The organism is Helicobacter didelphidarum (assembly GCF_003364195.1).
Classification (GTDB): domain Bacteria; phylum Campylobacterota; class Campylobacteria; order Campylobacterales; family Helicobacteraceae; genus Helicobacter_A; species Helicobacter_A didelphidarum.
On record NZ_NXLQ01000001.1, the window covers coordinates 173,014 to 230,684 of the forward strand.

47 protein-coding genes (1 of these 47 running past the window's edge) are annotated in these 57,671 nt (G+C 30.9%); 20 read left to right on the forward strand and 27 right to left on the reverse strand.

The window, feature by feature from the left end; translation table 11 throughout:
- Positions 1-700 carry the end of a multicopper oxidase family protein gene (locus tag CQA53_RS00710; protein WP_115542093.1) on the forward strand. 851 nt of this gene lie to the left of the window's left edge, so 700 of the gene's 1,551 nt are visible here — the last part of the coding sequence; the start codon falls outside the window, past its left edge; the stop codon is at positions 698-700.
- A 612-nt stretch (positions 701-1,312) separates the two neighbouring features.
- On the opposite strand, the gene CQA53_RS00715 is transcribed toward CQA53_RS00710, so the two are convergent.
- The 5 genes from CQA53_RS00715 to CQA53_RS00735 all read right to left on the reverse strand — a co-directional run bounded on the left by CQA53_RS00715 (position 1,313) and on the right by CQA53_RS00735 (position 5,213).
- Entirely contained in the window at positions 1,313-2,140 is an 828-nt protein-coding gene (locus CQA53_RS00715; RefSeq protein ID WP_115542094.1) for an alpha/beta hydrolase, read from the reverse strand.
- Between the two features lie 53 nt (positions 2,141-2,193).
- On the reverse strand, positions 2,194-3,015 hold the full coding sequence (locus CQA53_RS00720) for a histidinol-phosphatase (protein ID WP_115542095.1): 822 nt from the start codon (positions 3,013-3,015) through the stop codon (positions 2,194-2,196).
- A 232-nt stretch (positions 3,016-3,247) separates the two neighbouring features.
- Entirely contained in the window at positions 3,248-3,559 is a 312-nt protein-coding gene (locus CQA53_RS00725; RefSeq protein ID WP_245945546.1) for a divalent metal cation transporter, read from the reverse strand.
- A 2-nt stretch (positions 3,560-3,561) separates the two neighbouring features.
- A complete protein-coding gene (locus CQA53_RS00730; protein ID WP_245945547.1) occupies positions 3,562-4,434 on the reverse strand; it encodes a metal ABC transporter permease in 873 nt (290 codons plus the stop codon).
- A gap of 293 nt (positions 4,435-4,727) precedes the next feature.
- Positions 4,728-5,213, reverse strand: a complete 486-nt coding sequence (locus tag CQA53_RS00735; protein ID WP_115542096.1) for an META domain-containing protein — start codon at positions 5,211-5,213, stop codon at positions 4,728-4,730.
- Between the two features lie 581 nt (positions 5,214-5,794).
- Between CQA53_RS00735 and CQA53_RS00740 the strand changes: the two genes are divergently transcribed.
- Positions 5,795-7,921: a dynamin family protein gene (locus CQA53_RS00740; protein ID WP_245945548.1), complete on the forward strand. Its 2,127-nt coding sequence runs from the start codon at positions 5,795-5,797 to the stop codon at positions 7,919-7,921.
- Between the two features lie 132 nt (positions 7,922-8,053).
- Here the strand turns inward: CQA53_RS00740 and flhF are convergent, their stop codons facing one another.
- On the reverse strand, positions 8,054-9,502 hold the full coding sequence (gene flhF, locus CQA53_RS00745) for a flagellar biosynthesis protein FlhF (RefSeq protein ID WP_115542097.1): 1,449 nt from the start codon (positions 9,500-9,502) through the stop codon (positions 8,054-8,056).
- A complete protein-coding gene (gene folK / locus CQA53_RS00750) occupies positions 9,499-9,969 on the reverse strand; it encodes a 2-amino-4-hydroxy-6-hydroxymethyldihydropteridine diphosphokinase (RefSeq protein ID WP_115542098.1) in 471 nt (156 codons plus the stop codon). The genes flhF and folK overlap by 4 nt, the downstream gene beginning before the upstream one ends.
- A 580-nt stretch (positions 9,970-10,549) precedes the next feature.
- Between folK and aspS the strand changes: the two genes are divergently transcribed.
- The gene (gene aspS / locus CQA53_RS00755) at positions 10,550-12,322 is read left to right on the forward strand and encodes an aspartate--tRNA ligase (protein ID WP_115542099.1); all 1,773 of its coding nucleotides are present in this window, start codon (positions 10,550-10,552) and stop codon (positions 12,320-12,322) included.
- A gap of 10 nt (positions 12,323-12,332) precedes the next feature.
- Positions 12,333-12,902, forward strand: coding sequence for an adenylate kinase (locus CQA53_RS00760; RefSeq protein ID WP_115542100.1), 570 nt, complete (start codon positions 12,333-12,335; stop codon positions 12,900-12,902).
- A 280-nt stretch (positions 12,903-13,182) separates the two neighbouring features.
- Here the strand turns inward: CQA53_RS00760 and CQA53_RS00765 are convergent, their stop codons facing one another.
- The 9 genes from CQA53_RS00765 to CQA53_RS00805 all read right to left on the reverse strand — a co-directional run bounded on the left by CQA53_RS00765 (position 13,183) and on the right by CQA53_RS00805 (position 23,815).
- Positions 13,183-14,571 carry an FAD-linked oxidase C-terminal domain-containing protein gene (locus tag CQA53_RS00765; RefSeq protein WP_245945550.1) on the reverse strand — a complete coding sequence of 463 codons (1,389 nt, stop codon included), beginning with the start codon at positions 14,569-14,571 and terminating at the stop codon, positions 13,183-13,185.
- Positions 14,572-14,807: 236 nt separating this feature from the next.
- A complete protein-coding gene (gene apt, locus CQA53_RS00770; RefSeq protein ID WP_181882310.1) occupies positions 14,808-15,368 on the reverse strand; it encodes an adenine phosphoribosyltransferase in 561 nt (186 codons plus the stop codon).
- 322 nt (positions 15,369-15,690) lie between these two features.
- Entirely contained in the window at positions 15,691-16,029 is a 339-nt protein-coding gene (locus CQA53_RS00775) for a hypothetical protein (RefSeq protein ID WP_115542103.1), read from the reverse strand.
- Positions 16,026-16,466 (reverse strand): ribose 5-phosphate isomerase B, encoded by a 441-nt coding sequence (gene rpiB, locus CQA53_RS00780; protein ID WP_115542104.1) that lies wholly within the window; start codon positions 16,464-16,466, stop codon positions 16,026-16,028. Before rpiB ends, CQA53_RS00775 begins: the two co-directional genes overlap by 4 nt.
- 8 nt (positions 16,467-16,474) lie before the next feature.
- Entirely contained in the window at positions 16,475-17,134 is a 660-nt protein-coding gene (locus CQA53_RS00785; RefSeq protein ID WP_115542105.1) for a site-2 protease family protein, read from the reverse strand.
- A gap of 284 nt (positions 17,135-17,418) precedes the next feature.
- A complete protein-coding gene (gene argS, locus CQA53_RS00790; RefSeq protein WP_245945567.1) occupies positions 17,419-19,095 on the reverse strand; it encodes an arginine--tRNA ligase in 1,677 nt (558 codons plus the stop codon).
- Positions 19,096-19,235: 140 nt separating this feature from the next.
- On the reverse strand, positions 19,236-19,535 hold the full coding sequence (tatA, locus tag CQA53_RS00795; protein WP_115542107.1) for a twin-arginine translocase TatA/TatE family subunit: 300 nt from the start codon (positions 19,533-19,535) through the stop codon (positions 19,236-19,238).
- Between the two features lie 7 nt (positions 19,536-19,542).
- Complete coding sequence (gene gmk, locus CQA53_RS00800; protein ID WP_245945551.1) at positions 19,543-20,163, reverse strand: guanylate kinase; 621 nt, start codon at positions 20,161-20,163, stop codon at positions 19,543-19,545.
- Positions 20,150-23,815 carry a midas domain-containing protein gene (locus CQA53_RS00805; protein ID WP_115542108.1) on the reverse strand — a complete coding sequence of 1,222 codons (3,666 nt, stop codon included), beginning with the start codon at positions 23,813-23,815 and terminating at the stop codon, positions 20,150-20,152. Before CQA53_RS00805 ends, gmk begins: the two co-directional genes overlap by 14 nt.
- A 108-nt stretch (positions 23,816-23,923) precedes the next feature.
- On the opposite strand from CQA53_RS00805, the gene CQA53_RS00810 reads away from it, so the two are divergent.
- Entirely contained in the window at positions 23,924-24,505 is a 582-nt protein-coding gene (locus CQA53_RS00810; RefSeq protein WP_115542109.1) for a phospholipase D-like domain-containing protein, read from the forward strand.
- A 66-nt stretch (positions 24,506-24,571) separates the two neighbouring features.
- On the opposite strand, the gene CQA53_RS00815 is transcribed toward CQA53_RS00810, so the two are convergent.
- Positions 24,572-25,720, reverse strand: a complete 1,149-nt coding sequence (locus tag CQA53_RS00815; RefSeq protein WP_115542110.1) for a pyridoxal-phosphate-dependent aminotransferase family protein — start codon at positions 25,718-25,720, stop codon at positions 24,572-24,574.
- 130 nt (positions 25,721-25,850) lie between these two features.
- On the opposite strand from CQA53_RS00815, the gene CQA53_RS00820 reads away from it, so the two are divergent.
- The gene (locus CQA53_RS00820; protein WP_115542111.1) at positions 25,851-26,342 is read left to right on the forward strand and encodes a flavodoxin; all 492 of its coding nucleotides are present in this window, start codon (positions 25,851-25,853) and stop codon (positions 26,340-26,342) included.
- 727 nt (positions 26,343-27,069) lie between these two features.
- Here CQA53_RS00820 and CQA53_RS00825 read toward each other — a convergent pair.
- Complete coding sequence (locus CQA53_RS00825; RefSeq protein ID WP_245945552.1) at positions 27,070-28,080, reverse strand: catalase; 1,011 nt, start codon at positions 28,078-28,080, stop codon at positions 27,070-27,072.
- 261 nt (positions 28,081-28,341) lie between these two features.
- On the opposite strand from CQA53_RS00825, the gene CQA53_RS00830 reads away from it, so the two are divergent.
- Positions 28,342-29,145 carry a ferritin-like domain-containing protein gene (locus CQA53_RS00830; protein ID WP_115542112.1) on the forward strand — a complete coding sequence of 268 codons (804 nt, stop codon included), beginning with the start codon at positions 28,342-28,344 and terminating at the stop codon, positions 29,143-29,145.
- Positions 29,146-29,500: 355 nt separating this feature from the next.
- Here the strand turns inward: CQA53_RS00830 and CQA53_RS00835 are convergent, their stop codons facing one another.
- Entirely contained in the window at positions 29,501-31,351 is a 1,851-nt protein-coding gene (locus CQA53_RS00835) for an ammonia-forming cytochrome c nitrite reductase subunit c552 (protein WP_115542113.1), read from the reverse strand.
- Between the two features lie 222 nt (positions 31,352-31,573).
- Positions 31,574-32,074 carry a cytochrome c nitrite reductase small subunit gene (nrfH, locus tag CQA53_RS00840; RefSeq protein ID WP_115542114.1) on the reverse strand — a complete coding sequence of 167 codons (501 nt, stop codon included), beginning with the start codon at positions 32,072-32,074 and terminating at the stop codon, positions 31,574-31,576.
- Positions 32,075-32,336: 262 nt separating this feature from the next.
- Between nrfH and murA the strand changes: the two genes are divergently transcribed.
- Positions 32,337-33,620: a UDP-N-acetylglucosamine 1-carboxyvinyltransferase gene (gene murA, locus CQA53_RS00845; protein ID WP_115542115.1), complete on the forward strand. Its 1,284-nt coding sequence runs from the start codon at positions 32,337-32,339 to the stop codon at positions 33,618-33,620.
- Positions 33,621-33,810: 190 nt separating this feature from the next.
- On the opposite strand, the gene CQA53_RS00850 is transcribed toward murA, so the two are convergent.
- Positions 33,811-34,779, reverse strand: a complete 969-nt coding sequence (locus tag CQA53_RS00850) for an LPP20 family lipoprotein (protein ID WP_115542116.1) — start codon at positions 34,777-34,779, stop codon at positions 33,811-33,813.
- Positions 34,780-35,007: 228 nt separating this feature from the next.
- On the opposite strand from CQA53_RS00850, the gene CQA53_RS00855 reads away from it, so the two are divergent.
- Entirely contained in the window at positions 35,008-35,385 is a 378-nt protein-coding gene (locus CQA53_RS00855; RefSeq protein ID WP_115542117.1) for a RidA family protein, read from the forward strand.
- Between the two features lie 28 nt (positions 35,386-35,413).
- Positions 35,414-36,001 carry an HAD family hydrolase gene (locus CQA53_RS00860; RefSeq protein ID WP_115542243.1) on the forward strand — a complete coding sequence of 196 codons (588 nt, stop codon included), beginning with the start codon at positions 35,414-35,416 and terminating at the stop codon, positions 35,999-36,001.
- Positions 36,002-36,148: 147 nt separating this feature from the next.
- Here the strand turns inward: CQA53_RS00860 and gltX are convergent, their stop codons facing one another.
- Entirely contained in the window at positions 36,149-37,669 is a 1,521-nt protein-coding gene (gene gltX / locus CQA53_RS00865; RefSeq protein WP_115542118.1) for a glutamate--tRNA ligase, read from the reverse strand.
- Between the two features lie 535 nt (positions 37,670-38,204).
- On the opposite strand from gltX, the gene CQA53_RS00870 reads away from it, so the two are divergent.
- The 4 genes from CQA53_RS00870 to CQA53_RS00885 all read left to right on the forward strand — a co-directional run bounded on the left by CQA53_RS00870 (position 38,205) and on the right by CQA53_RS00885 (position 43,395).
- Positions 38,205-39,041 carry an FkbM family methyltransferase gene (locus tag CQA53_RS00870; RefSeq protein WP_115542119.1) on the forward strand — a complete coding sequence of 279 codons (837 nt, stop codon included), beginning with the start codon at positions 38,205-38,207 and terminating at the stop codon, positions 39,039-39,041.
- Between the two features lie 359 nt (positions 39,042-39,400).
- Positions 39,401-40,753, forward strand: coding sequence for a tetrahydrodipicolinate N-succinyltransferase N-terminal domain-containing protein (locus CQA53_RS00875; protein ID WP_115542120.1), 1,353 nt, complete (start codon positions 39,401-39,403; stop codon positions 40,751-40,753).
- 145 nt (positions 40,754-40,898) lie between these two features.
- Positions 40,899-42,764: an ATP-binding cassette domain-containing protein gene (locus tag CQA53_RS00880; protein ID WP_245945553.1), complete on the forward strand. Its 1,866-nt coding sequence runs from the start codon at positions 40,899-40,901 to the stop codon at positions 42,762-42,764.
- 10 nt (positions 42,765-42,774) lie between these two features.
- A complete protein-coding gene (locus CQA53_RS00885; RefSeq protein WP_115542122.1) occupies positions 42,775-43,395 on the forward strand; it encodes an NYN domain-containing protein in 621 nt (206 codons plus the stop codon).
- A gap of 125 nt (positions 43,396-43,520) precedes the next feature.
- Here CQA53_RS00885 and CQA53_RS00890 read toward each other — a convergent pair whose 3' ends face one another.
- Positions 43,521-44,918 (reverse strand): TolC family protein, encoded by a 1,398-nt coding sequence (locus tag CQA53_RS00890; RefSeq protein ID WP_245945554.1) that lies wholly within the window; start codon positions 44,916-44,918, stop codon positions 43,521-43,523.
- A gap of 412 nt (positions 44,919-45,330) precedes the next feature.
- Between CQA53_RS00890 and CQA53_RS00895 the strand changes: the two genes are divergently transcribed.
- Complete coding sequence (locus CQA53_RS00895; protein WP_181882301.1) at positions 45,331-46,857, forward strand: 4-hydroxythreonine-4-phosphate dehydrogenase PdxA; 1,527 nt, start codon at positions 45,331-45,333, stop codon at positions 46,855-46,857.
- Between the two features lie 180 nt (positions 46,858-47,037).
- The gene (locus tag CQA53_RS00900; protein WP_115542123.1) at positions 47,038-47,526 is read left to right on the forward strand and encodes a DUF2147 domain-containing protein; all 489 of its coding nucleotides are present in this window, start codon (positions 47,038-47,040) and stop codon (positions 47,524-47,526) included.
- Between the two features lie 682 nt (positions 47,527-48,208).
- Here the strand turns inward: CQA53_RS00900 and CQA53_RS00905 are convergent.
- Positions 48,209-49,657 carry a leucyl aminopeptidase gene (locus CQA53_RS00905; RefSeq protein ID WP_115542124.1) on the reverse strand — a complete coding sequence of 483 codons (1,449 nt, stop codon included), beginning with the start codon at positions 49,655-49,657 and terminating at the stop codon, positions 48,209-48,211.
- A 25-nt stretch (positions 49,658-49,682) separates the two neighbouring features.
- Positions 49,683-50,342 carry a DedA family protein gene (locus tag CQA53_RS00910; RefSeq protein ID WP_245945569.1) on the reverse strand — a complete coding sequence of 220 codons (660 nt, stop codon included), beginning with the start codon at positions 50,340-50,342 and terminating at the stop codon, positions 49,683-49,685.
- Positions 50,343-50,617: 275 nt separating this feature from the next.
- Between CQA53_RS00910 and rnhA the strand changes: the two genes are divergently transcribed.
- The 3 genes from rnhA (at position 50,618) to gmd (ending at position 53,201) form a co-directional block, all read left to right on the forward strand.
- Positions 50,618-51,058: a ribonuclease HI gene (rnhA, locus tag CQA53_RS00915; RefSeq protein WP_115542126.1), complete on the forward strand. Its 441-nt coding sequence runs from the start codon at positions 50,618-50,620 to the stop codon at positions 51,056-51,058.
- 240 nt (positions 51,059-51,298) lie between these two features.
- Positions 51,299-51,940, forward strand: coding sequence for a hypothetical protein (locus tag CQA53_RS00920; protein WP_115542127.1), 642 nt, complete (start codon positions 51,299-51,301; stop codon positions 51,938-51,940).
- 151 nt (positions 51,941-52,091) lie between these two features.
- Positions 52,092-53,201 (forward strand): GDP-mannose 4,6-dehydratase, encoded by a 1,110-nt coding sequence (gmd, locus tag CQA53_RS00925; RefSeq protein ID WP_115542128.1) that lies wholly within the window; start codon positions 52,092-52,094, stop codon positions 53,199-53,201.
- Between the two features lie 367 nt (positions 53,202-53,568).
- Here gmd and glyQ read toward each other — a convergent pair whose 3' ends face one another.
- Both glyQ and CQA53_RS00935 read right to left on the reverse strand, forming a co-directional pair.
- Complete coding sequence (gene glyQ / locus CQA53_RS00930) at positions 53,569-54,468, reverse strand: glycine--tRNA ligase subunit alpha (RefSeq protein WP_115542129.1); 900 nt, start codon at positions 54,466-54,468, stop codon at positions 53,569-53,571.
- A gap of 263 nt (positions 54,469-54,731) precedes the next feature.
- Positions 54,732-55,955 (reverse strand): hypothetical protein, encoded by a 1,224-nt coding sequence (locus tag CQA53_RS00935; RefSeq protein ID WP_115542130.1) that lies wholly within the window; start codon positions 55,953-55,955, stop codon positions 54,732-54,734.
- Between the two features lie 300 nt (positions 55,956-56,255).
- Between CQA53_RS00935 and CQA53_RS00940 the strand changes: the two genes are divergently transcribed.
- On the forward strand, positions 56,256-57,527 hold the full coding sequence (locus tag CQA53_RS00940; RefSeq protein WP_115542131.1) for an NAD(P)/FAD-dependent oxidoreductase: 1,272 nt from the start codon (positions 56,256-56,258) through the stop codon (positions 57,525-57,527).
- Positions 57,528-57,671 lie beyond the last annotated feature (144 nt).

A 57,671-nucleotide genomic window follows, 5' to 3' on the forward strand; every position in this document is an offset into this window, starting at 1 on the left:
ATGTAAGTTTATTATAGTGGGTACAGATGGAGGTGCTATCGAATCTCCTCAAAATGTAGGCGATACACTATTCCTTGCTCCAGCACAAAGAGTCGAAGTTATTATTGAAGCTCCAAACGGTAAATATACACTTCAGAATCTTTATTACGATAGAGATAAAATGATGGTCAAGGATAACAAATCGCCATTGAGCATAGCAAACATAACATCAGAAGATCAAGATACAAATGTATTTAAATCACTTCCACAAATACTTAGAAAGCTCCCAGCACTTAGCACACCAAAAGCGAGTAAAAAAGTAATTTTTAGTGAAATGGAAATGGATCATAGTAGTCATGATATGAAACATATGGAGTCTATGTTGCCTTTTATGTTTCATATCAATGGTAAGACTTTTGATATGAATAGAGCAGAATTTGAAAGTAAAGTGGGTGAAGTCGAAGAATGGGAAATTATCAATAATTCACATATGGATCACCCATTCCATATACATGGCACACAATTTGAACTTATAAGCTCAACACATAATAACAAGATTATAAAACCTAAGTTTAGAAGTCTGCAAGATACAATTAATCTGCGTCCAAAGGAGATTCTAAGACTTAGAATGAGACAAGATTTCAAAGGACTTAGAATGTTTCATTGTCATATTTTAGAACACGAGGATTTAGGTATGATGAGCATGGTTAAGGTAGTGTAATAGAATTAAGAATGAGGAATATAAGGACTTTTGGGTATTAGCAGAGGATAAGGGGATAGGGGATAGAGTGATATTTGAATGTGGGGAGTGGCAATAAGGCTGAAAGAGATACTATTTGTATACATTTAAATATTGCAAGCTTAAAAGCTACTTTAAATAATTTTATAAGCTTAGATTCTGAAAAGATTAGATAGGAATATAGATGAAAACAAGATTAGAGATTGGAGTGTAGATAGGAGACAAAGGTAATCATGATAAAATATGATAACACAGATTAATCACACATAATATTGTTGATATTCATTATAATGGTGAGCAGTCCTACATTATAGAGAAAATCTCAAACTTACAATAAGTTTCAAAGAATATTGCAAGAGTTATACGATTTTGAAAAACAAATTTCCAGAGTAGATTCTAGCTTATATTTATGCGAACCTTTAGAATTCAAAATGATTTGATGATGTAATAAGAAAGTTATGTAAGTATTATAAAGCATTGAATATTGCTATTTGTTTATAGGGATGATATTATATTGATTGTAATCTAACATATAGAATCTTGAATCGAAATTTATAAGTTAAAAACATAATATTATCTATGATAAAGTGTGATTTATTGACTATTAAGATATTTTATAGTATTAAAAAGTGCTGGTGCAATAACACTACCATGTGTCTTATTGCTAAATTCAACATATCTTAATGTAGTGTTTTGTGGCATAAGTTGTTGTAAATATGTAGTAAGTTGCTTTATGTTTATTTGTTGTTCGCCCTTTAATTCTTCTTTCTCGCCAATCATGAGAATAACAGCGGTTGGAGAAGATGCAATCGCAGGATTTTTGGGTAAAAAACTAGATTCTCCCCACCAAAGAGATGGAGAAGCAATAAAATAATACTCAAAACTTTGTGGATAGTGTAATAGGGTATGTAAAACAAAGAGAGCGCCAAATGAGTGTCCAAAAATTGCTTTCTTTTTGGGATTGGTTGGGTAATTTTTTGCAATGTATGGAACCACAATACCAGTAATGAAAGAATAGAATGCATCTGCTCCACCACCTCCTGTAAATGTTTTATTGAATTTAGAATCTAAAGGTGGAGTGTAATCAAGAGTCCGAAGTTTTCTATCAAATGCTAGATTACTTTCATGACCAATACCTACAATAATTGGAAGATATTTATATTTATCAGTATGAGTGAGCAAATTGAGCAATATTGGAAAAAATACATTGCCATCGAGTAAATAGAGAGTTGCATAATTGTGGTGATTTTCTTTTTTTGGTTTTGCAATATGAATCTTATATGATTTCCCTTTTTTATTTTGCAAAGTAATATGTGAAATTTCAAAAATTTCATAGGCACTTTGTGTAATTGTGGGAATTTCTTGAGATGGTTTAGCAAAGAGTATGCCTATATAAAGGCATAAAATAACAAAAAATTTCATATTTTCTCCTAAATATTTTTAATTTTAATAAATAAAAAATATATTAAAAATAGTTAAATGTTTAATAATATTTTTTCTTTATTTCTAAAGATAGCAATTTTATCAAATCCAATATCTTTTATTAAGTTTATACATACATCATAACCATAGCCAATTTGTTCTATACTATGTGCATCACTGCCAAGTGTAATATCTAAGCCAATTTCTTTTATTTTTTCTAAGATGTTTCTACTAGGGTATTGTTCTTGTATTGCCTTGCGTAATCCTGCTGCATTGATTTCTATTACCATATTATTATCATAAAGAATCTGCAGTGTTTCTTCCATTTTAGTTTCAAGGTCTCTGGGCATTCTCTTTCCAAATATTTTAGGTAAATCAATATGTCCAACAATTTGAAAATATTGTGTTTTTGCCATGTTTTGCAGGGAATCCAAGTAATGTTCCCAAGTATTTTTTATACCTCTTTTTGCCCATTCACCAATAAATTCTGGATTATCAAAACCCCATTCATCAAGAAAATGGACAGAGCCAATAAGATAATCAACTTTTGCTTCTAAAACCTGCTTAAGGATTAAATCCTCTCGCCCCAAGATATAGTCTACCTCAAGAGCACTTAATATTTCAATTTTATTATGAATCTTATCAATGTATTGTGTAGGGAGTGGAGAATATAGTCTCTGTAAATCCTTTATTTTTTTAAGATAAATTGGTAGGGTAGCACAATCCATACGATATTTTGAGTCAAAATTCATTGGTGCATGACATGAAAATCCAAAAATATCAATTCCACACTTAAGAGCTTTTTGTATATATTCGTCCATAGATCCACTTGCATGATTGCAATAGATTGTATGATTATGTAAATCAACTCGCATGTTTTCTCCTGAAATTATTTATATATTTTATATAAAAAGTGTTTTTATCGTTTAGTAATTTAATAAGAAATATCAATGATTGTGTTTTGTAGGATAAGAATAATTTGTTGAAAACATAAAAATACTTGTTTTTATATAATAATTTATATGTATCTCGTATAAATTATTCCTTTCTTTCATTTCATAAACTATAATTATCATGTTAGACTATGAAAGATTATACAATAAAATGTTAATATTCATTGTGATGTATTTTATTCTCATGATTTTCTAAGAGTGAATTAAGTTTTTTATCTGTTCCAGCAATTCCACCAGCGAGTGTAACAAGTATACTAAAATTCAACGCAACAGCAAAAACACAAAAAATACCAATAAAAATACTTACCTTAAGTGCATTTTTTGTTGTTGCTTTTTGAATTTGTAACTCCTTTTCTGCAATCTGTAATCTATGTAGTAATTCATTATTGGGAATTTGAGATACATTCACATAAGAATTCAAATTATCTTTCAGAGAATTTTTATCAAGAGAAATATCCGAATCCATAATTATCCTTTATAAAAAATATTAATAATATATCGTAAGCAAAAAATAATTAGAGTACATATTACACCAACCAAAGTAATCATAGCACCTGGAGACATGTTATATTGATAAGCAAAAAATAAGCCAACAACCATAAATGTGCATGAGAGAAAAGATGAAAAAAACATTTGTGTTTTTAGTGTTTTTGCAAATGTATTGCTGATATATGCAGGTATTGAAAGCATAGCAAGTACAAGGATTAATCCTGATATTTGCATGCTTAAAATTACACCAATAGCAATAAAAGCAAAAATAATATTCATGAAAAGATTGACTTTTAGTCCCTTTAATTCACAAAATTCATAATCATAGCTTATACTCAGAATTTCATTATAATATAATGCAATAAAGGAACATAAAATGACATTAAAAAGAAATATAATCCATAATAAGTGAGAATCTACACTAATAAGTGAACCAAAAAGATATGATTCTATATCCGCATTTGCATTTGGAGTAAGATTAATAAAAATAACCCCCACAGACATTCCAAGTGCCCATAATATCGCACTAAAAGTATCAATATGATTTTCAAATTTCTTTTTTACAATTGCAAGGCTAAAAGCAACAAAAAGAGCACTTATAATTGATCCAAGTAAAAGTGAGAAACCATAAAATAAAGCTATTCCAATTCCCGCATACGCACAATGTGCAACACCTCCACCAACAAAAACAATTTTATTTGATACAAGTAATGAACCAATAATACCGCTAATGATACTAATGAGTGTGATGGCCATTAAAGCATTTTGTAAAAATGGATTCTCAAGAATAGCATGGAAAAAAGATTCAAACATAAGAAAGACTTTATTCTGATTTGAACCATCATCATACATCATTTATTCCAAGATTGTATTAATAAATACATATATCACATAAGATTTTATCGTTTTTATTTATGTTGTATTGCATACATTTATAAATACAATTTTTATATTACCATTGAACATTGGATTATAAAATTAGCTTACCAAGCTAAATCCATATTGCGTTAATTTTTGTATGTTGCTATGTGTCTTGGTAATTACAAGGACAAGTTGGATAATAGATCATAATTAGGGAAATTTTATGAAATATTGTGAAAATTTTTTACAATTATTTTTTTGAATCTAAATTTTAAAGAGAATAGCTATCGAACAAGATAGATTTTAATATTATCACGAATAAGACTTACCCCTTCAAAGTTTTTTTCAATCATAAAAGATCCTCGAAAGATTTCTAAAAATGCACTTTCAAATTGCATAACTTCTGATAGATGACACATTTTTCTTGTGCTTGCACCATCTTCTATATGAATTTGTTGTGGGTTAATGCTTGAAGTATATGCAGACATAAAACGGTTGCAACCAGAAATCCCTGCAATTTGATTATTGGAAATCTGAATTTCTGCTCCTTCTGCTTGCTCGGGTACTCGCACAAATGCACCATCTATCTCAATGAGATTAATACGCCAATTACCTAGAATATTTATTGGTTTTCTACTTAGATTTGACTCTGATTGCAATTTGATTTGCTCCTGTGCTATAGCTGTTGGTAAAATAAATGATATACTTGCAATACATGTGGCACACAATAATTTACTAAAATAAAGTCTTAAACTACAATCTTTTTTCATATCAACTCCTCACTGACAATAATATGAATCTCTTTAGATAAAATATAAGCTTTAATTATAACAGATTTTTCCAAAGAATTAGAAAATATTATTGATGCATTTATAATTTTTGAAAAGATAAGAGAGTTTGTATATAGAGATAAATTCTCCATTTGTAGAATATTTCTTTGTTATAAAGAGTAGAGATATTTTGAAATATACTATAAAATAATGAAAATATCCCATTTAATGCATTAATGCAAAGAGTTCATCAATTCATGCTGAAATATTCTATATTATAAACTATTTTTTATAAAGGCAAGACTTGACAATACATAAGAAATGAAGATTACGTTATTGTATTTATTCTATGAATATTTACAAGAAATATATTACAACATAGGGTAAAAGTGAGAAAAAAGAAATGTAAAAAGCCTCACATTATTTTGTTTTGTAGTTCTGTGTTGCTGAAATTGTAAATACGCTTTATCATAATAAATATTAAGTTAGAAAATGAATATATAAAAATAGTAAAAACTTGTATTTTTTTTGTTAAAATTCAAAATTTAAAGTAAGAATTACATCAGAATAAAAGGCAAATAATGCTAACAGAATCTTCACATACAATATTACAAAGAGAATGTTCACAACAAGATTTAAATATGTTGCATGATAGTACATGGCACAAACTCCTTGATAATTCCATTTTTGAGATATTTTTACAAGAATGTTTAAAAGTAAAAATGCAAGATTATGATACTGATAATCCAATCTCTACATTGATAGCACACGTGCGGTATGCACTCACGCAAAGCACCCCATTAACACCAGAACAAAAAACAGATCTGAAAGAATTACAAGAAGATGTTTATAAACCGATGAAAGTAGCTGTTATTGGGCAATTTAGTAGTGGAAAAAGCACTTTTCTAAATGCACTTTTGGGGCAAGAGATTCTACCAAGCGGAATCACTCCTGTTACAGCAAAAGTGTGTGAAATTGTTTATGGAGAAGAAATTTCGCTTGAGGTTCTTTATAAAAATGGAAAGATTGTCGCAAAACCTATTGGTTTTCTTAATGATGCTGACGAAATGGAAAATGCAAAAATTACATCATATAAGCTCTTTGCTCCATTACAATTATTAAAAGAAGTCGTTTTTCTTGATACACCAGGCTTTAATTCACAAAATCAAAGTGATACAGATACTACAAATGCCATATTGGAACATGTTGATGGAATCATTTGGCTTACACTTATTGATAATGTAGGGAAAAATAGCGAAAAAGAGATTTTACAAACTTATATCAAACGTTATGCAAGCAAAAGTCTTTGTGTTTTAAACCAAAAAGATAGACTAAAAAGTCAGAATGAAATAAACACAAGTCTCGATTATGCAAAAAAAGCATTTAATGGTTTCTTTGAGGATACGATTGCAATTTCTGCGAGAAATGCCCTTAATGCAATCAATACAATGTATGCTAACAATCCAGCTCCCCATGTTTTATCATGTATCAAATTAAAACATGGGGTAAAACAAAAAGCTCAAGAAACAGAGAATATGGAAAAATTCCAAGATATAAATAATACAGAATCAATACAAGACAATTTGGAACATCAACAAGAAGATGTAGTAGAAAATGCACATAATCTTTACAGAGATTCTAATATTCAAGCTGTGCTTGATTTTATTTCTACTTCCATTCAACCGCAAGCAGAAAATGCTAAAAAATATAGAATTTTGCGTACATTGCGTACATTAATTGTGCGAGAAAAAAGGAAAATTCACAAGCTGAATGTTGCCTATAAAGAACTAGATAAAATATTGCATATTTATAGCGAAAAATTACGTTTTAATCTTTTACAAAGCAACCTTGAAAAGCAATTTAATAAGCTTTTTGGAATGCTTGACAATGATTTAGATAATCTAACACAAATAATTTATAATAGCTTTGAATTAAGACCTATTGAAATTGTGCGTGAAGGAAAAAATAAATTTGGTTTTAAAACCAACAATATACAAATACGAGAAGTGAATATGTTGCCAAAAGAGAGACTTTTAAGCCAACTACATAATAGCGACAATGATAGCATTAGGAATCTTAAAAAGATAGGTTTTCTTTTTCATGAATTTGGAGAGAATTTTACTCATTTTGTAGTAAATCAAGGGGAAGAATTAAGTAATGATTTAGAATCATGGTGTGAAGAGACATTACAATCATTAAGATTTTCAGATTCTATCGAAAATGCAATAGGCAGCGAAACAAGGGAAAAATATTTGCAGTCAGAAGTATTAGAAAATGAAATTATATATGAGTTTCTTGCAACACAGGATCGTTGTATGCAATCGTTGCGTTGTGAATTAGCATATTTACAACAATCGCTTAGTGATAATTTTGAAAATATGGTTTTATTGTGTTTAGAACGATTGAATTTTGAAGTGCAAAATGCCCTTTCTAAGCATCGTAAAGATCCCGATACGCTTCCTTTATATAATCCAACTCTTGAAAATGTTCGGGATCTGATTAACCTTGGGTTACATTTTAATGTTTATCAAGAAAAATTAAGTCTTAATTTCCCACTTTATAAAAAAACTTTATGGAATCTTATGCAAGAATTAACGAAAACTTATAATATTGTGCATACAAAAATTGGATTATGCATAGATAATAATCAAAAAAAGTATGATATTTTGCAAGAATGCAATGAAAAAATTAAAACATTCAAAATTTGATATACTAAAATAATGAGTGTGTATTTATGAGATAAATTTTAGTGATAAATCAATCAAACTTTTCCGGGAAGCAGTGCTTGATGAAGAATAAACATTATCCAATATACATTCAGCTAATTTTTAAAATACCTCTTATTTATTTGGATTTATAAAGCCATCCAAGAGCCAATCCACCAATGCCTCGTTTGTAGCTACAACTAAGTCCGTAGGCACTTCTTGCCCCACTGAAAAATAACTAATAGGCTTCTTTGTTTCATAAGCAAGCGAAAATATATTTCCCAAACCGCGACTCTCATCAAGTTTGCTAAAAATTAGTGTATCAAGATTTAAGATTCCAAAAGCATCATAAATATCGCGTAAATCCTCAAATTTTGTTGTTGCACTCATAACAAGCGATGTGTTAATCTTATAATCACCTTGCAAATACTTCTTTATTTGTGCAATTTTCTCGCTATCATTTTGTGATCTTCCAGCGGTATCAACAAGAATATAATCACAATATCGCAAAGAATCTAGTGCTTTTAAAAAATCCTCTGGTGCCATAACCATCTGAATGCTAATCCTCATTCTTTCTGCATACCATTCAAGCTGTTCTAATGCACCAATCCTATAACTATCAAGCGTGATAATCCCAACCTTAGCCTTTTTTTCTAGCGAGAATCTAGCTGCGAGTTTTGCCAATGCGGTTGTTTTCCCCACTCCTGTTGGACCAACTAACATAATAATCTTTTTTGTCATATCCTTGCTTTCTGGACGACAATAAATCATTTTACGCAGAACCTCACGAAAATATCTTTTGATTGTTAAAGAATTTTCGCGCATTTTTAATGGCATAAGCTCGAGACTCAGACTCATAATAGCATCAAGATGGTCTCGATTAATTCCACTTGTTTTTGCTATTCGATAGATTTCCGCAAACTCATGAGGTATATTAATACCTTCATTTTTTGGACTTCGGTCTTCCCATACCATATTTTGTATAAGTTTAAGTTTATCATTAAGCTTATCGAGCTCTTGTTTGATACCACGCAATTCCTCAACATTTTCACCGTGTGCATTTTGTTTTTCTTGTAATTTTGAACCAACACGTTTATTTAATGTTTCAAGTGTGCTTGAAGCTTGTTGCACAATAGGTTGGGTTGCAATTTGCATTGGAGTTTGGCTATGTATACGTTGTATTCTTCGTGCGACATTGGGGCTAAAATCAATTTTTACATCTTCAGAATCTAATTCATTAGAAAGCTCGGATATCTCCTTAACTGCACGGCTCAGCTGACGAGCTGTATTTTCGTCGAAAGTATCACTTTTTTTGTGTGCTCGTTTGCGTTCTAACTCTCTTTGTGCAATTTCATCAAGTCGTTGTTGTATGCTATTAGAACGCGTTGTAATCGGTTCTGGTTGCAACGCAACTGATTCCGCAGATTCATCAACTGCAACAATGACTTCATAAAGTCCGGGTTCTGTTAGTGTTTTTTTGCGAATCTCTTTTGTATCTACGATAAGGGCATCGTCCCCGTGTGCATTTTGAGCTTTTCGTAATGCTTCTGGTGGTGTTTCTCCCGAATAAGTATAAAGTTTCATTTGTTTAAACCTAATTGAAATCTAAGTGGTAGTAACACACTTTTTCGATTGTGGAAATCTTGATGAGGTAAGTGTAAATGTTTGAAACAAATACGCATATTTGCAAAGTATATTAAATCTATATCAAGACTACGAGGTGCATTTTTAAATGAACGAACCCGTGATCTACCAAATTTTCTCTCGAGATAGAAAATCAACGCAAACATGCTCCTTACACACATATTCGTAGTTAAAATAATTGATGTATTATAAAAATCCGGTTGTTTTGTATAACCGAATGCAACATTCTTATAAATATAAGAAGTTGAATAGATATGAATCTTTCTATGATTTGTTAGGGTTATAAAAAGATTGTGCAATATTTGTAAGCAGTTCCCAAGATTTGAACCTATGCCTAAAATCGCAATATTCTTAGCATACTTTGGATAGCGTTGAATATATGGAAAATACTTCATCGATAGATTCACAAAAACTCCTACAATCAAATAAAAAATCAGAAAATAACTATAATAATATATTTTTAAACCAAAAGAAATAATGAAAATATAAGCGTTTATTATATCTAAAAAATAAGTATTTTCAACACAAATATACAAAATTAATATAATTTAGTCAAAATTTCTCTTCTAACTAAATTACTTTGCTTTTGCAACCAAAAATAAGTTATTATTAAATAATATTTCTAAATTTAAGTATTTTCAAATATTTATAATTTTATATTTTTATATTATAAAACTCTAAAATATATTATTAGCATAATTTTAAGAGGTAAAAATATTTTCTAAGAACAAAAATGTAAAATATTACAATATATTAAAGGAAAAATGCTATACTTAAAATACTATTTTATGTTTAGGGGTTGATATAGTTAAGGTGATCTCTAAATAAATAATATCTTGCTTATGGCGATGTTTTCCTTATCTGTTATTTGAGAAACATTTTTTGTTGTATTATATGATATTTGTAGGTATCAGGGTTGAAAAATCAAAATTCATATTATAATTTTTACTATGACAATAAAAGCAAAATATTTGTTTAAGGAATAAAATGCGAACACATTATAATGCAGATTTAAATATTAACGATGTTGGTAAAGAAGTACGACTTTGTGGTTGGTGTAATACATACCGAGATCATGGTGGTGTCATTTTTATCGATTTGCGTGATACAAGTGGTATTATTCAACTTGTCGTAGATCCTAGTAGTCAAGCTCATAAAATTGCTTCAAGCGTTCGTGATGAGTTTGTTCTTTTTGCAAAAGGTAGTGTCCGTGCTAGAGGGGAAGGATTAAGTAATCCTAAACTTAAAACGGGAGAGATTGAAGTTGTATTAAATTCTCTCACGATTGAAAATAAGTCGCTCACACCACCAATTATTATTAGTGATTCTAGTGTCAATGAAGAATTACGATTAAGGTATCGCTATCTTGATTTGCGTAATCCACAAAATCTTGATATTTTTAAACTTCGTTCAAAAGTTGCTAGCATAACTCGCATATTTTTAGAATCTCAAGGTTTCTTAGAGGTTGAGACACCTATTTTAAGCAAGGCTACACCAGAGGGTGCAAGAGACTATCTTGTCCCATCACGTGTGCATGAAGGCGAGTTTTATGCTCTACCACAAAGTCCGCAGCTTTTTAAACAGCTTTTAATGATGAGTGGTTTTGAAAGGTATTATCAAATTGCAAAATGTTTCCGTGATGAAGATTTGCGTGCGGATAGGCAACCAGAATTTACTCAAATTGATGTCGAGATGAGTTTTTGCGATGCAAATGGCGTAATGGCGATTGCTGAGGGACTTGTGCGTGAGATTTTTAAGGTTTGTGGACATGAGATTTGTGCTAAGATTCCACAAATGAGTTATCATGAGGCAATGGAGAAATATGGTAGTGATAAGCCCGATTTGCGTTTTGATATGTCATTAATTGAAGTAGCAGATTTATTTTTAGAATCAAGCAATGATATATTTAAAAATATTGCAAAAGACACAAAAAATAATCGTTTTAAAGCATTATGTGTGAAAAATGGAGATAATTTTTTTAGTCGTAAAACTTTAAGCGATTTAGAAAAGTTTGTCCGAAGCTTTGGAGCAAAGGGTTTGGCATATATTCAAGTAAAAGAAGAATGTATAAATTTTAGTCAAGAAGAGATAGAATCTTCTCTTAAAGGTCCATTAGTTAAATTTATTGCTCCGAATAATATAAAAGAATTAATTCTTCGTGTTGGTGCAAAAAAAGGAGATATAATCTTTTTTGGTGGAGACAAAAAACAACTTGTATGGGATTATATGGGAAGATTGAGACTCGAGATTGCTTCGCAAATGGGCATCATAGATTCTAAACAATTAAGCTTTTTGTGGGTTATAGATTTTCCTATGTTTGAACGCACAGATGAAGGAATTAAAGCATTACATCATCCATTTACTATGCCTAAAAATTTGGAAGAAAATGATATAGAAGATATTAACTCTATTGCATATGATCTTGTTTTAAATGGTGTTGAGCTAGGTGGTGGGAGCATTAGAATCCACAAAAGTGATATTCAAGCAAGAATTTTTGAATTACTTGGAATCTCAAATGAAGAAGCTACACAAAAATTTGGTTTCTTGCTTGAAGCTTTACAATATGGTGCACCACCACATGGAGGTTTTGCTATTGGTTTTGACAGATTGATTATGTTGCTTAGTGGAGCACATAGTATCCGTGAAGTTATCGCTTTTCCAAAAACGCAAAAGGCTAGTTGTCTGCTTATGAATGCTCCAAGTTCTGTAAGCAAAGAGCAATTGCATGAATTACATATAAAAATTAATCCCACAAAATAAGGAGATAAAGATGAAGAAATTATTTTTGATTATCGGTGCACCTGGTAGTGGTAAGACAACAGATGCACAAAAGATTGCGGCGGCAAATAATGCGATAGCCCATTATTCTACGGGTGATTTATTGCGTGCAGAAGTGGCAAGCGGAAGTAGTCAAGGAAAGACTATTGAAAGTTTTACAAGCAAGGGAAACCTTGTGCCTTTAGATATTGTGGTGCAAACAATTGTAGGTGCAATTAATAACTCACCAAAAGATATTATTCTTATTGATGGTTATCCTAGAAGTGTTGAACAAATGATGGAGCTTGACAAAGTGTTAGCTCAAGATTTTAATGTAAAACTTGTAAGTGTTATCGAAGTTAAAGTAAGTGAAGAAGTTGCACGAGATAGAGTTTTGGGACGTGCACGTGGTGCTGATGATAATGCAGAGGTATTTAAAAATCGCATGAGAGTATATCTCGATCCTCTGAATGATATTCAAAAATTCTATAATAATGCAAATATTTTGAAAGTCATTGATGGTGAACGCACAATTGATGAAATTGTATCCGAAATGAAAATATATATAGAATCTCAATGTTAAACTTTTTAAGTTTTTCTTAATTATTTACATCTTAACATCCAAATTATTTTTTAAGCGATTCCTTGCTTTCAAAATACTAAAAATAGTATAGGATTATTAATATATTTTTAAATTCATGGCTATAAAAGCTTGAATATGTAAGTCAATCGTAAAAATATGATAACCAAATTGTTAGATATTTAAGTGAATACTACTAAAAGCAAGGGCTGAAATTGTTTGGAATGATTTGTTTGTTGCACTGCTCTTTATAAAAGATAGGATTATCACAATAATGTAGGGTTTATAATCCCATTTTATTTGGATTAAGGATATTGTTTGGGTCAAAAGCCTTTTTAATTGAGCGGAATAATTCCATTTCAGCATTACTAAAAGCAAGATTCATAAACGGTGCTTTTGCTAACCCTATGCCATGTTCGCCACTTAAAGTTCCCTCTAAATCCACTGCAATTTTAAAGATTTCTGTGATTGCTTCATGTCCTTTCTCTAAGTCATTTAAATCTTCTACCATAACATTTGTATGTACATTTCCATCACCTGTATGTCCAAAACATGGAATTTTAAAGCCATATTTTTCACTTACTCCCTGAATTGCTGTGAGTAATTCAGGGAGTTTTGCACGTGGAACTGTAATATCTTCATTAAGCTTTTTTTTACCATAAATACTAATACTTTGACTAACATTTTTTCTGGCAAACCATAAATCCTCACCATCCTTATCATCTTTTGCAATCTTGAAATGTGTGCAACCATTTTCTTTAAACTTTTCTTCAATTTGTATAAGTTGGTATTGGATTTCAGAATCAAGATTCCCATCAACTTCTGTAATGAGAATCGCTCCAGCTTCAATAGGCAATCCTTTATGAAATTTTTCTTCAACCGCACGAATACTAAGATTATCTAAAAATTCCATAGCAACAGGTGTTACCCCGCTTCCCATTGTTTTATAAACAGCATTCATGGCATTTTCTATGGTGTCAAAGATTCCCATGGCAGAGCGTTTGAGCTTTGGTTTTGCAAGAAGTTTCAATGTAATTTCACTAATAACCGCTAATGTTCCCTCACTTGCGATTAAAATTCCTGCCACATTGTAACCAGCAACATCTTTGATAGTTTTTTTACCTGCACGAATAATATCTCCATTGGGTAAGACTGCACGAATAGCCATCACATAATCTTTTGTGATTCCATATTTTGCGGCACGCATCCCACCAGCATTCTCGCTTACATTTCCTCCTATGGTACTTTGATTTTCACTTGCTGGGTCAGGAGGATAGAATAAACCATGGGATTCTACAAAATTTTGTAATTCTTTGTTAATAACACCAGGTTGCACACGCACAATCAAGTTTTTTTCATCAAGCTCAAGGATTTTGTTCATATATTTTTCTAAAGCTAAAACAATGCCACCTTTTGCTACAATACTTCCACCAGTAAAGCCACTTCCTGCACCTCGTGGCACTATTGGGATTAGATTCTTATTGCAGTATTGCAGAATCTTGCTAATGTCATTTTCATGACGCGGGAATAGCACAATGTCAGGCTCTCGTTCCTCGCGTGTTGCATCATAACTATATGCGAGTTTGTGGATAGAATCCGCTTTTGCATTTTCTTTACCAAGTAAATTTTCAAAATAGAGTAAATGTCGCTGTATATCTTGTGGATTTTGCACGAATATATCCTTTATTAAGTGTTTTTTATGAGTATAATTAAAACTTTTTTGTTTCATGATTGGGAGGAATATAATTTCTCTTGTTTCATTCTAATTTTTTTATTATAACTAAATTAATGTATTTTTTATAATTCTTTTTACACTATAATGATAAAACAATCATAAAAGGAAACCTTATAAATTGGCAAAATAGCTTTAATAAACTTGTTGGGATTAGAATTTTCCAATCTTAAAAATCATTCTATATCAATAAGTGGAAATATATGTGTTTGCGAATCAATTTCTTTGCGTTCTTTGCGTTCTGCAAACTCCAAAAAATTAATCAAGCATGGCAATTCAATACACTTTGCTTCGAGCTTTTTAATAAGTTGTAATGCTGCATTTGCTGTGCCACCTGTTGCAATAAGATCATCAATTAAAACAACATTGACACCTTTTATTCCAGCAAATGCATCCTCTTTGATTTCTATTGAATCTTTACCATATTCTAATGTATAACTTTGCGAAAGAACCTTACCGGGCAATTTACCTTTCTTACGAATAGGAACAAAACCTGCTTTAAGGGCAAATGCTAAAGCAGAACCAAGTATAAATCCACGTGCTTCAATACCTACAACATACTCAATTTTATATGTCTGATAACGATGGGCTAACATTTCAATATAATCATAAAAAAGTCGTCCATTTTGCAAAAAAGTTGTAATATCTTTAAATAAGATACCTTTTTTTGGAAAATCAGGAATATTCGTAATGGATTGCTCAATTTCTTCACGCAAAGTTGGTTTATGTTTTGCCATCTTTACTTCGACATTATTATGTTCGTCTATAATTAAATCTTCCAAACTAAAAGCATTAATTGGCTTTTCAATTTCTTTATGCTTTTCTTGTTTATTCATGCTTAATCCTTTAGAGAAACTTAAACGAAAATACATGCTAACTCCTTTTTCCAACCGCAATAATTCATAAGTAGCATTCTCTGTTGCTCATACCAAAATTATAATACGGTCTTAGAGTAAATTTCAAAAGCTAACATATTCCTTATTATAAGAGTATTTTACCCATTATACTTATAATAAAACAAGTAATATTATATCTTTTATTCTGAAATAGCTATATTTTTTACAATAATGCTTCAATTTTTTGCTCCAAATCTTTAATTCTACTTTTATAGTTATCGGTTTCTATGCGATATTGAGAATTTCTTTGTTTGAGAGTTTTAACCTCACTCTTTAAGGTATTGAGTTCTTTTGTCAAAATATCAATATTTCCCAACGCTCTTTGTAATGATAATTGATGTTTTTGTATAAGCACTTCTGTTTCTACAAGAGTATAACGCATATGGGCTGATTCTTTCTTTTCTTTTTGTGCAATACTCTTATAGTAAAATGCACTTACTACCATGAATAAAACAAATAGAATAAAAATAGTTAAAGCAAACCATTCGACTAAGGCGTTCATATTTCTCCTTTGATTGTGATTAATTTTTCTATTCTTTTGCTATGTCTTCCACCTTCAAAACTTTCTTGTAAAAATACTTCAACAATGGCTTCAGCAAGTCCCGGTCCCAAAACCCTTTCCCCCAAACATAGCACATTGGCATTATTGTGCCTGCGTGCAAATTTTGCCATAAAAGTATCTGTGCATAACGCAGCACGGATATTACTGTGCTGATTTGCAGCAATACTCATTCCAATTCCGGTCCCACAGATTAAAATCCCCCTACTTTTTATATCTTTTTTAACTTTTTCGCAGAGAATATCTGCAATATCGGGATAGTCAACACTTTCTGGTAGGGATACACCTAAATCTTCAAAAATAATATTGTTACGATGACAATACTCAACTATCATATATTTAAGATTAATACCCGCATGATCATTAGCAATAAATAGCATATTTATCCTTAAAGTTGTAAAAATAGTATTGTGATAGCTTCAATGAGAAATACTATCCCGTTCTGTGTGAGTGGAAATAATAAAAGTAAAATGATTAAAATCATACCATATTTTTCAAGATTATTATACCATCTTGCAAAGATTGAGGTATGAAAAAATAATCCTGTATATGCCAGTATTTTTGCTCCATCAAGTGGTGGGAAAGGCAAAAGATTAAAAACAACCAATAAAATATTGCTATAAATCATAATAAATAGAAATTGAAATATAAACCCATCTTGTATAATAAAATTATAACGCAAACCAAGCTTTAATAATACAACAACACAAAATGTAAGAAAAAGATTCAAAAATATACCAGACCATGCTACTAAAATACATCCTCTAAAACCACTCTGTTGTTCTATATTAGTAAAATTAATTGTCATTGGTTTTGCATAACCAAACATAAAAGGTGCCCCAAGCACAAGTAGTGTAATTGGGAGTACAATTAAACCAAATATATCAATGTGTTTTAAAGGGTTAAAAGTAATTCTATTCATAATTTTTGGTGTATTATCACCATAACGCAAAGCCATTAATCCTTTAAAAAATTCCCTACTAATAGCAGCAAAAAATATTGCAACAAGGTATGGTATGATTGATAAAATAATATCAAATAATTCCATAATAGTCTATTCAAACTCCATATTTAGTAATTCTTCTTTACAATACAAAGATTCTACTAACTTCAAATTTCCAATGTTCCCAATCTAAATTATCCATTAGACTATTCAAAATTATAAATATTTCTTCAAAGCAGTAATATCTTGCATTTAAAAAATGAACAACAAACACTAAGAAGTAAATAGAAAATATTAGAATACTCTAATAAGTTTTATTATGAATAAAATAATGGAATCTATCAAAAACCCAATTATAACATGCAAGAATGAATCATATTTCGTTATCATTACATTTTTGTTTTGATTTCAATCCCTAAAAGTGCAAAACCTATTGTAAAACTTAATGAAACAAGTTCCAATGCCTTGAGAATCTGTGCTTCATAAATAGTGTTTAGGATTCTATGTGTATTATAAAATGCGTGAAATTGTTTTGCTAAATTCTTAAGGTATTCACAAAGTTTTTGAATTGCCCTCTCTTGATATGCTTGTTCTAAGATGTGGTGCAAACTTAAGGCACATAGTATAAGATTCATTAATTCATCTTGTAATTGATTTAAATTATTGTTTTGTTCTAAAGTCTCATTCCATTGATTCAAATCCTCAAAACTTGCATGATGGATATGTTCTTTACTTAATGTTGTTTTTTCTAAAAGAGTATGTATCCTTGCATTTGCGTAATTAATATAAAATACCGGATTTGATGAATCTTGTTTATTTAGATCTTCAATATCAAATTCCAAATGTGTATCAAGACTCTTGCTTAAAAAAATAAATTTTAAACTATCGGCACCAATATCATCGATTACATCTTGCATAAGGATAAAATTCCCTGCACGTTTGCTCATTTTATATGGTTGTCCACCTTTTAAAAGACTTACCATTTGAGCCAACAACACTTCAAGTCTGTTGGAATCAAAACCTAAAAATTCTACACTTGCTTTGATACGGGCAACATATCCATGATGGTCTGCACCCCAAATATTAATATAAGAATCGAAATCACGTTGAAATTTATCACGATGATAAATAATATCACCCGCCATATATGTTGGTTCACCATTTTCTCGCACTAAAACACGATCTTTTTCGTCTCCTTTTAAACTCGATTTAAGCCAAATAGCATTATCTTTATGTTCCAAAGCATTATGTTTCTCTAGCTCACACAATGTCTCATTCCATCGTGAATAAATTTCTTTTTCACTTACAAAATTCTCGAATATAATATGAGCAGATTCTAAATTATATTGAATGACTTGAAGCATTCTCTCTTTTCCAAATATACCCAAATCTTCTTGAATGTCATCAAAATTATTCTTAAAAAAATCTTCTTGAAAATATGAAATTGCTTCTTGTGCAACACTTTCAATATATTCTCCCTTATATACATCTCCATCTTGCTGAGTGAGATGGAGAATCTTTGTTGCTGCATTATAAATCGAACGTGCTAACATATTAATTTGACTTCCTGCATCATTTACATAATACTCACTTATAATTTCATCACCCAAATACTTTCCTATACGTTGGAATACGCTACCAAAAATAGCTCCACGAGCATGTCCTATATGTAGCGGTCCTGTGGGATTAGCACTCACATATTCGAGTAATATTTTATGTTTGTTAGAATCACAACTTCTTTTCCCAAAATTAGTTGGATTTGCCAATGCTTGATTTACTTGGTGTGCAAAAAATGTAAGAGAAAGTTTCAAATTCAAGTAACCATTTAATGATACAATCTCCGAAAAAAATGTGGTATTTTTATTATGATGAGAAAGTCTTGCCTTTTGTCTTAAAAAAATAGCAAAATTATCAGCAATTTCTCTAGGATTCTTACGCATTTTTTTGGCAAGAACAAAACTAATTGGACTCGCAAAATGTCCATGTTGCTTATTTTTTGGATATTCTAGGGGAATGTCATTTGGACAATAAGGAATCCATAAATCTTTATTTTGCTGCGACCCCATATCTTTGAAATTACAATCAACACTGCTAGAGTTTTTAGAATCTACATATAGAGAATGATAGTCTTTTGTGCGTAATAAACCATTTTCTAACAAAAATACATTAATATATTCTGCTAAAATTTCTCTCACTTTATAAAACATTAGATTTTTTCACTCTTTGGCGTATAAGAATTATTGTTTTTTGAATCAGATTCTATAATTTGTGCTTCAATAACTTCAGGTGGTCTTGGTGATGGTTTTTGCTCTTGTTTTTGTTGTGTCTGGATCACATTTTCATTTTCATCAGATTTTTTTTCTTCATTACCATCTAACTCTTTTTTAAAAGTGCGTATACCACTTCCCAAACCTTTTGCTAACTCAGGAATTTTCTTTGCACCGAATAATAAAACAATTACTAATAAAACAACAAGCCAATGCCAAATACTCATACTACCCATAATGAGCCTCCTAGATATAATATTGTATTAATAAGTTTTCAATCTTGCTTTTGCTATTAAGTAAAAACATACTTTTTGCAATATGTAAAATTGCCTCTTTTGAATCCTTTATTGTATCATTTATTAGCAAATAATCAAACGAATCCGCATGCTTTAATTCATCAAGAGCATTTAAAAGTCTTTTATGAATTGTTTCTTCATTATCAGCATTACGCATTTCCAACCTTGCTTTAAGTGTTTGTAACTCTTTTGTTGTAATAAACACAGATTTAGAATGAGGGTAGTGTGTTTTAATGCTGTCATGTCCCTTTACATCAACATCACATAAAATAAATTTATTTTCTCTAATTGCCTCTTCAAATTGTGCGATTCCTGTTCCATAGAAATTCCCATGCACTTCTTCATATTCAAGAAACTTTCCTGATTCAATCCCGAGCATAAAATCGTTATGTGAAACAAAAAAATAATCTTTTCCATCTTGTTCTCCCGAACGCTTTGGACGCGTTGTTGTGGAAATAGAAAAATAAAGATTGGGAATATGCTCTTGCAAAAATCTTGAAAGAGTGCTTTTACCCGCACCAGATGGTCCAGAAATAATGAGAATATTGTAATCTTTACTATGTATTTGCATGCATATCCTTATTTTTACCAAAATGGATATTGAAACTAATATCTGTGCCATCCAAAATTTCATGTAATTTTTCACGGGGAGTATTTTTAAAGAAATCAATCAAACTATCGGCACTCATATCTTTTACATTGACCTTATTTATAGATATTGTTTCAGAATCTTGCGTATCAACATCAAGATTTAAATCAAGTGTAGATTCAATATCTTCATATTCATTATCTTTTTCTAAAATATCATTCATAGTAGCAATAGTTTCATTCTCCTTAATAGAAGAATCATCAGACAAAGAATCCTCATTGAGTACTATATTTTCTTCTAAATCATTGGAATCCACAACATTGGTGTTCGCTACATCATGCAAAGATTCTACTGAGCTTAAATCAACATCTGAGCTTCCATTACTATTATGAATGTTTTCCTCAGTCTCTTCAGCTTCTAAATCCGGATTTAATTCCAAATCAAATACAAAATTGTCTTCTTTCTGCTCTAAACTTTCCTCTAACTCTGAATCTTGAAGTAAATTTAAGTCTGTTTGCATTTTTTCATTGTTATCAGATTCTAAATTCTCATCATCATTCATTTCTCTATCGGAATGATTATTTAAAGATTCAATGACTGTCCCAGCATCTTCATTAGCTTGTGTCATCATTGCTTTTTCAATATGTTGCATACTTTCTGCATTTTCTACCTCATACATTTGTGCTAAATCCCGCATGCTCAATGTATCATCTGCAACATCTTGAGATTCGTTTTTCTCATCAAAGCTATTCTCTAGCTCTTCTAGTGTACCAACGGATTCTGCAGGAGATTTATTGGGTGGACTTTCAACAACATCTCTATCTACTTGTGAAGCATTCTCATTGTCTGTCATATCCGAATCTTGGATATCAAATAGTTGATTTAACTTATCAACATTTACGATGGAATCGCCACCCTCTCCCAAAGCCTTTGCAACCTCACTTTCTGTAAGGTTCTCAATATTATCCTCATTTGATGGTAACATAACATATTGCTTATTGGGATCATGTTCAAAAGAATCAGTAGTGAGACTAGATACATTTTCGTTATCATTCATTGTCTCTTGATAATTCTCGCCATCTTGTAAATCATTATTAACTTCTTGTAAAAGATTATTAACTTCACTAAAATCTTCTTCTAAAAAGATCTGAGGTTTATCACTTTTTTCTTGAGGAAGCTGTGCCATATCTACTGACACTTCGTCGTATTCTTGGCTATCATTAGCAATATCTTTAGATTCTAAAATAGAATCTAAGTTCGCCTCTTCTTGTGTTGGTTGTTCTAGGATATGATCGTTCAAAGTTTCTTCTTGGTTCCCTAAAACTTGAGCGTCATCTTCTTGCATTCCTAATGTTTCATGAGAATCTTTGTGTTCTAAATCAACTAGATTCAAATCTAAAGATTCATCAGAATTTTGAGTAGAAGTTATAGAATCTTTACTATCTGAATCCTGGTCCAGATTCATGGACTCTAATAAATTATCAGTATCACTAGAAAGTGTAAATTCGTCCTTGCTATCCATATTAAAAGTTACATCTAGGTCTTCTATTAATGAAGAATTTTCAGAGTCTTGCCGTTTGTTTTCCCTATTGCTTTCTTCTATTTCATTTTGTTGTAGATCATTGATTGTATTTTCTTCGCCTGAATCATCTGGGAAACTCATTTCCAATGCGGCAGTCAAATCACCAAATGCATCATCAAGACTTGTATTTGTAGTTGCTGATTGCAATGATTCCTCTGTTTCATTTTCAGCTTTTGTATTATCTAAATCAATATCATTAAGAGAACTGGTATCCAATGTCTCTGGTTCTATATCTGTGGAATTAAGATTCTCTCCTTTTTCTGATTCTTTTTCTAATGAAAACTCTAAATTTTCTGTATTTATTGCAGAGATAGTTTCATTTGGTGCATCATCAAAAGTTATATTTGCTATTTTATCGCTAGAAAACGCAGATTCTAGTGCGGCAGTCAAATCACCAAATGCATCATCAAGACTTGTATTTGTAGTTGCTGATTGCAATGATTCCTCTGTTTCATTTTCAGCTTTTGTATTATCCTCTATAAAATCTTGTTCTACATTCTCTTCCATGTTAGCAATATCTGATTCTGCTTGAGATGAATCATCTGGGAAACTCATTTCCAATGCGGCAGTCAAATCACCAAATGCATCATCAAGGCTTGTATCACTAGCATGATTACTAGAATTATCAATATTTTCTAATTTAAAATCAAAGCTTTCTGATTCCTTATCTGTAGCATCATCTAATTTTGTATCAATATGATCTATTGGAAGTTCAGCAGAATCAAGCTCAAATGATGATAAATCATCTTCTTTTTCTTCCTGCTTGGTTTGAGATTCTATCTCTTCAGATAAATCTAAATTATCCGGTGTCTCTATGGGTTCACTCATAGATTCAATACTTGTGGTTGTAGTCTCGTTTTCAATTTCAAAGTCTCTTTTGATATTTTCTTGAGGGATTACTTCAGAATCTTCAGATTCTACCTCTCCAATTTGTTTTGAATCCTCAAGCAAACTACTCATATCATCTTCTAAAATATCTACTTCTTTTTCTTCATCTTGTGCTTCTTCTGATTCTTGATTTACCTCTGTATTTTTTGATTCCAAAAACTTCTTTGGACTTGGCATTAGCTCATCTCGTTCTTCATCGCTCAAGAATAAATCGTCATCATGCGATGAGTTGTTTGCCACCTCTTTTACTTCTTCTTCAAAATTATCAGAGACTTCTGGTTTCTCTTTCACATTTGATTGTTTAAGTGCAGATGCATCAATCATAGAATCTAGGTCAAAATTGGATAAATCAAGTGGATTTGTTGTATTGTTTGCTTCTTTTGAATCCGCTTTCAAATCACTTAAATCGTTTTCGAATGGAGATATTTGTGCGTTATCATGCTCTGTGTTTGCTTCATATTTTTCTGTATCTTGGTGAGAATCTTCTTCATTGCCTTCAGTTGAATTTTTATGGTCAGAATTGCTTTTTTCTGCAGAATCCTGAGAAATTGGTGTTACTTCTCCTGTCGCCTCAAGCGAAGCAAAATCAAGTGAATCGGGGTCAAATTCAAAATCATCTAAATCTTTTACTTCTTTTACTTCTTTCTCGATTGATGTTTTATCAATATTGCTCAAATCAAGATTCTCGGGTCTTGGTATTTCAGCTGCACTCAAGTCCATATCGATTTCTTTAATTTTATCAACCGAACTATAATCTGCATTATTAATCATAGAATCAACATCCATACTATCCAAATCAGAATCTTTTTCGTCTGGAGTATTGTTTGCCTTATTGGCTGTTTCAGCATATGTTACGCATTCATTCAAAATCTCAAGTATATCAGTAGGCAAAAAAGGTTTTTGAATAGCAATATTAAATTCATGTTGTTTAATTTGAGTCTTACGACCAAAAAGTAAACAAACCTTAACATGATCTTGTAGCGAAGTTAATCGTTGCAGATTTTTTCCAACATTTTCATCATCAACAACAATACAAATATAATCGTGAGGATTAAAATCAGGTGCAATACGTGCAACATTCTCTACTTCTAAATTTAATTTTTGACTTGCTATACTGACGAGTTTTTTGATTACAGGGTTTTGATTAATCAATAATACTTTCATTGTATTTTCTCTATCCTAATTTAAAAATCTACTTTAAGAATCTTGCGAAACGAATAAAATAACATTATAATACAAAAATGTTTTTATTTTCATTTTGTAGGAGTTGAAATGTCAAAAAAAATAATATTTTTTACATTTTTTTTAAAATCCCATTGCTTTAAGATATTTTTTCTCACTTTTTTAATTATTTATGCGGGAAGCATAAAAGCTGATGAGAGACTCTATATGATGCCTTATGAACAAGCTGATGCACTTAAGGCATTAATATCTTCTATTTCGAATGCTAAAAAAAATATTAATATTTCTATTTATAGTTTCACAAATAAAGAAATTGCAAAAGCTTTAAGAGATGCTAGCGGTAAAGGTGTGAAAATCAATATCATTTATGATATGGGGCAGAAAAAAATTGCTAATAGTACAATAGGCTATCTTGAAAAATTTGCAAATATTCACACTTGCTTACTTGAGGGTAATCAAGCAAAAGGTGGTAAATATAAAGGTATTATGCACCAAAAAATGATTATTGTTGATAATGCACTTATTGGATTAGGAAGTGCAAATTGGAGTAAAAATGCTTTCGAAAATAGTTATGAAACGCTTTTCTTTACAGATTCACAAGAAATTATCCAAAAAGCAAGTATGTATTATAGTAAAATGCTATCAATATGTATTCCATTTATTAATTATTAAAAAATTACACAAATTGCCAAACTATTCAGTAAGTTTTATGTATACAGAATAGTTAAACCTCATATACTAATTTGATAAAGTTATATTCTCAAAAAATACACGATTAGCAACACCATCAAATGACCTTATATTCATTGTTTGCAATGTAAGCTCTATCGCATTTAAGACAAATGAAATTTCATGTAAAGGAATATAACCCATATGATTAATTCTAAAAATTTTATCTTTTAATCTATCTTGACCACCTGCAAGATTAACTTTGTATTGCATTTTTAGAATCTTAATAATGTCTTTTGTATTTTCTCCAATAACTACACTCATACTATTTGCAGGGACTTTAGGATAAATTTGCAAATTTAATGCTTGTAATGCCTGACGAGTAGCATTTGCAATATTCGCACTATAATAATAAATATCCTCAAAATGCAACCCATTTTTTACAAGCATTTCAAAATATGCTTGTAATCCAATAATGATAGAAGTTGTCGCGGTATATGCGGTTGTATTTTTGCGTTGATTTTTTAATTCTTTTGAAAGATTAAAGTAATATCCGCTTGAATGAGATTCTATATGTTGCAAGGCATACCCACTTAATCCAATAATAGCTAAGCCGGGTGGCAACATAAAAGCTTTTTGACTGCCACCAATAAGTGCATCAATATTACTTATCTCAATTTTTTCTACCCCCATTGCAGTAATTGCGTCTGCAACAACGAAAATGTTTGAATTATATTGTTTGATTGTATGTGCTATTTCTTTGTATGGATGGCTTAATCCTCCTGCAGATTCACAAATTTGAAAACAAACACACTCAATATCTGGATTTACCTTAAGCAAATCCAATACTTCTTGGGCATTTGCTGGTGTGTCCCATTCATTCACAATTTCAATAACTTCGCGTCCTAATGCCCTACCTATTGCACCAAATCGCTCACCAAATTTTCCACTATTAATACTAAGAATCTTGCGTGTGGAAAAATTTGTAATACAAGTTTCCATCGCTCCTGTGCCACTGCTTGCTACCATAAGAACCTCAGGCATACCAATCAAATCCATAAGATTCTGTCTTGCATTTGCAAAGATTGTTTCAAACTCTGGAGTCCGATGATGAAATGTTGGTTGCGACATAGCTTGACGAATAAACTCTGGTGTTGGTGTTGGACCTGGTGTAAATAACAATGATTCTGCAATAATTTTTGTTTGTTGTGATTTCATTTTTTCCCTTTTTTTGTAAAAATATTTAAAAGTATAACAAAATTATACAACGAAATTAAGTAAAATATAGTATCCTTACAAACAGACAAGTTCATAAAGACTTGTGATTTTAATAATTTAAGGAATTATAATGAGCATTGGAATTTTTGTCGGTAGCGACAATGGCACTACAACTGATGTATGTGAAAGATTAGCAGAAAAATTAGGAGGTGCAGAGCTTGTGGATGTTGCAAATGCAACTCCTCAAGATATTGATAAGTATGATAAAGTTATTTTAGCAAGTTCTACATGGGGTGATGGTGAGTTACAGAGTGATTGGGAAAGCTATGCTGAATCATTAAATGGTAAAGATTTTGGAGGCAAAACGGTAGCTCTATTGGCTCTAGGAGATGCGGATAGTTATGGAGATACTTTTTGTGATGCACTTTATCATCTAAAAAATGCTGCAAAAGGTGCTAAAATTGTTGGTGCGGTTTCTACTGATGGATATGAATTTGGAAGTTCAAAGGGTGTAGAAAATGGTAGTTTTGTGGGACTTGCAATTGATGAAGCAAATGCAGATGATCAAACAGACTCTAGACTTGATACATGGGTTGAGAAACTCAAAGGTGCTGGATTCTAAGTAGTAATCTATCATAAGTATTCCTACAAAATATTGCTAAATTTTAGATTATAGAAAATAGGTTATAAACTACTATTATGACATTATCCAATATTTTGGTAACTTTCTATTTTTTAAAGCAATATTTCGCACAAATTATTAAGCTTTTCTTTCTGAAAGTTAAGAAAAGTTTTTTTATTTGTTCTTATTCTTTTCTTTACTTGAATTCTAATCTTAAAATTAAATATAACATATACCCTCAAGATATGGAGTTATTCATAAGCTTCAAATCATTAAATTGTATTAATTATTATATGAACTATAAATATTTTACAATATTAAAACTACGATTAACACCTATTTCTAATGCAATCTAAAAATACAGTTTTCATGCTGAAGTTAAGATAAATAATTGGTTTTTTTGTAAATTTTTGAGATTTCGCATTATCCTGTTTCATAAAATCTCATCCATGAAACCAAAGTTTACATAACATGAATATCTATATGTTGGTATTTTATAATTTGTATTGGATACTGAAAAATTAAGATATAAAAAAGAAAAATGTCTATTAAGTTATTTTGAAGCTAGAATTCGCGAACAAAATTCTTATTTGATTGAATATATCAAGCAAATATAGCAAAATAGATCGAAAAAGTTTGTGATATTTTCATTGAACTACAAAAACTATTGTGCTAAGTAAAAAAATAATACTTTGTAACCACTTAATAATATAATAAATGTATTGTATTATTGACGTTTGTTAAAAGTTGCACTATATACGGCATTACGCACAGCAAACATTGGGTCTTTTGGTTCATTTACTCCATTAGGTAAAATGTTTGGCATAAATACATCGCCATTGCACTCTTGTCCATCATATTGTGTGATTTTTAGGATTCCCACTTCGACTTCTTTATGTTTACCATTCCAAATAGCATTGATATTGTCTGTTGGATCATTTGGGTTGGCAAGGACAAGGAGAAATTTGAATTCTATTGGAGATTTTTTCACTTCATCTTGGAAATGAGATTCTAAGAAATTATTTCCTAACTTTTCAAACTCTTTTTGTGTGATTGGTTGGCGATTAATAGGGACAAATTTCCACCTTGCAGGGATTTGCTTATTTGATTTTATATCATTGAAATAAAATGTATGCACACTATGATACGAGGCTTGAGAAAAGCTTGAAGTATTTGGGAGTGAGGTAATGTGGGTATTGAAATTATTAAATGAATCTACTTTGTTCATTGCTTTATTGGCTTGTTCTTGAGTAATTTTGCTATTTTTAATATCAATCTTGAATTGAAGAAATTGCATAAACTCTTCTGGATTTTTTGCAAAATTAATTTCACTATTTGTCATTACAATTTCCCATGAATCATTTTTACCATTCATTTTAAGAGCCATAGCCCTAGTTTTACTTTTATCACTCTCATTAGGATTTGCACCACCGAGCGAAAAACGCACTTGCGTAGGGATTTTAGCTTCTTTCATTAGAGGAATAACATAAGTTTTAGTAAAATTTTTATTTGGGATAAATTCACCCAAAGCACAGAATCCTTTTGTGTGATTGACTTTTTTATACGGATTATTTTTATCCCCACCAATTTCGTAGAATTGATTTGTTATTGTATTAGAATCTTCAAAAACTTTATCATGAGATTCTGCATAGGCTATTTGAATACTTGCTAAAAAACTAGAAACTAAGACCATGATAAAAAGATTGTTATTTACTAATCTAGAAATAAGAACTAACATTGAATTTCCTTTGAGAATAAAATATTTATGTAATTTTCACATAAAAACTAAAGATTGCTTTTATAGTTTTCTTAAATATTTTTATGTTAAATTATATGATTATTATGAATTAAAGATCTTTGTCCAATAAAATTGGCGATACAATATCATTTAATGCAACTTTAGCAATCTTTCTTAAATATAATTTAAATTTATAAGACTTTCTTCTTTGATATTATATAATATCAAGGATCATTATTTTGAAAACTAAAAGGATTCATGATGGAATTTTTCACTGCTGTATTTGATGCACTAACAACACAAAATATAGAATCTAAGAAACAAAAAACAAAATTTCTTAAAGAAAACTTTTCTTTTTATGAGTTTAATCACGATAGTAAAAGTATAAAACTCAAAGAACCCTCGTTTGCTTACTTTTGTAAAATATCACACCCAACGCGTATTACACGACCAAAGGAAGTAAATAGCAATGTGAGTCTTGCAAAAATCCTGCATTCTGTTGCACATATAGAATATAATGCCATCGATTTGGGGCTTGATGCAGCTTATCGATTTCGTCATTTACAGGAGGAATATTATTATGATTTTATAGAGTTGGCAAATGAAGAAGTCGAACATTTTAGCCTTTTGGAATCTTTGTTATATCAGTTAGGATTTGTATATGGTGATTTTCCTGTGCATAGCAATCTTTTTGAAGCAATGCAACAAAGTCAAACACTCATTGATCGTATGGCATTAGTGCATAAAGGTTTGGAAGCATTGGGACTCGATGCGAATCCATTTGTTGCTAAGAAAATTATAAAGTCTAATGCTCCACTTAAGAATCAGATACTAGAAACTCTCAATATTATTTTGCATGATGAAATAAAACATGTATCAAAAGGATCGAAATGGCTAAAATATGCACAAGAGAAAGAAAATGACACAAGGAGTCTTGATGAGATTCTAAAGAGATTTCAAAATTTTAATATAATCGGTAAAATACCAAATATACAAGCCAGAATCAAGGCTGGATACACATATAATGAAATTACTGCTTTACAAAATCTTTTAATTATAAAGTAAGTAGTAGCACACAAGTTTATAATCGATTATGAATATGGAGAATTTTATTTTTATATTATTAAATTATATTCAAGATTTTTTATCACAAAGTTGCTTAGAAATCTTTAGAAACGAAAAAACTATTACACTCATCCTCCAAAAAAATAGTAAAAAATTATTACAAGGAAAATGTTTCAAGCCCAAAAGATAATTGCAACAATTTAGAGTATTGACACATCACATAGAATACAATAAAACTTAAGCAAAAGGGTAGAAAAATAACATAATACATTCTCCCTCCTATTTTTATGGAATCTTTAAAGTCTTAATAAAAGTAGAGAGAAGAACTTATCTATTATAACCCATAAGTATTGGATTATTTGCTCACTTCGATTTGACTATCTATAACTTTATAGTTATAAGGTTTTGTATTTTTGTCTAACTCAAGATATTGTGATGGTGGATTACCATTAATATTATTATTATGTTTGTAATACCTATCGCCAGCCTTATGCCCATTTACATCAACTTTATAGTGGATTTCACCAGGATTAAATTTCTGAATATCTTCAAAACCAAGATTTGAAGTTTTAAAATCTTTAATTCCACTTGCCATTGCAATCTCAAGAAGTTTTGTTTGTCCTTTCCGTGCCATTTCAACAGCTTGAAGTAACATTCTTGAAGCTTCGCGTGGATTATGGAATCCTGTCGAATTTTCAGCACCGACGAAGTCTGCTCTCATTTGTGCTTTTCTATGCAATTCAAGCACATCTTTTAATAATGTTGAGATTTTTGCTTTATCAGGATTACCGTCTGTTTGATATACAGGAAGTTTTCCTAGCAATTCTCGTAAATTTTTAATGTCATGAATGAGGCTAACAGTCGCATATTCTGCACTTCTTAAGTCATATGCAATAGATTTTTGAATGTCAAGTATCTGTGCTTTTAAATAGTTCTCTGATTTCCCATTATGGCAAGTCTTACACGACGCATTAATATTTTGCAATGGTGAAGTAACATTATGTTGCGTAAGTTTCATCGCACCTTTTCGAATATAAGGCATATGACAATCAGCACAACTTACACCATTTGCAGCATGCACACCACCACTAAATAATTCAGATTCGGGATGTTGAATCTTAATCATTGGAGCATCTGTTATTTTATGCACCCAATCTTGAGGGAAAGTTGCACGAATCTTGTCATAATAATCATCAAACATTTCGATTCTAAATGGTTGTCCCTTTTTCCATTCTTTCCATGGAAAAACAAGTTCCAAGCCATCAACCTCTATTTCAGTGGGTTCATTCCCATTTCTCCAAAATTCATATTCATCATAAGTTTTTTGAGTGCCATTCCACCATTTTTGATTTGAATCTTTTGCGATAGATTCCCCAATGACTTTAACCTTTGTTCCAGTTGGTTTAAAATAATATTCAACATGGCATTGCGAACATACAAGCGTTCTCATTTCTTCTCTGGTAGCTTTCACTCCTTGTTGTTCATCAGGCTCATAACCACGAGCAATAAGTGCGTTAATTGCTGCTGGACGAGTTAAACGCAAATTCATTGTATCTGGAGAATGGCAATCAGCACAAGTAACACCCATTCTTTTACCACCGTGTGGACTAGCGTGTTGTTGTGATCCTTCTTTTGCACCATTCATAGCAGGAATACTTTTTATTGTTGTCCAATATTTCGTAGAATTAAATGCAATCCACTTATCTTGAAATGTCTCACCTTTTGTATTCTTAATGAGCCATGGAGTCCAGCCACTATGACAATTCATACAAGCAGTTGGTTGCCCTCCAAAACCGGCAAAACCATGTGAATTAAGAAAATCTTTATTATTCCTTGCTGTATCCATTTGATCGACTTGTATCCAAAAATGACCTCGCTCCTCATTTGCATCAATACTAAAAGGATAACCAGCCCAAAGAATAGTTAATTGTGGATAGCGAATAAGCTTTGAGTAAGAAAGATTTCCACCAAACTCTGTGGAAATAGGTGTTTCATTTTCTACTTTTAAATACATTTCAAGATGATCGGGAAAATTTTGTCCCCAATGATCAAAAGTTGGATTTTCATCACTCATTTCTACAAAATCTTTACTTGTTACATGAAGATTCTCTTGTTGCTTTTTTGTAATATCATTGTTTAACCATAAAACAGCACCAATCACGATAATTAAACCTGTAATACCAGCAATTATACCATTCTTACTCATGTTTATTCCTTACACATTGGATTAAGTTTCTTTTTCTTGTATTTCTATTCTAATCTAAAAGGTGAAACCAAAACCTTAGAGCCTGACTCCTAATTTTATAACTTCAACTACGAATCATTATAAAATTGTATCCATATATCACATTGAAACATTTCTACCCTCACTTTGGATTTCAACAATAACATGATATAAGTTCCAAATCTCACTCATCTACAATAGAACCTACATACCCTGTTTATGCCCAACACCAACATGACATGACACACATCTCAAAGGTTCATTAGCACCTTTTTTCATTGTTGCATTGATTGCATGTGAAGCCATATCTGTATGACAACTCATGCAATTATTTTGTATCATCTCTTTACTCTTTTGTGTTGCATTTAAATTTGGTGGTAAATCATTAAGCTTAAAGGTAAAAGCATACGCATGTCCCACACCACTTTCTGCTTTTGCAATCCATTTACTAATAAAATTATGAGGTAAATGGCAATCATTACAAGTAGCACGAGGCTCACCCTTAACTTTTTGGGCATGTGGACCTTTTAAGTAGTCATCATAAACTTCATTCATAACATGACAATTATTGCATGCTTCACTTGCATCGCTAAAATATGATATACCTTTTGCATTATAGAAAGTATAGATGATTATAATAAAGAGTATTGCAAGGAGCAACAAAAAAATAGCGAAAAATCTTGGGAATGTCTTATTTTGTTTCATATTAGTCCTTGCATATATTGAGATTAAAGCTCATGTAAATCATGTAAATTTTGTATTTTTTATGACAATACCTTATTCAAAGAAACAAGTATATAATATAAAAATTTAAAGCTTCCTTAAAGCTTCGTTAAAGAATATTATTTTCTCTACTTTAATCAATATTAAATAGAGAAAACTAGAGAGAAATCTTATAAAACATGCTACAATTTCTACTTTTACTTAATTATTAAAAATAAAGTACATAAGATTCAAAAGGAATATCATGGACTACCTAGAAATTGAAGGTGGATATATATTGCAAGGCAAAGTAAATATTTCAGGTGCAAAAAATGCCGCATTACCTTTACTTGCCCTCTCTTTACTTGCAAAAAATTCATTTGAACTTTATAATCTTCCAGAGGTAGCAGATATTACTACCTTTGGAAAATTATTAACTATGCTTGGTGCAACAGTTACATCAAATAATTACGGACATCGTAGTATTAATACTTCATCTATTCATAGTACAAAAGCAATTTATGATATTGTGCGTAAAATGCGTGCTTCAATTCTTGTGCTGGGTCCTTTGTTGTCTCGTTTTGGACATTGTGAGGTAAGTTTGCCTGGTGGTTGTGCTATTGGTGCACGTCCTGTTGATTTACATATTCAAGCTATGCGAAAGCTTGGCGCAGATATTGAGGTAAGGGGTGGCTATATTATTGCACATGCAAGGGATGGCTTGCAAGGAGCTGATATTGTTTTTGATAAAATTACGGTTACAGGTACAAGCAATGTTGTTATGGCAGCGGCATTAGCAAAAGGAAAAACTCGCATTATTAATGCAGCAAAAGAACCTGAAGTTGTGCAAATATGTGAAGTATTGCAACAGGCGGGGGTTCATATTGAGGGAATTGGAACTTCAGAAATCGAGATTATTGGAAGCGATAGAGAAATTATTGAATTTAAACCTATTCGCGTGATTCCAGATAGGATTGAAGCTGGGACATATTTATGTGCAGGTGCAATTACAAACTCACATATTATGCTTGTCAATATTATTGAAGAACATGTTGAAAGCATGAACATCAAACTTCGAGAAATAGGTTTTGATATGCAATATCAATATGATTGTAATAATATTTGCACACTTGAATTATTTCCCGCGACACAACCTCTTAAGGCTTGTAGAATCACAACAACAGAATATCCTGGATTTCCGACTGATATGCAGGCACAATTCATGGCATTAAGTACGCAATGCGAAGGTGCAAGTTTTATTAAAGAGACACTTTTTGAAAATCGCTTTATGCATGTCAATGAATTGCAGCGACTTGGAGCAAATATCACAATTGATGGTAATATAGCACAGATTAATGGTAAGACAGAGCTTATAGGTGCAGAGGTTATGGCAACAGATTTGCGTGCTTCTTCGGCACTTGTCTTAGCAGCACTTGTAGCAAAAGGTGTAAGTAAGATTCACAGAATCTATCATTTGGATAGAGGGTATGAGCGACTAGAAGAAAAACTTAATCTGCTTGGTGCAAGGGTAAAAAGACTGAACAAATAATTTGTCTTTTTGATACTATGATTATCGCAGTTTGGATTTGTAAAACTAAAAATAATATAAAGAAAAAGAAAACGATATATGTTAAATTCATAATATTCTAGTAGGAATTTCACTTCTATTGATATTGTTTTCAGTCAAATAAAACATTATGAGATTTTCTGAAATAAAAACTTCTTAAAAAGGATTAATCTCAATTTGTGGCTTCAATATTCTTATATACAATTGCACCAAATCTTGTTATTTGCTGTGCCTGATAAAATGTATTGTATGGCAAGTAAGTATTTATTTTTACAACATTCTCAAGTTTTTTGTTGCAGTCATAAAAACTAAGATATACCATTGTAATGTCGGCATTCTCAATAAGAATTTCAAGTGTTTTTGTGGCACTACTATCAATCTTTATAAATTTACCTAATTCAGAATATAAAGTGCGTTGCACCTTTATATTGTTGGGATTATCATGTTGAAATTCTAATTTTATATTGTAGTTTGGTAACGAATTGCTTATATCTTGATAGTGTATGGTTAAAGCACTATTGTAAGACATATTTTTTGAAAGAATTTGGTAAATTGCAAGATCATTTTTATAATCTTCTAGAATTTGTTTAAAATCCTTATATTTGTGAAAAGGAGGAGTATTACAAGTTTCAAGTAGAGAATCTAAAGTTTGTTGATTTGCTTGGATTCTATTTAATATTTGAGATTGTAAGAGAGATTTTTCAACACGCACACGCACAGAGAATTTATTATCTTTTTTTGTTTGTTTCTCTATTTCAAGTGCAGGTAAATCTTTAATTGCTGATTCTAAAGAAACTTCTGCAATACCGCTTGTTTGCAAAGAATTATCTTTTTGCCTCACTACATCTTTTGCCACAAATTTTATGCTTACTTGTAAATTAGTTGATAAATCCTTAATAGCATATTGTTTCGCTTCTTGGAATGAAGCACCATACCCAATACCATAAAGATATTCTTTCTGTTTAGAATCTTTTTGTAAGTTCTGTGATTTTATATTATCTGCACAACCAACAAAAAAAAGAATGAAAAAAAAATAGGGAAAATAAAGAGAAACACACAATTTTATAATAGAATAAATCTTGTTTTCTTGTAAATCTTTATATTGAAAAAAACGATATTTACAATCACATAAATAATTCATATTTAATCCTTCAATAAAGATAAATCATAGCTATATTCTGTGGGATAATTGAGAGCTAATACCCCTAAAGACTAATACAACTATTGTATCAAGATTATTTAAATTAAAACCTAAATTTTCTTATTCTTTATGGATTTTTATATTCATCAAAGAATAGGGTAGAATTTCATATTTATTAAAATATGTTAAAATCAACTTTATTTTTAATTATTTTTTTAGGAGTTTTACATGTCATTAGAAGTTATCTCCACATCAAATGCACCACAAGCTATTGGACCATATTCTCAAGCTATTGCCACAGGTAATCTCATTTTTACTTCAGGGCAAATCCCACTTTTACCAAATGGGGATTTTTTAGATTCTGATATTCAGGCACAAACACATCAAGTTTGCAAAAATTTACAAGCAGTGCTAAAAGAGGCTGGCAGTGAATTGCAACTCGTTATCAAAACAAATGTTTATCTTAGTGATATGCAATATTTTACACAATTTAATGAAGTATATGGGCAATATTTTACACACAAACCAGCTCGTAGCACAGTCGCAGTAAAGGAATTGCCAAAAGGGAGTAAGGTAGAAATCGAATGTATTGCCATACGAAAATAAGATTAAAATTCTTTATACGGGGAATATTTTGACAATAGCATTTTTTGATTTTGATGGTACGATTACACGAGGTGATTCTTTTGCGTTATTTTTAAAATTTATTTTAGGGAAAAGATTTTATATAAAAATATTATGCAATATCCATATTCTTTTTCTTTATAAGCTTGGAATTTATAATAATGCAAAAACAAAACAATCTGTGCTAGAGTCGTGTTTGGGTGGCATGGAGCAAATCACTTTAGAACAAAAATGTCAAGCATTTTGTCGAAAGCTTGAATCTTATTGTAAAGATTCTGCATTAACAAAGATTCAATGGCATAAAGAACAAGGACATAAGGTGGTGTTAGTCTCTGCAAGTTTTGAAGAGTATTTACGTCCTTTATGTAAAAAATTGGGTATTGAACTTCTTGCCACAACTATGGAAGTAAAGAATGGTATTGTCACTGGTAATTTTGGACACCCAAATTGCTATGGTGTAGAAAAAGTGCATCGCATAAAAGCTACATATAATCTTTGTGATTATACAAGTATATATGTCTATGGTGATACGCGTGGAGATAAAGAAATGTTAGAGCTTGCAAGTAAAAAACAAGGATTTTATAGAGTATTCTATTAGAATATCAATTATAATGATACTTTAAGCTTCTTTGCTACGATAAGTAATAACTAAAAAGTAAATATAATACTGATATTTACAAATTGTATTCTATTTTTCTTGATAATTTTTTGTAACTGATATTTTCTATTTATAGTTATTTTTGTTCTATGGGAAAAAACTTGAAGAAAGAAAAGATTCTATGCGTTTTTTTGTTTCATTTCTACCTAAAATAAAAATACACGCTCCAAGGTCAATTCCACCCTTTTTCCCAAGCAAGGCAAGGCGAAGACCTTGCATAAAGAGGCTTGATTTAAACCCTGATTGTTTAAGAATTGAGTGTTCATTTTCGCTGAAGGCATGAATAAATCCTTTAAATTCCTGTGGATTATTTGGATTTACTTGTATATGGGAATGATTATTTGATTGTATAGAAACCTCTTGAGTTGCTATAAGACATTGTGCAAAATCTTTTAATGATTGTATAAGAATGTCTTTTTGTGAATCTTTAAAAAGCTTTTGAAACATTGCTTCATCATAACTTGCAGGAATATAATTTCCTTGAAGATTTTCAGAATCTTTTTCACATGACATAATAGGTGTATGTAAGATTCCATAAATTTCCTTTTTTAAATCCACTAAATTATTTACACGCGGTTTTAATTCATCTAACAGGGTAAATGCTCTTTCTTTAGAATCTTTTTTAAGAGATTCCAATATCTCAGAATTTATAAGCTTTGATAATTCTTCATTCTCCATTGCTTTGATATATTCACTATTAAGCCAATAAAGCTTTGAAAAATTACAAGCACTTGCCTTGCTATTAATCTGTGTGGGGTCAAAACATAAAAACATATCATCTAGACTAAAAATTTCTTGATCCCCATAACTAAAGCCCAAACGAAAGAGAAAATTAAGCAAAGCTTGTGGTAATATACCAGCCTCACGATATTCAAGAACAGAGAGTGCGCCATCTCTCTTGCTAAGCTTCTGCCCTTTTTCATTGCAGATCATTGGAATATGATAAAAACGAGGAATTGCAAACCCTAATGCTTCATATACAACAAGCTGCTTGGGTGTATTTGAGATATGATCATCACCACGCATAAGATCTGTGATACCACTTAAAGCATCATCAATTGCAACAACAAAATTATAAGTTGGAGTCCCATCGCTTCGCAAAATTACAAAATCATCAATCTCACTTGCTTGGAAACTAATCTCCCCCTTAATACCATCAAGAAAACTAATATTTCCACTTATTGGAGATTTGATTCTAATACATGGCTGTATGCCAGATGGAATCTTACCTTTGAAATCACGATATTTACGAGTAAGCTCAGCATGATTTGCATTTCTATTTTCTCGTATTTGTTGCAATTCCTCTTGACTCAAATAACAATAATATGCTTTGTTCGAATCTAAAAGCTTTTTTGCATATTCTTGATAGATTGCTAATCTTTGACTTTGATAAAGCATTGGCGAATCATATTCAAGCCCAACCCATCGAAATGCTTCTAAGATTCCATCTAAAGCTTCTTGGCTATTTCGTTTTGTATCAGTATCCTCGATTCTTAAAAGAAATTTCCCCTTTTTTAATCGTGCATATAAATAATTATAGAGAGCAGTCCGTAACCCTCCAATATGTAAATGCCCTGTTGGGGAAGGAGCAAATCTTGTAGTAATCATTGTTTCACCTTATAATTTAAGTTAGATAGCTTGGTTTATCACAATATCTTAAGCATTGATGTAAAACTCACACAATATCACAATAAGCTTAGTAATTTACCTTCATTCATTCTTATTCTCTATTTTATTGAATCTAAAGAGCATTTTCTTTGTTTTCCAACAATTCAAGAAGCTAAAATTACATCATAATACCATTTTGTAGCCAAAAATAAAATTAGAAAATCCTAATTTATATTATAAATTAAGTCGCTTATTGCAATAAGAATAAAAAAGAATTATAATAAATTTTTGTGTATTTTTGTAATTGAAATCTTATTTTTTATGAGATTTTCTCTTTCAATAAAATATCTCAAGTATGGTTACGAAAAATTATAAAGAGCTTATAAAATTTATAATTTTTATAGAAAATACAACCATTACGAATGTTTTTATTATAAAATAATGTTTTCGTTTTATTTTAAAGGATGCTTGATGAAAATTTTTTCATTTAAAAAAACATTTCAAAATAGTATTAAAACAAAGTCATTGAGAATTTGTGGTTTTTGTCTTTTTGAAAGGAAAAAATATTATATTTCTAATAATATGTGGGGGGGGGGGGTATACTCAATACACCTATAAAGTATTGAACACCTTTACATTTTATAAATCCAAACAAGATTTATGTATTCTAAACAGGGTATTAGCCTTACTTGATATTTGGTGGTTGCAACAGATTCAAGGCGCTGAATTTCACGGGCAACTCGGACAAGATATTATTGCATATACAATTTTGAAACATAAAAAACATGGTTTTTTTGTAGATATTGCTGCTCATGATGGGATTAGTAGTAATAATACACTTTTATTTGAACGATTAGGTTGGAATGGATTTTGTGTGGAGGCAAATCCGGAGACATTTAAGAAATTGCAACAAAATAGAAAATGTGATTGTTATAATAAAGCAGTCTTTTCAAAAAATATAGGCATAACGCGTTTTGCAACGACAAGTGCAGATTTCTTGGATACACTTGAAATCACTATGACAAAAAATCATAAAGAAAGAATGGAAAACGTATCATCTGGAAATGTGAAATATATTGAGGTGCAAACTATTACTTTTAATGAATTAATGGCAAATTACCCTGATGTGACGCATATCGACTTTATGTCTTTAGATGTAGAGGGTGGTGAGCTAGAAGTCTTAAAGGGAATTGATTTTGATAAATATACATTTGGTGTGATGACAATTGAGCATAACTATGTTCAATCTAGAAAAATGGATATTATCAATTTATTGCATGATAAGGGATATAGAATCTTATTTGAAAATAACTTTGATATTATGTTTGTAAGAAATGAAAGAATTGGTTTTGTTGCTCATACTGCAATATAGAATATCTATATTGTTGTGCAGTATTATACACTTAAACAAATCTACTTTTTATCATACAAAAGCTATAAGATTCTTCGTGATAGTGGAATCAATACGAAATATTGTACCGTATATTATCACGCAACAAAAGGCATATTCAATAAGTTGGTGTAACTATATAAAAATCAAAAAACTACATGAGTTGTAGAATAATTCAGTATAAAAATATATTACAATAATATGAATAATTTTTAAAAAATAGTTTATACATGTGTATTGAAGTCTCACTTAGAGATTTTTATTCTCTATTAAGTTATTAAATAAAAATCTATAGTATTATGTTACTATGTAGATTTTATTTTAAATTTTGGAGAAACATAATGTTGCAATTTGATTCTATTAAAACAAAAGATGATTTTAAACTCTTTGTAGAGGAATTTTACCAAAAATATCCTAAACCAAAATGTTTTGGTATTTGTCGCAGTATACAATCCGCATTTGATAAAAATAAAACAATTACCTTAAATTTCCCATTCTTAAATTTTGAGAATAATTTTGGTAGTTTTGCCGTTTTTGTATCTTCTGCGGAATTGACAACAATACAAAATGAGACTATTGTTGATATTGATTTAAAATTTATTATACGAGCACTTTGTTTTTATTATCCTTTTATTATTGAAGAATTAGAAAAGATTCAAAATACTGAATTGTTGCAAGAATTTCAAAATTTTTATCAACAAGCAGTTGCAGATATTCACAAATTTAGCGATTCTGATAACCTTTATTTTCTTAAATCTTATTGGGCAAATGTATTTCAATATATTGGCAAGACACATAAAAATATCCAAATTATTCTAGAATCATTTGTATTATTACGCCTTATGTTACCTCCACAAGATGAATTGTATGACCCCAAAAAACCTCATTTTCAATTTGTTGCATTTGTGGAAGATAAAAAGACAGAATCATTGCAAGTTGCCTATGCAAAATTACATGCACTTTCACAAGGTTATGCACCACTTAGAAGCCTCAATCTTGATGGAATATTTGGTTTATTTCCAAATCTTGCATGGAGCGGAAATATGCCATACGAGTTAGAATATTTACGTGAAAATGAGATTCATCTTAAAATGAAAGGGAGATTTCCATGTATTGATTACATCGATAAATTCCCTCGCTACCTTATGCAAGTATTGCCACAAGCTGATAATATTAGAATCCTCGATACAGCTAAAACTCGCTTTGGTGCATTCTTGGGTGCTGGTTACACACAAATGCCTGGTGCGAGCTATGTAAATTTCAATTCAGGATCTCTTGGTGCATGTATGAACGAAGGGCGAATTAGCTCCAGTGTCATTGTAGGCGAAGGAACTGACATAGGCGGTGGTGCAAGTATTTTAGGTGTATTGAGTGGTGGAAATACAACGCCAATTAGCATTGGAAAAAATTGTCTGCTTGGTGCAAATTCTGTAACAGGAATTAGTCTTGGCAATGGTTGCATTGTTGATGCGGGAATCAGTATTTTATCTGGTAGCATTGTTTCTATTGATAGTGCAGAGGCACATAAAATACAGGAAATCAATAGTGATTTTGTTATAGAATCTAATGGCTTATATAAGGGTGTAAAATTAAGTGGATTGCATGGAATTCACTTCCGAATCACTTCACAAGATTCTAAGCTTATTGCATTTAGGAGTGCGAGAGAGATTAAACTCAACACGGACTTACATTAGGGTTTATGGTTATCTATAAGATGTGTCATAATCAACTCTACAACTTATAAAGATTTTTCTGCAATCAATACAATTTTGGTTAATAAAAGCATACATTGTAGAATATATGGGGGTATCACATGATAGGTTTTATCAATGCTATAAAATGGATGAGAACAAAATGATACAAGATACCAGCACAAGAAATCAGACTTTAAAAAATAATAATTTATTACAAATTCAAAATCTTCATGTTTCTTTTCAGCCTATCAATATAATATCTTCACAAAATAATATATCAGAATTCTCTCATGAAAAGATAGATAATTCCAGCAACAAAACACAAACTTTATACTACATACATCAAGACAATACTTCTACGCAAGATTCCGATGATACAAAGTCAATAAAAAAACATGATAATTTTCAACTAGATGATATAACTTTTACTCTTAAAAATGGAGAGTGCATGGGTATAGCTGGTGAAAGTGGTAGCGGTAAGAGTTTATTGGCACGAGTAATCTTAGGTTTAGAATCACACATTCATATCAATAATGGCATGATTTGTTTTGAAAATAAAAATCTTCTTGAAATACAATCAACAACGACAAATAAAGCAAATATCTTTACTCATTCTTTTAGTAAAAAACAAAGTTTTTTACTAAAAGATTCGATTTTTATGAAGTATAAAAAAACAATCCAATCCATTTTAGGTAAAGAAATTACTTATATCCCTCAAGATCCCATTAATGCACTCAATCCGCTTCATAAAATCTATAAACAGATTCAAGAGGTATTAAATATTCATGGATTGTTTCTTGATTATGAAAAACGTAAGCAACATATTTGGAATCTTTGCAATGAATTAGGTTTAAAGCATGAATTGCTTTATCGTTACCCCCATGAATTAAGTGGTGGACAACGTCAAAGAGTTGTAATTTGCATGGCATTAATTACCCAACCAAAGCTTATTATATGTGATGAACCAACAACCGCACTTGATTCCCATTTAAGTTTTCAGATTGTAAAACTCCTAAAGGATTTTTCTACTAAAATGAAAATTGCTGTACTATTTATTACCCATGATCTTGGTCTTTTAAGATATTTTTGTAAAAAAAATATAATTATGAAAGATGGAAAAATTATTGAAATTCTTAAAGAAGGTCAGAAACCAAAACATTCCTATACACAAAAACTTTTTGAAGCAAACTCATTAACGCAAAAAAAACGAAACGAAAACGAAACGAAAGTTGTTGTGGAACTTAAAAATTTTGGTGTAATTGTTAAAAAAAGTAATTTTTTTAACAATAAAATATCAATAATTACAAAAAATGTGAATTTAATCTTGCAAGAAGGAAAAACTTTGGGTATTATAGGTAAAAGCGGTAGTGGTAAAAGCTCACTTGCTCAAGGCATTCTTCATTTAATGGAAACTCGGGGACAGGATTTTTATTTTAATAAACAGCTTTCTGATAACGGACTTATTAACAAAAAGTATCTTAAAGATATGAGAAAACATCTTCAAATTGTTTTTCAAGATTCTGCAAGTGCGTTAAATCCAAGACTTCGTGTCTGGGATATAGTATCAGAAGGTTTATTACTTCAAAAGAAAACTTATGAGGTAATAAATTTAGCTATTCAAAATATTTTTTCTTTCTTAAAACTAGATATTAGTTTGCTTGAGCGATACCCAGATGAGTTGAGTGGTGGGCAACGTCAAAGAGTCGCTATCGCTCGTGCTATGGTTCTTAATCCAAAAATACTTATTTTAGATGAACCAACAAGTGCGTTGGATAAATTTGTTCAAAAAGAAACATTAAATCTCTTGATGAAGATGCAACAAAAATATCATTTGAGTTACATCTTAATCACTCATGATTTAAATGTTGTGGCAAATTTATGTGATGATGTTGCAGTAATTTTTCAAGGTGAAATTATTGAATATGATGCGATGGATAATATTTTACATAATCCAAAACATTATTACACACAAAAAATGGTAGAGATTTACCATAATTTTAATTCATTTTAAAGGAAACGGTATGGCAAAAGATTTGGCTTTATTTATTGACTGCGACAGAATTGATGCGGCTTTTATGTCTGTAATTTTTGATTATTTACAGAATCATGGATATAATATATGTATTAAGAAAGCCTATGTAGGCAAAGATAATGTAGATATATGGTATAATCAACTCGAAAGACAATATTGCAATGTGATTCTTGGAAACACGCAAGCAAATATTAATATGAAAATTAGTGTTGATGTAGCAAAAGCACTTTATCAAGGCAGATACCACGCTATCGCCATCGCATCTAATTATAAGGAATTTGGTGTGTTAGCTAGCTCTATTCGTATGCATGGTGTAGAGGCTCTTTGTTTTTATCAAGCATCAAAAGGAAATGAGATTTTTCTCAAACGTGCTTATAATATAATTTATGATCTTGAGCCAACACAAAGCAAAACGCATGTTGGCAGTGAAATAGAATCAGCACATGATACTCTTGAAGCCTTTGAAAGTGCACTTGAAGGATTAGATATGAAGTTACTTGAGGCTAACTTAAGTAATGATACAACAACATCAAAACAATCACGATCGCAAAAAGTCGCACAGGATACTAAAGCAAAAAAATCGACAAAGTCCAGCACAACAAAAAAATAAAACTGCATGATATATTGCTTGGATATGTGGATTTATGATCCAAGCAATGTGCATCTCTCTAAAGATTTTAGATTATTAAGAATTGAATAATTTGACTTATACAACAACAAGCAATTAAATATATCTTATTTTACATATTTATCAATCTCTTGTCCGCTATAAAAAATATAGTTTGCTTTTTGCATTTCATAATTATTTAACGCTTGGATAAAAGTAGATTCCGCATCATATTTTGTGCTTAATGCGGTTAAATACTCCGTGAAAGTAACGAGATTTGCATCATATCGTTTTTTCATATTATCATAAGATAGATTTGCTGAAATAAGGCTTGCTTTGGCACTAATAATTTGATTTTTTGCTACTTCTATTGCCTTACGATACAGCTCCTCATCTTTTTTCTGCTCTTCTTTCTTATATGCAAGGTTTTTTTCATTTGCGAGAGTTGCAAGTGTAAAAGATTGTTTTTGGACACTAAGACCTATTTTTGCAAAGAGTTGATAAGTAAAATTCAGTGCAAACGAATTATGATTATAGGCATAATTTGCTAGAAATCCTCCACTACTAAATCCTCCACCAGGATTTGCAATGGCATTATTTATCATATCTTGTGCAAAGTTTGGAATCTGCATATTATATGTATAAGTGTCTTGTAAAGTAAAGCTTGGGTAATAATGCAATTGTGCATTTTGATATTTAAGTGCTTTGATTTGATACTCAAGTGATTTAATATCGCTACGATCTTCTAGTACATAGGTTGGATCTGCGATATTTGCACGGCGGATGCCTTCTATTTTACTATTTGTGAGATATTCTAAGAGCAGTTTGCTTTGTGTGAGATTCAGTGTAGCATTATCAATTTGATATTTTGTTGATGAAGCTTGAGATTTGAGTGATTCTAAATCAGCGATTGTGCGAAGCCCTTGATCATAGAGCTTTTGCACTCTATCGACATCAGATTGAATCTGTTGTAATTTGTGCTGAAGTGTAATGAGTGTAGATTCATTGCTAAAATATGTATAGTATTGTTGGACAACTTGCAGATAGACACTTTGTTTGGCATATTTTGTATCATAATTTGTCTTTTGCATAGTCGCATTCTTTTCACGTGTCGCCTCATAAGTACTCCAATCAAATGTCCAGCTTAATGCTAATTGTGCATTTTGAGCGTGATAACTTGTTGGATCGGATATGCGTCCGCCTGCACCAATATGATTAAAATTATATTTTGCATCAAGAGTTGGGATAAAAGCGAGTTTTGAGATGAGATATTCTTTTTGTGCTTGTTGGTTTAAGAGATTTTGCCCTTGTAATGAGTAGTTATTGTTTGCACGTTCTAAAAGTTCTTTGAGTGTTACACCATTGTTAGAATCTGCACGCAAAATAGATTCTAATTGCAAATCTGATGTAGGATTAGGTTGAGGATTTGAGTTACTCTCAAATCCTAGTGGTTCAGCATAAAGAGAAAATGTTATACAAGAAAGAATAACTGAAATTTTTTGTAATATTTTTGTTTTTATAAACATTTTGTATCTCCAAAAAATGAGTTAAAATAAATAATTGCATAAGCAAATAAAATCCTTATTGTATCACTTTAAAATAAATAAATAGTGCTTCTCTGGGTATTCATAAAAGTTTTATAAAAATATTTAAGAAAAATTATATAAGATTTGTAACAAAATATAATTCTTACAAATTCTACTAGAGAATCTCCAAAGAAGAATCTTGATTTATTGATTATAATCTTTATTAAGTATTAAAAGGGAAATTTAATCAAATCCATATTGAATAGAGAAACTACCATATCGTAATTATATTAGATATAAGCCTAAGAATTCTCATAATAAACTTTCAAAATCAAATATCATACAATAAAAAATGATACAATAACGATAATATTTTAGATTTTTTGTAGAAATTATTCGAGCGAGGAAAGACATGCAACGAAGAAATACTAACAAAACTCATAACCTTTTGAATGCCAATTCACAAAATCTTTCAAATAAAAGTCTCCAATCCCTTAAAAATCTTGAGAGATTAGAAGAAATAGAAGAGATAAAAGAAAATATAGAGAATCAAGAGAAAAGTGAATCTGAAAAAATACTTCATAATCCCACGCTGAAAGCTACCTATACAAAAAAAATCTATAATTCTAAACAACGCAATACAAAGATCTTTCAAACTCAAGGGATACAAAATATTTCAAAGAAACCAACTATTTATGTGTCATGTGGGGATATTAATGGCATTGGATTAGAACTTATTTTGCGTAATCATGAGATGATTGCAAAGTGGTGTAAGCCAATCTATTGCGTGAGTTGGGATTTACTTGCAAGGGCTGCTAAGTTATTGGGGATTAAACCTCCAATTACTATGCAACTTCATGAAGTAGATTCTACTGGGATATCTATCCAACAAGGTATGCCAACGCAACAAAGTGGACAATATAGTTTTGAGTCTTTTTGCACCGCTCTTGAATTAAGCATAAAACATAATGTTGGGCTTGTAACACTGCCAATCAATAAATATGCTTGGAATCTTGCTGGGATACAATACGCAGGACATACAGAATATTTGCGTGAGAGATTTCAAAAAAATGCAATTATGATGCTTGGCTGCGAAGAAATGTTTGTTGCACTTTTTACTGATCATATACCACTTAATGCTGTTGCACAAAATGTTCAAAAAGAGAGATTGACTAATTTTTTGCGTGATTTTTATCTCTCTTTTTTTGCAACCAAAAATATCTCACTGCCAATACACAAAGAAGATGACAAGATGACACAAGAAAGAAACTTCTCTAATATATCTCAACAAGAATCTGCAACTACAAAAACAGATTATAAAGACTATACAATACCTATGGAACTTCATCTTGATAAACAAATGAACGCTTTAAAACATTATGCACTCAACTACAAAATGGTGGCAAGACTCCTTGATATTAACCATTCGTTACAAGAATCTGATGATATGCTCTTGCAAGAAGAGAATACAAATTCTTTAGAATCTCATCGCAATAAGGGGCAAGATTCTGAATTATTGCAAATTGCAGTTTTAGGATTAAATCCACATGCAGGAGATAATGGAGTATTAGGAAATGAGGATTTTATAATCAAAGATTGTATAGAATCTCTCAATCAAATATTAGGTCATGAAGTTTTTGTAGGTCCTATCGCACCAGATTCTGCTTTTATACCCAGTAATCGCAAAAAGTTTAAAATATTTGTTGCAATGTATCATGATAGTGGATTAGCACCGCTTAAATCTTTGTATTTTGATAGAAGCATTAATGTGAGCCTTAATCTCCCTATACTCCGCACAAGCCCAGATCATGGCACAGGATATGATAAAGCGTATAAGGTAAATACGAATTTAAATATGCAAAGCTACCTTGAAAGTTTTAAATTTCTCATTTTGCGAACAATCCATCAAGAAGCACTGCAAAAAAGTATCCCATCATAAATTTACCTAAAAAATTCTTTCAGACTAAATACTTACAAATTTATAATGATACAAAGATTCCATACTATCAATATAAAGCAAATGAGATACAGAATCTTTTTGGAGAAAGAGAAAGAATATTTTTAAAACTATGCTAAAATAAGTACCTATGCTTTGTGTAAAAAAGGGGAAAGAAAGAAAATGAAACTCAAGTATATGTTTATAGTATGTTTATTTAACATTCTTTATGCAGGAGATATTTCTGGCGTGTATTCTGTCATACATGATGGAAAAGAAAGTTATACAGAAATTTTCAAAAAAAATAATAAATTTTATGCTGTTGGTTTCGCAAATAAAAACAAATCAAATGAATCGCAAGAAAATACTTTAGATATTAATAACCCTAATCCAGAACTACGCACTAGACCGATGCGTGGTGTGGTATTTATGTGGAATCTTGTAGCGAAAAATGAGAAAGAATATATACGAGGGAAATTATATAGATTTGATAATGGTAAGGAATACCATGTAAATGCAAAACAAGATGGTAATATTTTAAAACTAAGAATAAGTAAAGATTCTAAAGGGACTATGGGAAAAACAATTCAATGGAGAAAAATGAATCTAGATGAAATCAAATCGATACAAGCAGAAAGGCTTGACATCGATACTTTGGAATTGCCTCAATGATTGGTTGAGATATAATTTCTCACTCTTGGAATCTTATCACTTCATTATGAGAAAATTCATTCACTTCTTTTTGGAATCTTGCGATATTTTTTAATTTTCTGATAATTCAACTATGATTTCAAGACAATTTAAGCTTTCAGAATCGAATCCAAATTATCAGATTGGGATAAGAAGCCGGGCTTTACTGGTGGAATGTAACAAAAGGGAGCATTATTTTAGTTTTAAAAAGATATAAATAAAATTCTTTTTACAATAAGATGCAATGATGCTAAGAAAAACCAACAAAAATTTATATGAACATCAAATCATAAGTATCTATGTCTGTATAATGTTTTGTGAATCTTTTTGGGAAAAATATAAATTTTGTTGATTTTTAATAATCATTAAAAATTTATTTCTTGCTTTTCCCTGCTCTTTACTTAATGTTATCAAAAAAATGTTTGCAAAAGACATTATATAATTTTCATAAAATACTTTATTGGCAACCAAATGGTAGAACCACATGACATTCAAAATTTTTTATTAGTCTCTAATTATAAAGATATAATACAATGTTAATTGATTTTTGATTCTCTTTAGTATATATGATTTGAATATGACACGAACAAATAAGACTTTAATATATTTCTATTGAATATCTTTGTATATTTTTCTACTTACTCGTAAAACTAATTTACAAGGTTTAGCTCAAACTTTTAAGAAATTCAACACATGCACGTACACCTATACCGCTAGCACCAGATGGATTTACACTCCATTCTTTTTCCACATAAGCAGGTCCTGCAATATCAATATGCAACCATTTTTCTTTATATTCTTCTCGGATAAATTCACCTAAAAACATTCCTGCTGTAATGGCACCACCATATCGAGAACTTGAAACATTACTCACATCAGCAATTTTGGATTCTATAAGTTTTTTTAAATGTTTATTAAAAGGAAGAGTGTGTGCCAATTCTCCAGACTTTAGGGCAGATTCTACAAATTTTTGTTTTAAATCCTCATTGTAGCCCATTACACCACTTGTATATTCTCCTAATGCTACAACACATGCACCTGTAAGTGTTGCAAAATCTATAATAATATCTACATCAAGATCTTGTGCATAACTTAAACAATCTGCTAATACCAGCCTACCTTCAGCATCTGTATTCTTTACTTCAATACTTTTCTTTTCACGAGATATTAATACATCATCTGGGCGATAAGCACTTTTGCCAATTGCATTATCAGTAATTCCCATGATAGCGTGTAATTCAATATCAAGCTCAAGTGCAATGGTTGCAAGAAATGCACCAAGAACAGCACATGCACCACCTTTATCTGCTTTCATTGTTGTCATATAATCTGCCGGTTTAAGGCTTAAACCACCTGTATCATATACTAATCCTTTACCAACAATTGCGATTTTTTTTCTATTGTTACTACTTTTAGAATCTTTTGGTTTATAACTTAAATGTGCTAAAAATGCTGGGAAATTTGATGCTTGATTCACAGCGAGAAACGCACCCATTTTTTGTTCTTCCATATATGAGTTACTTCGAATAATGGCTTGAATTTCTGCGTTTTTATACTTTTTTGCGTATTGCATTGTTATGTTTTGTGCTAATTCAGAGAGATAAACAGAATTCGCTATGTTGGGGGGGGTATTGACAATATCACGGACAAAATTTACACTCTTGCAAATGATCTGAGATTCATGCAAGATTTTTTCATTGATATGTAGTAAATTAATTGTGATTTCTAGTTTTTCATCATCTTTTTTGGTTTTAAATCCATTATATTCGTAACCACCAAGTAAAAATCCTTGTAAAATATGGGACTGATCTTCTTTAGCAATACCTTTCAGATCTAAATTTGCTTGAGTAATTTTTAAATTTCTTAAACTTTTTATTGCAAGACACGCTGCATTTGCATAAGATTCTGGATTATCATCATCTAAACCAACATAGAGAATCTTATCTGTTTGAACATAAAAATTGCCTTTAGCTTTATAGCCAAGCTCCTCCAATAGTGCAAAATTTGCAATCTTTGTTTTTCTTTTTTTAAGAGAATCTTCTGTAATAAAAATGATTTTTACGCCGACTTCTTTTGTATTTTCCTTGAGTTGAATATGCTGCGTATCTAACATTTACTTCCTTTTTGTTAAATTTAATTTAGTTTGTTGCAATCGTGTGATTTTTCTGAACCTGAGATCTTTTGCGTTTCCACATAAAGAAAGCTATAATGGATAAAATTATAACCAATAAAATCATAAAAAGTATAGGATTTTGTGTGATTATTGCAAAAAAATCAGCTAAAAACTCTAAAATCTCTTCGCCAAAATACCAAGCAGGAACAATGGTAATAGCAGCCCAAATCCATGCCGATATAAGATTTATTATGGCGAATTTGATTGCAGAGTAGCGCGTTAAACCAATACTTATTGGGATAATTGTGCGTAAGCCATACATATATCGCTGAATAAAGATTATTGGCCAGCCATATTTTTGCATAAGACGTGATGCAAGAGCAAATTTACGCCTTTGAGATCGAAATTTGTTTTGCACATAGTCTTTGTTGAATCTTCCAATATAAAAATATATTTGGTCTCCTGTAAAACCACCAAGCCCCGCAACAAGGATACAAGTGTAAATATCTAAATATCCTTGATGAGAGGCTATTCCTGCAAGTAGTAGCCCCCACTCACCCTCTAAGATACTCCAACAAAATAGAATTATATATCCCCAATCTTCTACATGGTTTGCCCATAATTGTTTGATTGTAGATTCAAAAGAGAATTGCGAGTTTTTAATATATAGATATAGCATAATCATACCAGTCAAGATGATACATGTTGTAATGATATGCTTTATTTTGAATCTACTTGGCTGCATATTTTCTTCTCCGAAGTCAGAGTATTGAGCGAGCAATTTATTTTATTAAAGTGGTAATTTTAAAATATTCAATAGAGTATGATAATCCATAATGATTAATAATGTGTTATTTTTATTTTTATTTATATAGAAATCTTAGTATAGAATAAATGGAATAATATATTTTTTAGGTTATAATTTCAACATAAATACCTGAAAGAATTTATGGAAAAACGATGAAGAAAGTTAATCTCTATACAGACGGATCAAGCTTAGGGAATCCAGGGTCAAGCGGTTATTGTGCGTTATTGGAATATGTCATGGGTAATGAAGAAAAAGTATATAAACAAATAAGTGGAGGTGAGTTTTATAGCACTAATGGGCGTATGGAGCTAAAAGCTGTTGTAGAGGGTTTAAAATTACTCAAAGAACCATGTGAGGTTACGATTATTAGTGATTCTAAATATGTATGTGATTCTATTAACCAATATTTACAGAATTGGTTAAAAAAGGGATTCAAGGATGTAAAACATACAGATTTATGGGGAGAATATGTAAATATTAGTAAAATGCATACAATACGAACACAATGGGTAAAAGCACATAATGGACATCCACAAAATGAACATTGCGATAAGGTTGCTCGTGCTAATGCAGAATTGCATAACCAAGCATGATGTTGCAAGTAAGTTTCAGCAGGAGTGTAGCGAATGCTTGAACTTTTTAGGATTCCAATTTTTCATAATTGTATAATTTATGATAATTTTTATTTTCTATATTTACAACTAAAAACTTAATTTTATTGTAATTTTGAAAAATTGTATTTTTATTTGGGTCTAAACTTTACTATGCTTTCTAAAAATTCTGCTATAATATTATTTTTGTATGTTATGTTAATGTAGAAGCAAGGGGTAGATATGCGTATTATTGAACCAGAAGCAAAATCCATAGCTTATTTAATTATTATTGCAGGTTTGGTTACTTCGTATTTTGGATTGTATATTTTAACCACTTTGTTATTTGTATCGCTCCTTGTATGGCTTTTTTTTTGTAGTTCTAAAATTATTAATCCCACCATTCCAAGTGCGATTGTTTCTCCTATTAGTGGAGTCATTAAAAAAATTGAAAAAGATTCTAATCATATAGAATTTCAAATTAAGGCAAGATTTAATGGCAGAATCTATGCACCAAATGATTTACAAAATATTCGCATTTCACATCATCATGGATTTTATACATTAAGCAATCATTCAGCCTTTGGTCGTATGTTTGCACCAAAAGATATTCTTGAAGCAGATAGTATTTTTGCAAACAATAATTTAAGGATTAAGATTGAAGTAATGCCTAATTTATTTCGGTTTTGCGGGTTAAACTACGCAAATTCAAAATCTCTTTTTTTGGAAAAAATTGGTTTTCTGAATACAGGTTCACTTTCTATTAGTATATATGGCGATAATTTAGAATCTTTTGCACAAGAGGGTTCTTATGTGGTTGGTGGTAATTCTCCATTGGTCGTTATAAAGTCCCCAGATTCATCATTAATAACACCAGATATTTAGGATTCTTAATATTATAAAAGAATAAAAGATTATACAACACTTTGAATATAAAATCTTACCAAGGATTGGTAGTTTGTGTTATATATATGTTATAATTGTATGCTACAAATATGGTTAATTAAAATATTTTTGAAAAAATTAAGGAGCAATAATGAAAAAAGCATTAATCACGGGGATTACCGGACAGGATGGGGCGTATCTAGCGGAATTTCTCCTCAATAAAGGCTATGAAGTTTATGGAATAAAGAGAAGATCATCGCTTTTTAATACTGATAGAATAGATCATCTCTATCAAGATCCGCATAGTCACAATGTGAAATTTAAACTCTGCTATGGGGATTTAACAGATTCTACCAATCTTATTCGCATTGTTCAAGAATTTCAACCAGGTGAGATTTATAATCTTGCTGCAATGAGTCATGTACATGTGAGCTTCGAGACACCGGAATACACCGCTAATGCTGATGGTTTGGGGACATTACGACTTTTGGAAGCAATTAGGATTCTAGGGTTAGAAAAAAAAACAAAGATTTATCAAGCTTCTACAAGTGAACTTTATGGGCTTGTGCAATCTGTCCCACAAAATGAAAAGACACCATTTTATCCGCGTTCTCCCTATGCATGTGCAAAACTTTATGCGTATTGGATTAGTGTGAATTATCGCGAGGCATATGGGATTTTTGCGAGTAATGGAATTTTATTTAATCATGAAAGTCCTATTCGTGGCGAGACTTTTGTAACGCGTAAAATCACGCGAGGGGTAAGCAAAATCGCACTTGGCTTACAAGATAAACTCTATCTTGGTAATCTCTCTTCAAAACGCGATTGGGGACATGCAAAAGACTATGTTGAGGCAATGTATCTTATCTTGCAACAGGAAAAGCCTGATGATTTTGTGATTGCTACAGGTATTACGACAGAAGTGCGGGAGTTTGTGCGACTTGCTTTTGGTGAGTTGGGCATTGAGATTGATTTTACAGGTAAAGGTAAAGATGAAGTAGGAATCGTAGCAAAATGCAATGGGGACTTTAAACTTGACATTGGTAAGGAGGTTGTGGCAGTGGATTCTCGGTATTTCCGTCCCACTGAAGTAGATCTCCTCTTAGGAGATTCTAGCAAAGCACGGAAAATTTTAGGTTGGAAACCCAAGCACGATTTACAAACGCTTATCAAAGACATGATGCAAAGCGACATCAAGCTTATGCAGAAAGATAAATACTTGCGTGATGGTGGATATGAGATAATGAGATATTTTGAGTGATCTTTTCTTGTTGATTTAAGAATGGACTTAAATGATGCTATCAATTTGCATTATATTAAAAAATAAAGTTTAGCTAGATTATTTTTTATTTGCATAAAGTTATTGATTATCTAGAATAAGTTAGTTTATATTCTATAAAAAATATTTAACAAGCATGTTAGGCGTGGAGTAGGGTGTCAGTTGGTTTTATTGGAAAGTATTTAAGATATTCCTTGATTTCATAGTTCAAGTACAAATTTTATTATAGTTTTTCTCATTATAATTTATGAGGAAACATACTCCATAATATTGAAGTGATGAGTAAGGTAAAGGTATTTGTTGTTGAGTTGTTATTTCGCTTGTATTAATTATATTACAAATATCCATATTAGATTTCTTTTAATTTTTTTATTCTTTCTAGTCTTTGGTCCTCTTGTTCTTTATACTTGGTAGCACAACCTTTTGCTAATTCACGAATTTTTAAAATATATTCCTGGCGTTGAGCAACTGAAATTGCCTTTCTTGCATCAAGCACATTAAAAAAATGGCTTGAGAGCATCGTATAGTCATAGGCGGGCAAAGGAAGATTTGCTTCAAGGCATTTTCGTGCTTCATTCTGTGTATTTTCAAAGCTTGTGAAAAGAAATGATGTATCTGCTATTTCAAAGTTATATTTTGAAAATTCGTATTCACCCTGCAAATGCACATCGGCGTATGTCATACTTTTATTCCACGCAATGTCAAAAAGAGATTCTACTCCTTGAATATACATAGCCAAACGTTCAACACCATAGGTAATTTCGACACTTACGCTTTCACAAGGGATTCCTCCTACTTGTTGGAAATAGGTAAATTGTGTGATTTCCATACCATCAAGCCATACTTCCCAGCCAAGCCCCCATGCTCCAAGTGTTGGAGATTCCCAATTATCTTCAACAAACCGAATATCGTGTGCATGAATATCAAGCCCTAAAGATTCAAGGCTTTGAAGATATAAATTTTGAATGTTATCAGGTGATGGTTTTATTAAAACTTGAAATTGATAATAGCTTCCTAATCGGTTTGGATTTTCTCCATATCGTCCATCTGTTGGTCTGCGTGAAGGTGCAACATAAGCCACAGCCCATGGGGTTTTATCAAGACTTCGTAGTAATGTTGCAGGATGAAATGTTCCGGCACCAGCAGGAATATCATATGGTTGTAGAAGCGCACAACCTGTGGTATCGTTAAAAGAAGCATTTGCCCAAAATGTTTGCAACCTTAATAGAATCTCCGAAAATGTCAGCATGTTGTTCCTTGAAAATATAAAATCATTGTGTAATTTTAACTAAAAACATTGAAAGACAAAATAAAATTAATTAAATTCTGAAAATTTTTATTCTCTTAAGTAGTGGTAAAAATATTCTAAGACACTCATCAATCAATAATGTTTTTTGGATATAATTCCAACCTTAAATTAAAAAACAAAAGATTTTCTAGATTATTCTGCATAGTGAGAATCTAGAAAAAAATAAAAGGTTTTTGTGAAGAATTTTGCTTACAATATAATTGTCATGGTTGTAATGTTGGGATTGTGTCGTTGTCTCGAGGTTCTGTTGGGCTGTATTGTGTTTTATACATTCTTTGTTCTTGCTGTAAGATTCCAATAATCCTAGAATCTTGCATATATTTTTCCCATAAATCCCTGCGTTTAGAATCTACTTCATCACAATACTTGACTTGTGGTGACAAGAAATTCTTTTTTGATGCTTCATCAAGATTATTCATTGCAATATTTGGAATATTTCCTAAGGCTCTTGCACATGCACAACTTTGTGCTACAAATAAGACTAAATCAGCAGGATAAGAAAAAGCAGGTAGCTTTTCTTCATAATGTTTTGTATGCACACCCGATTTATCTTGAATAAAAGTTGTAATGCTGTTGTATTGATATGGGAGACAAATCTCTTCCTTTGGCGTAAGTGTGATTGTTAGCATAATATTTGTTGGTTTAGAATCTATAACAAGATTCTCGCTATTGGAATCTTTTGTGTTAAAATCCTTTGTATTTAAGTCTTTTATACGAAAATTCGTAGCTTGAGAAGAAATATTTTCTTGTGGAAGTTGCCATTGGAATTTTATTGAGCGGTATGGTTGATTTTTTTCTCCTTGCAATATTGCTTGAGATTGTAAATCAATTGTTGTAGTTTGCATACTTTTTAGCACATAGTCATATTCTTCAATAAGAGCTATATTACTAAAAATATTTGTTTTTTTATCCATAATAATTGTTTGATATACTTCTAAAATATCCATATTCGGATAAAAGTATTCATTGTTTGTAATCACGGCACTACAATCAGGAAATAAACATGCACAATCGCGTAAAGATTCCAATACATTTTGATTAGCACTGTATTTTTGTCGTAAAACAATAAAGGTCTTGTCTAAATCCAGGGCTTCTTTATTTTGTTCATCTTGTTTTTTCGCTTTTTCTTTTTTATCTATTATCTTGGAATCTTGCCAAAAAGATTCCCATTCTTGGATATGTTTAAAATATTTTTCTTGAAACTCTTGCACATCATTTGGCAAGGTAAGAGTTTGTGGAGAATCTTGTTGTGTGGCGTTAAGCATTGTAGAATCTTTATGTTCAATCTCCGGAGTTTTTGCAGGATTGTTGTTTTGAGTAATTTGAATATTATCAAGCGGTGTTGTGTTTTTATTTGAATTATCGCATCCATTAAAAAACAAAAAGAGAATATAAATTCTACAAATGACAGAGAAAGAAATTTTCATATTTTTCCTTTATGGTAATTAATAATTTGATGATAGTTGTAGCTTTATTTTTTAAGAATTATATCTTAAATACTATGCGTAATTTTAGAATTTTTAGATTTTTTTATGTTTTTACTATTTTCATTATTTATTTTATATTCTATGAATTTAGTGTATCGGTTTAAACAAGCAGTTTTAATTTGGCATTCATTATAAAGATTCTTATCCTTAGATGATTTTACATGATTTTTGGATTATAAATTATGAGAATTTTGATATAATTTTAGAGATTTTTATAGATGGAATATTAAGGGTTATAAAATGGCAAGATATGCAGAATATAGTGTTTGTAATGTAGAAAAATTGAAGCTACCAACTAATCCTAGAATCTTAATTATTGGTGGTGGTTATGGTGGATTGAAAGTGGCTATGGGATTGCAAAAATCAGTTGATTTTTCATCTGAAAAGAAACCGCAAATTACACTTATTAGTAAGCATGACTACCATTACCAAACGACACTTTTGCATAAAGTTGCCACTGGAACACTTTCAGCTAGAAAAGCTAGAATTTATTATCGAAAACTTTTGAAACAAGATAAAGTTATGTTTATTAAAGATAAAATTATTAAGCTCGAGCCAGAGAATAATTGTGTGTATGGAAATGGTGGCAAGTATGAATATGATGTTTTAGTAATTGCACTTGGTTTTAGACCCGATGATTTTAATATACCTGGAGTTAAAAAATATAGTTTTAAGCTTTCCACTTTAAATGTTGCTTTAAAACTAAGACAGCATATTGAAAATAAATTTAAAGAATTTGTGCATACAAAAGATCCGCTCGATTTGCACTTTATAGTATGTGGGACTGGTTTCACAAGTATAGAATTTGCTGCCGAGCTTGGTTCACAATTCAATGAGCTTTGCACAATTTGTGGGATTGATAATAAGATTCCAAAAATTACATGTATAGGGAGAAATAAGCAGATTCTCCCTGTCTTTAGTGAGAATCTTAGTCAAAAAGCTGTGCAGAAGTTAGAAAAAATGAATATTGAGATTATTACAAATGGTGATGTAAAAGAAGTTAAAAAAAGTAGTGTTGTAATTGAAAAAGATGGGAAATTACAAGAATTGAAAGCAAATACAATACTTTGGGGTGCTGGAGTAAAAGGTAGCGATATTATTGAGCAATCAGATATTCCAAACAAAAAGGGTAAAATTGAAGTTGGTTTTCAGTTAAGATCACTTACTCATGCGAATATTTTTGTTGTTGGCGATAGTGCACAACCAACCACAAAAGATGCTATTCATGCTCCCACAGCACAACTTTCCGCACAAATGGGAGAGTTTGTTGCACAAATGTTGGGTGAAATGCTGAAAGGCAAGGATTTTGATTCTGGTTTCGTATTTAAACACAGGGGGACCGTATGTTCTATAGGACATACAGATGGTGTGGGGATTGTTTATGGCAAGGAATTATCTGGTGAATTTGCTGCTTTTATGAAAAATACAATAGAAAATCGTTGGCTTTTTAGTTTGGGTGGTTTTCCCTTAATTTTTAAAAAAGGACAATTTCGCTATCGAACAAGTAACTAAATACAAAATATATTTATAATAAATTATTTACAACAGAGATTTTATTAAGATTTTTAATTCAAGACATTAGTGCAATAATAAAAATCAACATGGCTTATTTATTGCAAGCTCTCATTACATAATTTTAGATGCAAAATAACAAGA

Excerpts from the sequence above, each read along its gene's own strand:
- CQA53_RS00715 (WP_115542094.1), bottom strand. The coding sequence starts at position 2,140 with ATGAAATTTTTTGTTATTTTATGCCTTTATATAGGCATACTCTTTGCT.
- CQA53_RS00720 (WP_115542095.1), bottom strand. The coding sequence starts at position 3,015 with ATGCGAGTTGATTTACATAATCATACAATCTATTGCAATCATGCAAGT.
- CQA53_RS00725 (WP_245945546.1), bottom strand. The coding sequence starts at position 3,559 with ATGGATTCGGATATTTCTCTTGATAAAAATTCTCTGAAAGATAATTTG.
- CQA53_RS00730 (WP_245945547.1), bottom strand. The coding sequence starts at position 4,434 with ATGTATGATGATGGTTCAAATCAGAATAAAGTCTTTCTTATGTTTGAA.
- CQA53_RS00735 (WP_115542096.1), bottom strand. The coding sequence starts at position 5,213 with ATGAAAAAAGATTGTAGTTTAAGACTTTATTTTAGTAAATTATTGTGT.
- CQA53_RS00740 (WP_245945548.1), top strand. The coding sequence starts at position 5,795 with ATGCTAACAGAATCTTCACATACAATATTACAAAGAGAATGTTCACAA.
- flhF (WP_115542097.1), bottom strand. The coding sequence starts at position 9,502 with ATGAAACTTTATACTTATTCGGGAGAAACACCACCAGAAGCATTACGA.
- aspS (WP_115542099.1), top strand. The coding sequence starts at position 10,550 with ATGCGAACACATTATAATGCAGATTTAAATATTAACGATGTTGGTAAA.
- CQA53_RS00760 (WP_115542100.1), top strand. The coding sequence starts at position 12,333 with ATGAAGAAATTATTTTTGATTATCGGTGCACCTGGTAGTGGTAAGACA.
- apt (WP_181882310.1), bottom strand. The coding sequence starts at position 15,368 with ATGGCAAAACATAAACCAACTTTGCGTGAAGAAATTGAGCAATCCATT.
- CQA53_RS00775 (WP_115542103.1), bottom strand. The coding sequence starts at position 16,029 with ATGAACGCCTTAGTCGAATGGTTTGCTTTAACTATTTTTATTCTATTT.
- rpiB (WP_115542104.1), bottom strand. The coding sequence starts at position 16,466 with ATGCTATTTATTGCTAATGATCATGCGGGTATTAATCTTAAATATATG.
- CQA53_RS00785 (WP_115542105.1), bottom strand. The coding sequence starts at position 17,134 with ATGGAATTATTTGATATTATTTTATCAATCATACCATACCTTGTTGCA.
- argS (WP_245945567.1), bottom strand. The coding sequence starts at position 19,095 with ATGGGGTCGCAGCAAAATAAAGATTTATGGATTCCTTATTGTCCAAAT.
- gmk (WP_245945551.1), bottom strand. The coding sequence starts at position 20,163 with ATGCAAATACATAGTAAAGATTACAATATTCTCATTATTTCTGGACCA.
- CQA53_RS00805 (WP_115542108.1), bottom strand. The coding sequence starts at position 23,815 with ATGAAAGTATTATTGATTAATCAAAACCCTGTAATCAAAAAACTCGTC.
- CQA53_RS00810 (WP_115542109.1), top strand. The coding sequence starts at position 23,924 with ATGTCAAAAAAAATAATATTTTTTACATTTTTTTTAAAATCCCATTGC.
- CQA53_RS00815 (WP_115542110.1), bottom strand. The coding sequence starts at position 25,720 with ATGAAATCACAACAAACAAAAATTATTGCAGAATCATTGTTATTTACA.
- CQA53_RS00820 (WP_115542111.1), top strand. The coding sequence starts at position 25,851 with ATGAGCATTGGAATTTTTGTCGGTAGCGACAATGGCACTACAACTGAT.
- CQA53_RS00825 (WP_245945552.1), bottom strand. The coding sequence starts at position 28,080 with ATGTTAGTTCTTATTTCTAGATTAGTAAATAACAATCTTTTTATCATG.
- CQA53_RS00830 (WP_115542112.1), top strand. The coding sequence starts at position 28,342 with ATGGAATTTTTCACTGCTGTATTTGATGCACTAACAACACAAAATATA.
- CQA53_RS00835 (WP_115542113.1), bottom strand. The coding sequence starts at position 31,351 with ATGAGTAAGAATGGTATAATTGCTGGTATTACAGGTTTAATTATCGTG.
- nrfH (WP_115542114.1), bottom strand. The coding sequence starts at position 32,074 with ATGAAACAAAATAAGACATTCCCAAGATTTTTCGCTATTTTTTTGTTG.
- murA (WP_115542115.1), top strand. The coding sequence starts at position 32,337 with ATGGACTACCTAGAAATTGAAGGTGGATATATATTGCAAGGCAAAGTA.
- CQA53_RS00850 (WP_115542116.1), bottom strand. The coding sequence starts at position 34,779 with ATGAATTATTTATGTGATTGTAAATATCGTTTTTTTCAATATAAAGAT.
- CQA53_RS00855 (WP_115542117.1), top strand. The coding sequence starts at position 35,008 with ATGTCATTAGAAGTTATCTCCACATCAAATGCACCACAAGCTATTGGA.
- gltX (WP_115542118.1), bottom strand. The coding sequence starts at position 37,669 with ATGATTACTACAAGATTTGCTCCTTCCCCAACAGGGCATTTACATATT.
- CQA53_RS00875 (WP_115542120.1), top strand. The coding sequence starts at position 39,401 with ATGTTGCAATTTGATTCTATTAAAACAAAAGATGATTTTAAACTCTTT.
- CQA53_RS00880 (WP_245945553.1), top strand. The coding sequence starts at position 40,899 with ATGGATGAGAACAAAATGATACAAGATACCAGCACAAGAAATCAGACT.
- CQA53_RS00885 (WP_115542122.1), top strand. The coding sequence starts at position 42,775 with ATGGCAAAAGATTTGGCTTTATTTATTGACTGCGACAGAATTGATGCG.
- CQA53_RS00890 (WP_245945554.1), bottom strand. The coding sequence starts at position 44,918 with ATGTTTATAAAAACAAAAATATTACAAAAAATTTCAGTTATTCTTTCT.
- CQA53_RS00895 (WP_181882301.1), top strand. The coding sequence starts at position 45,331 with ATGCAACGAAGAAATACTAACAAAACTCATAACCTTTTGAATGCCAAT.
- CQA53_RS00900 (WP_115542123.1), top strand. The coding sequence starts at position 47,038 with ATGAAACTCAAGTATATGTTTATAGTATGTTTATTTAACATTCTTTAT.
- CQA53_RS00905 (WP_115542124.1), bottom strand. The coding sequence starts at position 49,657 with ATGTTAGATACGCAGCATATTCAACTCAAGGAAAATACAAAAGAAGTC.
- CQA53_RS00910 (WP_245945569.1), bottom strand. The coding sequence starts at position 50,342 with ATGATTATGCTATATCTATATATTAAAAACTCGCAATTCTCTTTTGAA.
- rnhA (WP_115542126.1), top strand. The coding sequence starts at position 50,618 with ATGAAGAAAGTTAATCTCTATACAGACGGATCAAGCTTAGGGAATCCA.
- CQA53_RS00920 (WP_115542127.1), top strand. The coding sequence starts at position 51,299 with ATGCGTATTATTGAACCAGAAGCAAAATCCATAGCTTATTTAATTATT.
- gmd (WP_115542128.1), top strand. The coding sequence starts at position 52,092 with ATGAAAAAAGCATTAATCACGGGGATTACCGGACAGGATGGGGCGTAT.
- glyQ (WP_115542129.1), bottom strand. The coding sequence starts at position 54,468 with ATGCTGACATTTTCGGAGATTCTATTAAGGTTGCAAACATTTTGGGCA.
- CQA53_RS00935 (WP_115542130.1), bottom strand. The coding sequence starts at position 55,955 with ATGAAAATTTCTTTCTCTGTCATTTGTAGAATTTATATTCTCTTTTTG.
- CQA53_RS00940 (WP_115542131.1), top strand. The coding sequence starts at position 56,256 with ATGGCAAGATATGCAGAATATAGTGTTTGTAATGTAGAAAAATTGAAG.